The following is a 56,685-nucleotide window of genomic DNA, read 5'->3' on the forward strand; positions in this document are numbered from 1 at the left end:
GCGGAGGGGGCCTCGTCCTGCGCCTCGCTGCGTCCGCCCTGCACCAGTTGCAGGAAGCTCGTCTGTTGGAAGGGATCGATGCCCCTGGCGCGCAGCTGGCGCACCGCATCGAAATCCGACACGACGGTGAGCCCGTGTTTCTGCGCCACGCGCCGCGCCATGCGGAGCTGCCGCCCGGTCAGTCCCTCGCGGCGGATGGCCTCGATGCTGTCGTCCTCGGCGCCGGGCGCCTCCCCCGCGAGGGGGCTGCCGGGCCGGTCATAGGGCTGCAGGGCATGGCCCGTGACGGCGCCCCCCCTCCCGCCCTGGCCGACGGCCATCGCCTGGGGCGTTGCGATCTCTGCGGCAGCCTCCGGCAGGATCATCCCCTCGCTCAGGGGGGTGTCGCGGCGCAGGCGAAATCGGCGGACCCTAGGCTTCGTAGTCATAGAGTTCCCTGGCCTCTTCGAGAGAGTCGAACAGATGCAGCCGCCCGTCCCTGAGCACCGCCGCCTGGCGGACGAAACGGCGCAGCACCTCGGGCTGGTGCGAGACGATGACCACGGTCGTCCGTTCGAGCCTTTCGCGCAGGATTTCTCCGGCGCGGCGGTTGAAAGCGGCATCCGTGGTCTGCGGCATGCCTTCGTCGATCAGATAGATATCGAAATCGAGAGCGAGCATCAGCGAGAAGGTAAAGCGCGATCGCATCCCCTGGCTGTAGGTGCCGACCGGCATGTCGAAATATTCGCCGATCCCGGCAAGCCAGCGGCAGAAGGCTTCGACGTAATCCGGATCGAGCCCGTAGAGGCGGGCGATGTAGCGGGCATTCTCGCGCGCGCTGTGGCGGGGCACCACTCCGCCCATGAAACCCAGCGGGAAGGAGACGCGGCAGCTTCGCCGCACGGTTCCCTCATCGGGCTTCTCGAGGCCGGCCATCATGTTGATGAGGGTCGTCTTGCCGGTTCCGTTGGCCGCCAGGATGCCCAGAGAGCGGCCCAGTTCGACCTTGAACGAGGCCTTCTCCAGGATCACCTTGCGGCGTGTCCCGGTCCAGAAGGACTTGCTGACCTGGTCGAACTCGATCATCCGGTCTCGATCCCCCTCGCCTTGCGAAGGCCCAGCATAGCGCCTTGCGATGAAGAAGTGATGGAAGATCTGGATGCGGATTGTGGCGGAAAGACGCGCGGAATGATGGAAATCTCTGGCCTGTTCCGTGACCGGAAACAATCTGCCGTTGCAAGGCCGGAAACAGCGGCAGAACAACCTGTCTGGGATCGGATTGCCGCCTGTCGTCTGTGCGCCGCGCGCTTTGCCGCCACCGCCACGGCCCATGAGCCGCGCCCGGTGGTCTGGTTCCGCCCCGGGGCGCGGCTTCTGATCGCCTCGCAGGCGCCGGGTGCGCGCGCCCATGCCTCGGGTATTCCCTTCTCGGACGCCTCGGGCGACAGGCTTCGCCACTGGATGGGAATCGGCCCCGAGGAATTCTACGACCGCCGCAAGGTGGCCATCCTGCCGATGGGTTTCTGCTTTCCCGGCTATGATGCAAAGGGCGCCGACATTCCCCCCCCCTGCCATCTGCGCCGCCACCTGGCGAGAGCAGGCTCTGGCCGTGCTGCCGGGTCTGCGACTCACGCTGCTGATCGGGGGGGCAGCGCAGGACTGGCATCTGGGGCGGGGCACCGTGACCGAACGGGTGCGGAACTGGCGCCGTCATGCGCCGTCCGTCTTTGTCCTGCCGCATCCGTCCTGGCGCAACACGGCCTGGCTCGGGCGCAATCCGTGGTTCGCGGCCGAGCTGCTTCCGGCCCTGCGGACCCGTGTGAGGGAGGTCCTCGATGGCAACTGAAACGGCCCTTGCCCGGGCGGCCCGGCTGTGGCTGTCGCGGCCAGAGGAAGATGCCGCCCGTCTGGCCTTCTACGAGGCCCTGTCGGGTGCCGAACTGGTCCTGCCGATCGCCTCGGACATGGCGGGTGACGCGGTGGAGCCCGAGATGGCCGATCTGGGCGGCGTGCCCCATGTCGTGGCCCATGACGGGGTGGCCGGGCTGGAGGGCCGCGCGCCCCACCCGACGGCAAGCCTTTCGGGCCTTGCCCTGGCCCGGATGCTGGAAGGGCAGGGAACGGGAATCGCTCTTCATGTCCGCGGCCTGTCCGAGCCCCTTGCCATTGCCCCCGAGGCAGTGGACTGGCTGGCGCGCAGCCTCGGGCGCGGGCCCGAACAGACCGAGGCACGGCCCCTTGCCGCCTATCCGCCGCAGGGGCTGACCCCGGCGCTTCTGGCAGCGCTGGACCGGCGCCTGGCCCAGGCAGAGGGGATGGCGACAGCGGCCTGGCTCGCCGCCGTGGACTGGTCGGACGGCTCGCGGGGGCATCTGCTGGCCGTCGTGGATGCGCGGCCCGGAACCGAAGAGGCGATCGCCTCGGGCCTGCATGCCGCGGTCGCCCTCTCGGGGGCCGAAGGGTTGCAGATGGACGTGACCTTCCTTTCGGCGGATGATCCGGTGCTGGCCCGGCTGGCCCGGGTCGGCCTGCGCTTCGACATCACCTCGCCGACAGCGACGCCCGCCGGTCCGCCGCGGTTGCGGTGACATCCGGGAATGCCCGGGCCGGATCGCTCAGCCGAACAGGTCCGCGATCTCGCCCATCGCGGCCCGGCCGCGGGCCGCCCGGAGATTGCGGGCCAGCAGATCCATCGCCGCCATGCGCACGGCGACGCCCATCTCCACCTGCGTCTGGATCACCGATCGCGTGACGTCGTCGGCGATGGCGCCGTCGATCTCCACCCCCCGGTTCATGGGACCGGGATGCATGACGATGGCATCGGGCGCGGCATGGGCCAGCTTGGCCGCATCGAGGCCGTAGCGATGGAAATATTCCCGCTCGGAGGGGACATGGGCGCCCTCCATCCGCTCGCGCTGGAGGCGCAGCATCATCACGACATCGGCGCCCCGCAGCCCCTCCTCCATGTCGTGATAGACTTCGCAGCCCATCTCGGCGATGCCGGCGGGCATCAGCGTCGGCGGCGCGACAAGGCGGATGCGATTCTCCATCCGCTGCAGAAGCAGGATGTTGGAGCGGGCGACGCGACTGTGGGCGATGTCGCCGCAGATGGCAATCGACAGGCGGTGCAGCCGTCCCTTCGCCCGGCGGATCGTCAGCGCGTCGAGCAGCGCCTGGGTCGGATGTTCATGCCGCCCGTCGCCCGCATTCAGGACGGCGCAGTTCGTCACCTTCTGCGCCAGAAGCGCCACCGCCCCCGACATGGCATGCCGGACCACGAGCAGATCAGGGCGCATCGCATTGAGCGTCAGCGCCGTGTCGATCAGCGTCTCGCCCTTGCGCAGGGAGGTGCTCGAGGCGGCCATCGTCATCACCTCGGCCCCGAGGCGCCGACCGGCCAGCTCGAAGCTGGCCTGGGTGCGGGTGGAGGGCTCGAAGAACAGGTTGATCTGGGTCAGCCCCTCGAGCGCGTCTCCGGCAGGCAGACCCCGGCGCATCCGTTCGGCATACTGGTCGGCTAGATCGAGAAGGGTCGTGATCTCTGCCGGATGCAGGCCTTCGATGCCGAGAAGATGGGTCTGGCGGAAGGGCATGGGGTCCTCGTCTGCGCGCCGGGCGCCGCCTTCCTAGGCGCGCCGCTGTCCGGCGTCCAGCGGCCTCAGCCCTGCAGGGCCTGCCACAGAAGGCGCAACGCCATCGCCACAGAGGTCACCACCAGAAGGGGGCGGATCAGTCGCGCGCCCACGCGCACCGCCGCCCGCGCCCCGATCTGGGCGCCCGCAGCCTGCGCCACGCCCATCACCAGACCGGCCACCCACCATGGTTCGGCCACCGCGGCAAAGACCGCCATCGCCCCGACATTGGAGGCGAAGTTGAGCAGCTTGGTATGGGCCGTGGCGCGCAGCAGACCATGACCGCGCAGCGTGACGAAGCCCAGCATGAAGAAGGATCCGGTCCCTGGCCCAGCACACCATCATAGAAGGCGATTCCGGGGACCGCCGTCGCCGCGAAGGCCGAGGCAGAGAGGCGCTCGGCCCGGTTCCTGTCATCAAGTCCGCGGCGCAGGGCAAAGTAGCAGGCGACGCCGATCAGGAGAACCGGCAGGCCAAGGCGGATCGCCTCGGCGGGCAGGCGCGAGGCGAGCAGCGCCCCCGCGCCGGCGGCGGCAGCGGCGATCAGCGCCGGAGCGGCCTGCGCCCGCAGATCCACCTGCCCCGCGCGGGCATAGTGCAGCGCGGCCGAGGCGGTCCCGAACAATCCCTGAAGCTTGTTCGTCGCCAGCGCCGTGACGGGCGGCGCCCCCGCCAGCAGGATCGCCGGCAGGGCGAGCAGCCCCCCGCCCCCGGCGATCGAATCGATGATGCCGGCCAGAAGCGCAGCCAGCGCCAGAAGCGCCAGCACCTGCGGATCGAGAGGGTTCATGCGGCGAAATCCGCCCGGGCATAGCCCTGCAGATAAAGCAGCGCAGTCAGATCCGCATGGTTGACGCGCAGCGGACATTCCGCCTGGACAGCCGGCTTGGCGTGGACCGCAACCCCCAGCCCCGCAAGCCGCAACATGCCGAGGTCGTTGGCCCCGTCACCCACGGCCAGCACGTCCTCCGGCCCGAGGCCCAGCCGGGCCGTCACCTCCTTCAGCGCCGTGACCTTGGCCTCGCGCCCCAGGATCGGCTCGGCCACCTCGCCCGTCAGGCGGCCGCCCTCGGACAGCAGGCGGTTCGCCCGCGCTTCATGGAAGCCCAGCGCCCTTGCCACCGGCTCGGCGAAGGACAGGAACCCGCCCGAGACCAGCATACAATGCGCCCCCCCTGCACCATGGTGGCAACCAGCGCACGGGCACCGGGGGCGAGCGTGATGCGGTCCGCCAGAACCCGGGCAATGACCGCTTCGGGCAGGCCGCGCAACAGGGCGACCCGTTCGCGCAAGGCGCCCTCGAAGCCGATCTCGCCATTCATGGCGCGTGCGGTAATGGCGGCGACGCGCTGGCCCAGGCCGGCCTCGGCCGCGAGTTCGTCGATGCATTCCTGCCCGATCATGGTGGAATCCATGTCGGCCAGCAGAACCCGCTTGCGCCGCCTGGCCGCCGGAACAAGGAGGAGATCGACGCCTTCGCCCTGAAGGGCCTGCCACCGTTCCTCCAGATCCGCCGGCCTGGCATTCAGCGGAAATTCGGCGGCCTCGGCCTGAGAGAGCCAGAACGGCGTGCCCCCATTCCACGCCTCGCGCAGATCGGCCACATGGCGGGGGCTCAGATCGCCGGGGCGCGCCACCAGCACCGCGACCCATGCGGGGGTGTCCAGTCCGTCGCTCGATGTCATGATGGGCTTCGGCTCCCCCTTTCTCCGGTCGGCCGTTCCTGTCGCTCTCACCGGATTGCCGGCCAGCCGCACCGGGCGGGATGACAGGCTGCGCATCCCGGTCCGGCCACATCCGGAAAAGGGACCGTCAGAGGTCTTCGTCGTCCTGTCCGGCCTCCCCGGCGCCGGCCGCGCGGCGCGCCTTGAGCCGTTCGATGGTGTTCAAGACCCGGCGCGCGGTGGCCAGATGGGGCTTCTGCCCCTCCCTGCCGAGCTCCTTCCACTGGGCCTTGTCCATCCCCGAGATCACCCGCGCCACCTGCCGGATCAACTTGCGGTCACGATCCGGACCGGAGGATGCCTCTGCCGCCTCCGCATGGCCGGCTTCGATGTCGTCGATACTGTCCACGCCACTCTCCCCGCATCATGGCCATCGGCCCTGAACGCAATCTGCCCCGGGCTTCGTCACGCTATGCCTGTCCCGGCCCGGCGGCAAGCGGTTCCCCCATCGGCCGCCCTTCGCCCGCCGGCATGAGGAGCCCGCGGGTTTCCGATAGTGGATGATCCGTCCATGCCACGGGCAGAAGAAACCGCACGGAGGGGCCCGGTGTCCGATTCGGCGCTTGCACCGCCGGACACTGCTGCCTAGCACCGGCGGCGGGACATCCCCCCCCAACGGGGGACGCTTATCTGGAAGGATATCATGACGGCCCTGCCCCTCCCGCCCAAGCCGGCGGTGCTTCCCCGCAATCCGCGTTTTTCGTCCGGTCCCTGCGCCAAGCCGCCGGGCTGGGAGCTCGCCTGGCTTTCGGGCGCCTCGCTCGGCCGATCGCACCGGGCCACGGAAGGCAAGGCGAGGTTGCAGGAGGCGATCGACCTCACCCGCGCCGTCCTGGAGGTGCCGGACAGCCACCGCATCGGGATCGTGCCGGCCTCGGACACCGGCGCCGTCGAGATGGCGATGTGGACGATGCTGGGCGCACGGCCCGTCGAGATGCTGGCCTGGGAGTCCTTCGGCGAAGGCTGGGTCACCGATGCCGTGAAGCAGCTGCGGCTCGAGGCCCGGGTCACCCGCGCGGATTACGGGCGCCTGCCCGATCTTGCGGCCGTGGACTGGGACAGGGATGTGGTGCTGACCTGGAACGGCACCACATCGGGTGTCCGTGTCCCGGAGGGCTTTGCGCCCCCTGCGGAACGGGGCGGCCTCGTGATCGCCGACGCGACCTCGGCCGCCTTCGCGCAGCGCCTGCCCTGGGAGCGGCTCGATGTCGTGACCTTCTCCTGGCAGAAGGTCATGGGCGGAGAGGCGGCCCATGGCGTCCTCATCCTCGGGCCACGCGCGGTGGAGCGCCTCGAGAGCTACACGCCTGATCGCCCGCTGCCGAAGATCTTCCGCCTGACATCGAAGGGAAAGCTCATCGAGGGGATCTTCCGCGGCGAGACGATCAACACCCCCTCCATGCTCTGTGTCGAGGACTGGATCGCGGCGCTGCGCTGGGGGCAGTCGATCGGCGGCCTGCCGGCCCTGATCGCCCGGGCGGATGCCAATGCGCAGGCGGTCTGGGATTTCTGCGACAGGCGGGACTGGATCGCCAATCTCGCCGAGGATCCGGCCACGCGCTCCAACACCTCGGTCTGCCTGAAATTCACCGATCCGCGCATCGCCGACGGGGCAGCCTTTGCCAAGGCGGTCGCAAGACGGCTCGAGGCGGAAGGCGCGGCCCTGGATGTGGGGGCCTATCGCGATGCGCCGCCGGGTCTGCGCATCTGGTGCGGGGCCACGGTCGAGCGGCACGACATCGAGGCGATGCTCCCCTGGCTCGACTGGGCCTTCCAGGCCGAGATTGCCGCCGCCGCCCGCGCCGCCTGACGGCCGCGTCCCTTCCTCCTGCGGGCGGGGTCGTCCCGCCTGCCCCCTTCCCCGCTTTTCAGATGGAGCCCCCCATGGCCCCCCGTGTGCTCATCTCCGACGAACTGTCGCCTGCCGCCGTCCAGATCTTCCGCGACCGCGGCGTGGAGGTCGATTATCAGCCCCGTCTCGGCAAGGACAAGGACGCCCTGCTGGCTGCCATCCCGGCCTATGACGGGCTGGCCATCCGCTCTGCCACCAAGGTGACCGAGAAACTGATCGCCGCGGCCACGAATCTGAAGGTCATCGGGCGCGCCGGCATCGGCGTGGACAATGTGGACATCCCCGCCGCCAGCCGCCGCGGCATCATCGTGATGAACACGCCCTTCGGCAACTCGATCACCACGGCCGAACATGCCATCGCCATGATGATGGCGGTGGCGCGCCAGATCCCGGAAGCGAATGCCTCCACCCATGCCGGCAAATGGGAGAAGTCGCGCTTCATGGGGGTGGAGATCACGGGCAAGACGCTGGGCGTGATCGGTGCGGGCAATATCGGCTCGATCGTCTGCGACCGTGCCCGCGGCCTGAAGATGAAGGTCATCGCCTATGACCCCTTCCTGTCCGAGGAGCGGGCGACCGAATTGCAGGTGGAGAAGGTCTCTCTCGACGATCTTCTGGCTCGGGCCGATTTCATCACGCTGCATGTGCCGCTGACGGATCAGACACGGAACATCCTCTCGGCCGAGGCGATCGCGCGGACCAAGCCGGGCGTGCGGATCATCAACTGTGCGCGCGGCGGTCTTGTGGACGAGGCCGCCCTGGCCGAGGCCCTGAAGGCGGGGCATGTGGCCGGAGCGGCCTTCGATGTCTTCGAGGTCGAACCGGCCACCGAGTCGCCTCTCTTCGGTCTGCCCAATGTCGTGGTCACGCCGCATCTGGGGGCCTCCACCACCGAGGCGCAGGAGAACGTGGCCCTCCAGATCGCCGAGCAGATGTCGGATTATCTGTTGACGGGGGCAGTCTCGAACGCCCTCAACATGCCTTCGGTGACGGCCGAGGAGGCACGGATCATGGGCCCCTGGATCCGTCTCGCCGGCCATCTCGGCCATTTTGTCGGCCAGATGACGGACGAGCCCATCAAGGCGATCAACGTGCTCTATGACGGAATCGCCGCCGGGATGAACACGGCAGCACTCAGTTCCGCGGTCATCGCCGGAATCATGCGCCGGGTGAACCCGGACGTGAATCTCGTCTCCGCGCCGGTGATCGCGCGCGAACGGGGGATCCATGTCAGCACCACGAGGCAGGATCAGTCCGGCATCTTCGAGGGCTACATCAAGGTCACCGTGGCGACCGACCTGCGCGAGCGGAGCGTGGCCGGAACCGTGTTCTCGGACGGCAAGCCGCGCTTCATCCAGATCAAGGGCATCAATGTCGATGCCGAAATCGGGGCGCACATGGTCTACACGACCAACGAGGATGTCCCCGGCATCATCGGCGCCCTGGGCCAGACGATGGGTGCGAACGGCGTCAACATCGCCAACTTCACCCTGGGCCGCAGCACGCGCGGCGGAGAGGCCATCGCCATCCTCTATGTGGACGATCCCGTGCCGGAGGCCGTTCTCGACCAGCTTCGGGCCACCGGTCTGTTCCAGCAGGTCAAGGCGCTGCGTTTCGACGTGGCCTGAGGGAAGGCGGATCGCGGAATCTCCGGGGGCGGCGGCCCCCGGCCTTTCAGTAGCCCGTCATCTCCAGATATCCGCGTCCCTGGTGCGACCCCCTGACCGTGACCGGCCCCTCCCAGTAGGGAATGGACACATCCATCCAGGCCTGCGGATTGAGGGCCGCCACCGTGGCATCGAGACCCCGCTCCGGCAGCGTCACGCGCCAGCGGACGGGCACCTCGCGGCCCGCCACCCTGGCTGTCGCGAGAGGTTCGGCCGTGAAGGCCCCGTCGGAATAAGGCGCGGGGGTGCCGTCGGGGGCGATCCATGTCGCCGACGTGAAGGCCGTCCCGTCCCGCGCGTTCAGGCGAAAGCCCATCAGCTTCTCGCCCGTCTCGAAGGAGAGCGAAAACCAGTCCCAGCCGGTCTGCTCCGCCGCCAAGGGCTGGGACGACCATTCCCGGTCCAGCCAGGCCTGCCCCGTGACGGCGACATCGCCCGCGGGCAGGGTCAGCACCCCCTCGATGGCGAGAAAGGGCATGGAATAATACTGCGATGCCTGCCCCTGGGGCGACTTCACCGAATAGCCCGCCTCGCCCTGTAGCACCACCGGGCCTTCGGCACGCAGGCGCATGTCGAAGGACCAGTCCGGCCCCTGGGCGAACAGGAGGCTTTCACCCTCCAGCACTCCTTCAAGCCGCCATTCATCGATCCAGGCGGCAAAGGGGTCGGCCGTCACCCCCGCCTGTCCCGTCCCCCCGCGTGCAAGCCTTTCGGCCACATGATGCGCATCGGGCGTGGTGATCGCGGCATGACCCATCCAGAGCTGATCCTCCGGCGCCCCCCCGGGCGCGAGCGCCGTGCGGAACAGGGTCCACTGGATCCCGTAGGGCGTGCCGTCTGCCGCTTCGAGGGTGGCGGTCAGATACCACCACTCGATACGGAACATCTCGTGCGCGCCATGGTCGGCCGGGAAGACGGGCGTCCAGCCCGGATCGGGCAGCGCAAAGCCCTGGGCCGCCGTCCCGAGCCCGGCAAAGCCCTGCGCCGCGGCAGCGGCAGGCCACAGGCAGAGCAGGAGCGGAAACAACCTAGCGTTCATCGGCAAAGACCTTGAGAAGCCGCCCCGGCGGCGTCCGGGCGAGATGCCGCGCCGGCCAGGCGGCGGCCAGGGCCGCCACGAGAAGCGCCAGGACGAACAGCCGCAACCAGTCGAGCGGGAACAGCTTCATCGGCAACCGCCAGCCGAAGGCCTCGACATTGACGACCGCAAGCAGGACCCAGGCGAGCATCAGCCCCAGCGGCAAGGCCACAAGCCCCGTCAGGGCCGCAAGGCCGAGCGCACGGGCCAGCTCCGTCCACCCCAGGGTTGCGCGACGGACACCCAGCGCCCAGACCGGCGCCAACTGCGGCAGCCGCATATCCGCAAGCGTCAGGAGCGACATCAGGAGCGCGAAACCCGCAACCCCGAGGGTCAGCATGCTGAGGGCGGCGGTCACCGCGAAGGTGCGTTCGAAGACCTGCATCGAGAGAGTCTTGACCGCATGCTGATCCACGAGGCGGGCCGGATCCAGTCCGGCCGCCGACAGGTTCGCCGGCAGGATCCCCTCGGCATCGGGCGGCACATGCAGCGCAAAGCGCAGCGGCTCGACCCCGGGAAAGGTCGTCCGGAAGAGCTCTTCGGTCAGGATGGCCTGTCCGAGGGGATTGCCATAGTCGGCATAGACGGCGAGGACGGGGCGGATCAGGCCCGGAACGATCTCCAGCCCTGTCCCGGGCCAGAGCCCTGCCCGGCGCGCCAACTGTTCGCTGACGAAGACGCCCTCACCGGCGGCGAGGCGGTCCCACGGATCCGGCCGGGCGGCAAGAAAGCGCCAGTTCGCACGATAGACCGGATCATCGCGCAAGGCGAGAATTTCGGCGGGCTGGCCTGCAAGGACCAGATCCACACCCATCACGGGCACCGCCCTGACACCCTCCGGCAGGGCTGCAAGGAGCTGCTCCGCCTCTTCCGGCGTATCGGCCTGAACGTAGAATTCGAAGGCAAGACGCTGGTCGAGGAAGGCACGGAAGGTCTCGCGGAAGGAGGAGACCATGGTCGAGACGCCGAGGCTGGCCGCCATCGCAAGCAGCAGGGCCATGAATGCCAGCGAAAGACCCGGCAGCTCGGTCCGCGCATCGGCCCAGGCCCATCGTGCCAGCGGATGCCGGGCGAGGCGGTGCCCGGCCGACAGGATCCGGTCGAGCAGCAGCGGCAGAAGGAGGGCCGCCCCCACCATCAGCGCGCCCAGTGTCGCGAATCCCATGACCAGTCCGCGCCCCCACAGCGCGGCAGCCAGCGCTGCCGCCAGCAGGGCAAGCCCCGCCCCGGCCTGACGGATCGCACGCCTTGCGGCCCAACGGGCTCCGCCACGCCGCGTCCCCCCGGCCAGCAGGGGCATCGTGACCAGTCGATGCAGGGCCCCTGCTGCAGCAATGGCCGTGCCGGCCATGGCGATCGCAAGGGCGGAGGCCGCCCATCCCGGCCTGAAGCGGAGTGTCCCCGCAACTTCGGCGCCATAGAGTCCGCGCAGCGTGCCGGCGACGTCGGGCAGCAGCGCCGCCGCGACGAGATAGCCCAGAACCAGGCCGATGAGGCCCGCAACCGCCGCGAGGAAGGCCAGTTCGGCGGCCATGAGCCCGATCAGACCGCCGAGCGGCATGCCCAGGGCGCGCAATGTCCGCACCGTTGCATGCCGTTGCTCGAAGGCAAGGCCCACGGTCCCGTGCACGATGAACAGTCCGACGGCAAAGCTCAGAAGACCGAACGCGGTAAGGTTCAGATGAAAGCTCTCGGTGAGAGCCCCGGGATCCGCGTGCATCCCGGGCTCCTGCCGGCGCAGATGCGGGGCGACATCCTCCAGGGGTGGACGCCGCAGGGGCTGGACCGGCGCCAGGAGGAGATGACTGTATCCCTCGCGGCCCAGAAGGCGGGCCGCCATGCGCAGATCCGTCAGGGCCGTTCCCGGGGGGACATCCTCGCGCCCGATCAGGCTGGCGCCGGTCCCCTCCAGGGTTCCGAATGTCTCCGGGTGGGCGGCAAAGGCACCTTCCTCCGACAGGAAGGCCCCGAACTCGGCGCCTCGGGCGAGGGCCACGGGGGCGACCTCGGCCGGTGCGGTCAGGGGGTCGAAGCCGATGATGCGCAACCCGCCCCATCGCCCCTCGATCACCGGCGACACGAGCCATCCCGCCCGCCGCAGGGCCACGAATTCCGCCTCGCTGATGGTCCGGCCGGGCGGCGGCAGGAGGCGGACAAGACGGGCGCCGTCCAGGCTCTGGGACGCGGCGGCATAAGAGGCACGCGCCTCGGCATTGATGGCCTGCACCCCGGCCCACAGGGCCGTGGCCAGCGCAAGACCGGCGATCAGCGTGAAGAGCTGGAGCGGATGGCGCCGCCAGTGCGACAGCAAGGCCCGGGATGCGGTCCCCGCCAGCCCGGTCATGCGATGCGCCCGCCGGAAAGATGCGCGCGTGCCTGCATCCGGCCGGCCACCCGTTCCGAATGCGTGACACAGAGGAGGGCAGCCCCGCCTTGCGCCACCAGATCGAGCATCAGCTCGAGCACGGTCCCGGCGCTCGCTTCGTCCAGGTTGCCCGTCGGTTCGTCGGCCAGCACGATCTGCGGCCTTGCCGCGAGTGCGCGGGCGATGGCCACCCGCTGCTGCTGGCCACCCGACAGCTCCTCGGGATATTTGCCCAGATGCGGCACAAGCCCCAGCCTTTCGGCCAGATGCCGTTCCCAGTCCGTATCGCGCAGACCCTTCAGCCTCGCCTGAAAGGCGATGTTCGCCCCGGTATCGAGAGAGGGGATGAGATTGAACTGCTGGAACACGATGGCCACCCTCTCGCGCCGCAGACGGGCGCGGGCGCGATCATCGAGCGCGGTGACTTCGATCCCGGCCAGCCGGATGGATCCCGAATCGGGCTGGTCGAGCCCGGCGATCAGATGCAGCAGCGTGGACTTGCCCGATCCGGATTCCCCCGTGAGCGCGAGCGTGCGACCGGCCTCGAGCGAGAGGGACGCGCCCCGCAGGACCGGCACGGGGCCATCCGGTCCGGGATAGGCCTTGGCCAGGTCGCGGATCTCGAGCAGGGTCATCGGGCAGGCAGCCGCCGCAGTCTGGGGCCGATCAGCAGGAGGAGGGCAGCCAGGCTGCCCGCGACGATGGCGACGACGGCAAAGACGGCCCCTTCGCCGGTCAGGCCGAGAATGGGCCGCAACGCGAGAGCGCCCAGCGTGCTGCCGAGGACCGATGCCCCGAGAACGGCCGATCCCATGCGCGGATCCGTTCCCAGCAGACGGGTGGACCAGACATAGAAGCTTGGCCATGTGATCCCGACAAACGGCCCGGCCGCCACGAAACCCCAGCCGGGGGCCCCCGCCGCAGCGAGTGCGGCCATCGCCGCGGTTCCGCCGAGGCCGATCAGGAACAGCGCACCCGGCGGAATCAGCGGCGCAATCCGCCAGAGCGACAGGCGCCCCGCCAGATAGGCCGTGAAGAAGCCGGAAAGGAGGCGCGCGGCCTCGGCCTCCGACAGGCCCAGATCGATCAGGGCGGCCACACCGAAGCCCGTCAGCGCCCCCTCCATGGCCACCGCCAGGAGGACCGGCAGCAGAAGCAGCAGCCGCGCATCGCGCAAGGGCGGCAGGCCGCGCACCCCTTCGACCCGAGGCGGATCAGACGGCGCGCCAAGCAGGGATAACAGCAGCAGGGCTGCAACGGCACCGAGGACCGGCGCCGGCTGTCCTCCGACCAGGATGACCGCAAAGGGCGCCAGGATCGCACCGGCCCCGAATGTCGCGTTGACAAGGCCGACCATGGCCGCGCCGCGTGCCCCGAATTCGGTCAGGAAGCGGCGGTTGACGACCTGCACGACCATCCCGAACCCCATCCCCGACAGCATGGCTCCGGCCAGGGCGATCCCCCAGACAGGGGCAAGCGTCAGGCCTGTGGTTCCCAGTGTCAGAAGCCCGAGGCCGGTCCGCAGGGTCACGACCGGCATCCCCGTCACCCCCGCCGCGATCGTCAGCAGGGCGCCTGCCCCATGCGCCGCAAGGAGCAGGCCCCCCTCGCCCGGGCCGAGGCCGAAGACCCGCGACCAGACCGGCAGCGAGAGCCCGTAGAGCGCAGCCAGCGCCCCGGCGAGCAGGAAGCTCAACATTCCGGAGGCAAAGAGCCGGCGGTCGAAGGACCTGTCCGGCAGGACGCCGGGGCGATCAGCGGGGGTGACGGTCATGAGGCCAGCTCCGGAGCTGTCCATCCATGCGTCATCCGCTGCGGAAGATCCAGATGGACCGGTGGGGCCTGCCGTCCGGCGATGAGGCGTTCCGCCGGCCCTTCCCGGCAGGACGGGATAACGGCCTGCATGAGGCTGGGGCCGGCCTTCCGACTGGCCTTCCGAGGATGTCTCACGTCCAGTCCAGCACCACCTTGCCCGAGCGGCCCGAGAGCATCGCCTCGAACCCCCGGTGATAGTCGGAGGCCGCAAGGCGATGCGTGATCACGCCGCGCACATCCAGCCCGTTTTCCAGCATGGCAATCATCTTGTACCAGGTCTCGAAGATCTCGCGCCCGTAGACGCCCTTGATGGTGAGGGCCTTGAAGACGATCCGGCTCCAGTCCACCGGACTCTTGCCCGGCGGAATGCCCAGCAGCGCGATCCGCCCGCCCATCACGAGGGTTTCGACCATCTGGTCGAGCGCTGCCTGCGATCCCGACATCTCGAGCCCGACATCGAATCCCTGCACCATGTTGAGCCGGCGCATGACGTCGCGCAGATCCTCCTCGGCGACGTTGACGACGGTCGCGCCCGAGACGCGGGCCGCAAGCTCCAGCCGCACGGGATTGACATCCGTCACCACCACATGCCGCGCCCCGACATGGCGTGCGACGGCCGCCGCCATGATCCCGATCGGGCCCGCACCGGTCACCAGGACATCCTCTCCCACCAGATCGAAGCTCAGCGCCGTGTGGACCGCATTGCCCAGGGGATCGAGGATGGCCCCCACCTCGTCGTCGATGGCATCGGGCAGGGGCACGACGTTGAAGGCCGGCAGCCGCAGATATTCGGCGAAGGCGCCGGGCACATTGACCCCGATCCCCCGGGTTTCCGGATCGAGATGGAAGCGCCCCGCGCGGGCCTGACGCGAGCTATGGCCGACCAGATGCCCTTCGCCCGAGACGCGCTGACCCGGCTTCAGATCCGTCACGTCCCGTCCGACGGCGACGATCTCTCCGGCGAATTCGTGGCCGACGACCATCGGGACGGGGACGGTGCGGGCGGCCCAGTCGTCCCATTTCCAGATATGCAGATCGGTGCCGCAGATGCCCGTCCGGCGGACGCGGATCAGGACATCGTCGGGGCCGATCTCCGGCACCGGAACCTCGCGCAGGGCCAGGCCTTCGCCGGGGCCTTCCTTCACCAGCGCACGCATCATCCGCCTCATGACAGCACCCCCGTCTCGCGTCCCGCCGCCGCAAAGGCCGCCAAGGCTTCGTGCAGATCCGCCTCGGTGTGGGCGGCGCTCATCTGCGTGCGGATGCGGGCCTTCCCCTGAGGCACGACGGGATGGAAGAAGCCGGGCGCCAGAACCCCGTGCCGCAGCAAGGCGCGTGCCATCGCCTGGGCCCGCCGGGCATCGCCCAACATGACCGGCACGATCGGATGGTCCCCCGGCAGCAGTTCGAAGCCCATCTGCTCCAGTCCCTTTCGCCAGAGCCGGGCATTCCCGGCCAGCCGGCTGCGCCGCCTGTCGCCCTCCTCTCCCTCGGCCAGATCGAGCGCAGCCAGGGCCGCGGCACAGATCGCCGGAGGCAGCGCGTTCGAGAACAGGTAGGGGCGCGCGCGCTGACGCAGGAGATCCACCACCGGCTGCGGCCCGGCCACGAAGCCCCCCAGAGCCCCGCCCAGCGCCTTGCCGAAGGTGGATGTCACGATGTCGGCCCTGACACCGGCCCGGGCGGGCGTTCCGCGTCCCTGCGGCCCGACAAAGCCGGTCGCGTGACAATCGTCCACCATCAGCAGGGCGCCGTAACGGTCGCAGAGGGCCCGCATCTCCGCCAGAGGGGCCAGGAATCCATCCATGCTGAAGACGCCGTCCGTCGCCACGAGCACGATTCCCGCCCCATCCGCCCGTGCCTCGCGCAGGCGGGTCTCGAGTTCGTCCAGATCCCGATTGGCAAAGCGCAGCCGCCGCGCCCGGCAGAGGCGGATGCCGTCGATGATGCTGGCATGATTGAGCGCGTCCGAGACAACCGCATCGCCTTCGCCCAGCAGCGGCTCGAACAGGGCGCCATTGGCATCGAAGCAGGCCGCGAAGAGGATCGCGTCATCGAGGCCCAGATAGTCCGCCACCCGCCTTTCGAGCATGCGATGCAGATCCTGCGTGCCGCAGATGAAGCGCACCGAGGCCAGCCCGAATCCGCGTTCGTCCATCGCCCGCAGGGCGGCTGCCTTGAGGGCCGGGTGGTCTGCCAGCCCCAGATAGTTGTTGGCGGACAGGTTCAGCACCCTGCGCCCGTCGATCTGCACCCACGCCCCCTGGGGGGGATGCGATCACGGCCTCCTCCTTCCACAATCCTTCGGATCGTATCGCCTCGAGGCGGGCCGTCACGACATCGAGAGCTCCGGGCATGGCAGTCCCTTGGGTCATGGCAGGGGCCGCATTTGCATCAGGCATTTGCGGCAGGACAACTGTTAACTGTCCTGTCGGATTGACAGGGCCGATGAGGGCAGTCTGTGCTATCCTGCGGCCCAATACCATGATTCCGGGACCGCGCTGTCATGTTTTCGATGCTCGCCCTTCTCGGTCTGGCTCTTGGGGCTGCGGCCCTGGTGCCCCTTGCGCGGGTCGCGGAGGAGGAAGCGGATCCCCTCTCCTCGGACGGGGATGAGGATCCGTCCGCGGCGCTGCCCAATGAGCCGGAATCTCCATCCCAGGAGGAGGATCCGGCCCGGCCCGACATCATTGTCGATACCGATGCGCCTGTCATGGACGCCACCGATGGCGATGATGCTATCTTTGCCGGCCAAGAGGACGACAGCATCGATGGCCGTGCCGGTGACGACTATCTCGATGGCGGCGCCGGGGACGACACCCTTTCTGGCGGCGCCGGCAGGGATGAACTCCATGGCATTGCCGGGGATGATGTCCTGGAGGGTGGAGAGGACGACGACATTCTGGCAGGTCATGGCGGCAATGACCGCCTGTTTGGCGGTGCAGGCCATGACGAACTGATCGGCGGCGAAGGCGACGATCTTCTCGATGGCGGCGAAGGCGAGGACAGCCTTCTGGGGGGGGCCGGCGATGACAGCCTGATCGGTGGCGCCGGAAGCGATCAGATGCAGGGCGGGCTCGGGAACGACCATCTCGACGGCCGCGACGGCGGAATGCGCGACTATCTCAACGGCGGCGAAGGGAACGACACGCTGATCGGCGGGGCCGCCGACAACCTCAACGGCGGCGAGGGCTCTGATCTGTTCGTTCTCGCATCCGACGATGGCGAGGGACCGGCCTTCATCGACGATTTCGATCCCGCGGAAGACAGGCTCGCCATCCTCTACGACGCAAGCCGCCCCGAACCGGTCCTGACCATCCAGCAGGGCGAGGATGGCATCACGCTGATGGCCGATGGGGCCGTGATCGCCGTTCTGCGCGGCGTATCGCCCCCCGATCTCGAGATGGTGGCACTGATCCCTTCATGAGGGGGAAAGCCCCGCGCACAGTCCCTGTGAAGACATTCCTTCGGGGCCGGGTGCGCCTATCTCCTGCTCCATGGATCTGCCCGACCCTCTCCATGTCTTCCTGGCCCGCCGCGGCTGGCATCTTCATCCCCATCAATCGGCCATGCTGGAGCAGGCAAGGGCGCCTGCCATCCTGCTCGTGGCGCCTACAGGAGGCGGAAAGACGCTCGCAGGCTTTCTGCCCACGCTGGCGGAACTCCTGGCCGATCCACGCCCCGGGCTTCATACCCTGTATGTCTCGCCGCTTCGTGCGCTGACTGCTGACATCCGCCGCAACCTCCTGACCCCGGTCGAGGAACTGGCCCTGCCCATCCGCATCGAGGACCGCACCGGCGACACCCCGCAAACGGTGCGGCGGCGGCAGTGGACGGATCCACCGCAGATCCTTCTGACGACGCCCGAATCCCTTGCCCTGCTCCTGTCCCGGCCGGATGCGGCGCGTCTCTTCTCGGGGCTGCAACGGGTCATCGTGGATGAGATCCATGCCCTGGCCGAAGGAAAGCGCGGTGATCAGCTTGCCCTGCTGCTGTCCCGTATCCAGACATTCGCCCCTGCCTTCCGCCGTGTCGGCCTGTCCGCGACCGTCGAGGATCCTGCCGACCTGGGGCGTCTGCTGGCGCGATATCCCGATCCCTGTCTGATCCTCCGGGGCGGGATGCCCGGAGGGGCCGATCTGTCGATGCTGGCCCATCGCCCGCCGCCCTGGGCAGGGGGCACGGCCTTGCACGCGATCCCCGAGGTGCTCGACCAGATCCGCCGCCATCGCTGCACCCTGATCTTCCACAACACCCGGGCGCAGGCCGAACTCTTCTTCCATCATCTGTGGATGGCCAATGAGGACGCCCTTCCCATCGCCATCCATCATGCGTCCCTCTCGCGTGAGGTGCGCGAGGGCGTCGAGGGCGCCATGCGGCAGGGGCGCCTGCGTGCCGTCGTCTGCACCGGGACGCTCGACATGGGTCTGGACTGGGGTGCGGTGGATCTCGTGATCCAGATGGGCGCACCGAAACAGATCAAGCGCCTTGTCCAGCGCATGGGCCGGGCCAATCATCGCGCAGGCGCACGCCCCCGGGCCATCCTGATCCCCGCCAACCGCTTCGAGGTGTTGGAATGCGTCTGCGCCATCGAGGCAGCCCAGGCGGGGGAGCTCGACGGGTCACCGCGAGGTCCCGGCCGCTCGATGTGCTCTGCCAGCATATCCTGCTGCGGGCCTGTGAAGGCCCCTTTGCGGCTGATGCCCTGTATGAGGAGGTGCGCAGCACCGGACCCTATGCCCGCGCTGTCCCGCGCCGATTTCGATGCCTGTCTCGATTTCTGCGCCACGGGCGGCTATGCTCTGCGCGCCTATGACCGCTGGCGGCGGCTGATGCTGCGCGATGGGCGCTGGCAGCTTCGCGACCCGCGCGCGGCACGGCGCATCCGCCTGAATCTCGGCACCATCGAGGATCGCCCCTCGCTTGCCGTGCGGGTGAAGGGGTCGCAGACATCGCTCGGACAGATCGAGGAAACCTTCGCCTCGACCCTCAGCCCCGGCGACACCTTCCTCATCGGCGGACAGGTCGTCCGCTTCGAATCCCTGCGGGAGATGACGGTCGAGGTGACACGCTGCCGCAACCGCGAACCGCGCATCGCCTCCTTCGGAGGCGGGTCGTTCGCGACCTCGGCCGGTCTGGCACGGCGCATCCTGTCGCTGATCGGGGACACGGCAGCCTGGGATCGCCTGCCCCCCCATACCGCCGACTGGCTTCGTCTTCAGGGCCACCTGTCCCGCCTGCCGCGTGGGGACCGTCTCCTGGTGGAGAGTTTTCCCGCCCAAGGCCGGTGGCATGCCGCCTTCTGGGGCTTTGCCGGACGGAATGCCCATCAGACGCTGGGGCTGCTGCTCACCCGGCGCATGGAGGCCGCAGGGCTCGATCCCCTGGGCTTTGTCGCCGCAGATCATGCCCTTCTCATCTGGAGTCTCCAGCCGATCGAGGCGCCTGCGGCGCTGCTCGACCCCGAGGAGCTGCGCGAGGGATTCTCCGCCTGGCTGGAGGGCAACGCCCTGATGAAGCGCACCTTTCGGGGTATCGCCACCATTGCCGGCCTGATCGATCGCAACCTGCCTGGCCAGCGGCGCACGGGACGGCAGACAACCGTCTCGTCCGACATCCTCTATGACACGCTGCGCCGCTACGACCCTGGCCATCTGCTTCTGCGTGTTGCGCGTGAAGAAGCGTTGCGCGGGCTCGTGGATTTCGGCCGGATCGAGGACATGCTGGCCCGCGTGCAGGGGCGCGTGGACCATGTCCGGCTGGACCGCGTGCCCCCCCTTGCCGCGCCGCTCCTGCTCGAGCGCGGGCGCGTGCCCGTCGAGGGACGCGGTCGGGAACGGCTGGCCGAAGCTGCCGCCGCACGGCTTCTGGAGGAGGCCGGTCTTGCGGATCTGACCTGAGCCCCTTGCGCCCGCCCCGTCGCCGGGCGACCAAGGGCGGATGACTCGAACCAGCTTTTCCTTCGTGCTGAACGGCACGCATGGGCTCGCACTCGCATCGGGTGCCCTGCTCGTGCCTTCGGCCGATCTGCTCTGTGTGGCCGACCTGCATCTGGGCAAGGCCGAACGGGCGGCCCGCCGCTGGGGCCTGCTCTGGCCCCCCTACGAGACGCGCGCCACGCTGGACCGCCTGGCCGAGGTCATCGCCGTGGCCAAGCCCCGCGTGGTCGTCGCCCTGGGCGACAGTTTCGACGACCTGGCCGCGGGCGAGGCGATGGCGCAGGAGGACCGCGACCGCCTCGCCCTGCTGATGCAGGGGCGGCGCTGGATCTGGGTCGCGGGCAACCACGATCCGGGCCCCGCCGGCCATGGCGGCGAGACGGTGCCGGAGTTCCGGGCAGAGGGACTGACCTTTCGCCACGAAGCCCAGCCGGACGCCGATCCGGGCGAGGTATCGGGTCACTACCACCCCCGGTTCGGCCTGCCGGGGATGGGGGAACGGAGGCCCTGTTTCCTGCTCGACCAACGCCGCCTGATCCTGCCGGCCTTCGGAGCTTATACCGGCGGCCTCGACGCCCGCGATCCCGCCCTGCGTTCCCTGATGGAAAATCAGGCCCTTGCCATCCTGACCGGCCGCAGCGCCCTGCCCTGTCCGCTTCCTCCGCGTCGCGCCGCCGCCCGGCGGGGCTGACGGGAGAGGCCGGTCGGCCATCGGCGACACGACAATATAGATGTTTACTTATATAAATCTTTATTTAATATTCATGTCATGTCCTCCCTCGATCACAGCCTTCTCGCCCTTGCCGACCCCACCCGCCGCGCGATCCTCGCCCGGCTCTCCCGGGGCGAGGCGACGGTCATGGACCTTGCGGCGCCCTTCGCGCTGACCCAGCCTGCCATCTCCCATCATCTCAAGGTGTTGGAACGGGCCGGGCTGATCGAACGGCGCCGCGAAGGAACGCGGCGGCCCTGCCGTCTGCGGCCCGAAGGGCTGGCCCCGCTCGACGCCTATCTCGCGGGCCTGCGCGACGCGATGGAGGCCAACTATGCCCGCCTCGATGCCCTTCTGGCCAAGAACGATGATCCCCCCCACACCGGAGACCCCGCATGACCACCCATGTCGAACGCAGCGCGCCCACCAGACTGACCATCACGCGGCGCTTCAATGCCCCGCCCGAGCGGGTCTTTGCCGCCCATGTCGATCCCGAGCTGATCCGTCGCTGGTGCTTCGGCCCGGAGGGCTGGCGCATGTCGGCCTGTGACAACGATGCCCGGCCCGGAGGGCGTTTCCGCTGGGACTGGGAGGCGGTGGACGGCAGCGCCCGCTTCCACGCGACCGGCACCTATGAGGTCGTGGAGCCGCCGCAGGACGGCCGCCCCGGCCGGATCGTGCATGTCGAGCGGATGTTCCTGCCCGACCCCACGCCGGACAACCGCGTCACCACCACCTTCGCGCCCGAGGGCGGCGGCACGCTGCTGACCCTCGTCATGGAGGTGGCCACGCCCGAGGCGATGGACGCGATGGTGGCGAGCGGCATGGCCGACGGCATGGAGGCGAGCTACGCCCGCCTGGACGCGCTCGCCCCCGTCGCCGCCTGATGGCTCTGACGGCTCAGGCGGTCAGCCCCTCGGGCTCGGGCAGGCCGTTGGCGCGGCAGCAGGCCGTCACCGTATTGGCGAGCAGGCAGGCGATGGTCATCGGCCCGACGCCGCCCGGAACCGGGGTGATGGCGCCGGCCACCCGGCGGGCGCTATCATAGTCCACATCGCCCACAAGGCGATCACGCCCCCCCTCGCCGGGGATGCGATTGATCCCCACATCGATGACGGTCGCACCGGGGCGGATCCAGTCGCCCTGCACCATGCGCGGGCGGCCCACCGCGGCCACCACGATCTCGGCCCGGCGCAGGACGGCGGGCAGGTCGCGCGTGCGGCTATGGGCGATCGTCACGGTGCAGTTCTCGGCCAGCAGAAGCTGGGCCATCGGCTTGCCGACGATGTTGCTGCGACCGATGACCACGGCATCCTTGCCGGACAGATCGCCATGCAGGTCGCGCAGCAGCAGCAGGCAACCCAGAGGGGTGCAGGGCACCATCGCCTTCTGCCCCGTCCCCAGAAGCCCGACATTCGAGATGTGGAACCCGTCCACATCCTTGGCCGGGTCGATGCTGTTGATGACGAGATCGCTGTTCAGATGCCGCGGCAGAGGCAACTGCACGAGGATCCCATGCACCGCCGGATCCGCATTGAGCTGCCGGATCAGGGCCAGCAGTTCCTCTTCCGATGTCGCCTCCGGCAGGCGATGTTCGAAGCTGGCCATGCCGGCCTCGATGCATTGCCGGTGCTTGGATGCGACATAGACCTGGCTGGCCGGATCCTGTCCCACGAGCACCACCGCCAGCCCCGGCGTGATCCCGCGGGCCTTCAGTGCGGCAACCTCTGCCGCGATCCGGCTGCGCAGACGTCCTGCAAAGGCCTTGCCGTCGATCACCCGGGCCATGGTTTCCGGTGCCACGGTCTCGCCGCTCATGGATGGTCCTCCCATTCGGGGCCCAGAACCCCTTCCTCGCGCGCGATCGACCAGTCGATCAGGCGCCGCCACAGTTTCTCGATCAGGTCAGGGGGCAGGCCCTGAGCGACCGCCTCGCGCCGGACATTGGCAACCACCTCCTCCACCCGCGAGGCAATGCGCGCAGGCATCTGGAGCGGTCCCTTGATCTCGGCAGCGCGGTCGATATAGCCGGTCCGCTCCGCAAGAAGCCGGACCAGCTCCCGGTCCACCCGGTCGATCTCGGCCCGGATGTCGGCCATCGTCTTGCAGTCCGCCGGTCGCTTCATTGCCTGCCCTCCTTGCCGTGCCACGCCTGATTGAGCGGCATGGCACGGAAGGTCAATCAGAACAGCCCCTCGATCCGGCCAGCCTCATCGAGGCGGATGACCTCGGCCGAGGGGATCTTGGGCAGGCCCGGCATGGTCATGATCTCGCCGCAGATCACGACGATGAAGCCGGCACCGGCGCTCAGCCGCACCTCGCGGATGGGAACCGTGTGGCCGGTCGGCGCGCCGCGCAGGTTGGGGTCGGTGCTGAACGAATACTGCGTCTTGGCCATGCAGATCGGGAAATGCCCGTATCCTGCGGCCTCCCATGCGCGGAGCTGATCGCGGATCGCCTTGTCCGCGATCACCTCGTCCGCGTGATAGATGCGCTTGGCAATGGTCTCGATCTTCTGGAACAGCGGCATCTCGTCAGGATAGAGCGGCGCGAAATTTGCCGCCCCGCCTTCGGCGATCTGCACGACCTTGCGCGCCAGCTCCTCGATCCCCGCAGAGCCCTCGGCCCAGTGGCGGCACAGCACGGCCTCGGCGCCCTGCTGGGCGACATAGTCCTTCACGGCCTGGATCTCGGCCTCGGTATCGGTGGCAAAATGGTTGATCGCCACCACCACCGGCACGCCGAAGCCCTTCGTGTTGGCGATGTGGCGGCCGAGATTGGGGCAGCCCTTCTTCACGGCCTCCACATTCTCGGTGCCGAGATCCGCCTTCGCCACGCCGCCGTTCATCTTCATCGCGCGGACGGTGGCAACGATCACCGCCGCGGCAGGCTTCAACCCTGCCTTGCGGCACTTGATGTCGAAGAACTTCTCGGCCCCGAGATCGGCGCCGAAGCCGGCCTCGGTCACGACATATTCGCCCAGCTTCAGCGCAGTCTTCGTCGCGATGACGCTGTTGCAGCCATGCGCGATGTTGGCGAAGGGGCCGCCATGGACGAAGGCCGGGTTGTTCTCCAGCGTCTGCACGAGATTCGGCTGCATCGCATCCTTGAGCAGCACCGTCATCGCCCCATCGGCCTTGAGGTCACGGCAATAGACGGGGCTCTTGTCGCGGCGATAGGCCACCACGATGTCGCCCAGACGCTTCTGCAGATCCTTGAGATCCGTGGCCAGGCAGAGGATCGCCATCACCTCCGAAGCGACGGTGATGTCGAAGCCGGTCTGACGGGCAAACCCGTTCGCCACGCCGCCCAGCCCCACGACGATATCGCGCAGCGCGCGGTCGTTCATGTCCATCACCCGGCGCCAGGCGATCCGGCGGACATCGATGCCCAGTTCGTTGCCCCAGTAGATGTGGTTGTCGATCATGGCGGCCAGCAGGTTGTGTGCCGCCGTGATGGCATGAAAATCGCCGGTGAAATGGAGGTTCATGTCCTCCATCGGCACGACTTGCGCCATGCCGCCCCCGGCAGCCCCGCCCTTCATCCCGAAATTGGGGCCCAGAGAGGCTTCGCGGATGCAGACGATCGCCTTCTTGCCGATCCGGTTCAGACCATCGCCCAGACCCACGGTCGTGGTCGTCTTCCCCTCGCCCGCAGGCGTCGGGTTGATGGCCGTCACAAGGATCAGCTTGCCATCCGGCCGCCCCTCGAGCGAGGCGATGAAGTCCTGACTGACCTTCGCCTTGTCATGGCCATAGGGCAGCAGATGTTCCGCCGGGATGCCCAGACGGGCCCCGATCTCCTGGATCGGCTTCTTCTTGGCTTCGCGTGCGATCTCGATATCGGTCTTCATGCGTCCCCTCCGCGTCGCGCCCTGCCTAGCGGAGAGCGAAACCGGCCGGAACGGCGATTGCGACAGGTTTCAGCCGCATTCCGGCCTCTGCCATGAAACGCGGGACGCCGATCGGAACAGAGCGGATCAGATGGAATCCGGTCGCCAGCCCCGCTGTGCCGGGACGAACAGGCGCAACGGGCTGCCGACCCGCAGGACGCCTTCGCGTTCCACCCAAGCCGTGACCCCACGCCGGCCTTTCGCGGCCTCCCGGAAGGCCCGGCCATGGCCGGGACGGGCCGCCTCGATGGTCCGGGCCGGCTCCTGACAGGGAAGATTCTCCATGTCCACGACCAGCGTGCAGCCATCCTCGGCCTGAAGCCGCGAAGAGGGGGGCAGATGCGTGAAATCGGGAAGGCCCGAGACGACGACCGAGGCGCCGAGCCAGGCATAGTCCATCTCCTCCAGCCCAAGCGCCGCGGCCACCGCCGCCATCTCTTCTGCCGAGACGAGCGAAAGCTGCCGGACATTGCGGATCGTCGTGCCGCGCGGATGCAGGTCCCGGACCCGGGCACAGGCGGGCCGCGTCTCGCCGGAATGCACCTCGCCTGCAAAGCCGGCGAAGGTCAGCGGCATCTCGGCCACGGCCTCGCCATGGATGATCAGATCATCGCCCACGGGCCGGACGACACGGCCCAGCCAGACGATGCGGCCGCGATGGGGGCTCTCGATGAGGGCGGGCATGGCTTCTTCTGTCCCTCGGATGTCGCTGCTCCTCGGCCCCGCCATCCGCCCGCGCCGCTGAGCGGCGCGGACAGCCCGGCCATCTGCGGCGCCCACCGCTCCCGGGGCGGAGTGGGAGGCGCAGCCTCGGGCAGCGGGGGAGCCCCCTCAAGGTCAGGCCGTCGGCTCGGGCTCCATGTCCTCGCGCGAGCGGCGCGGGCGCGGCGTCTTGGGGATCGCGGTGATCGATGTTCCCCCCGAGGGAGGCGACAGATCCTCGCCCCGATCGAGCAGCTCGCCCGCAATGACGCGCGTGATCTCGGATCCGGTGAGGGTCTCGTATTCCAGCAGCCCCCTGGCGAGGCGATCCAGCTCCTCGCGCTTCTCGGTCAGGATGCGCTTGGCGGTCTGATAGCCCTCGTCGATGAGGCGCTTCACCTCGGCATCGATCAGCTTCTGCGTCTCGGCCGAATGGTTGACGGTGCCCTGCCAGGATCCGAGGAAGCTCTGCTGTTCGTTCGCATAATCCACGAAGCCCAGCTTCTCGGACATGCCGAACTGGGTCACCATTGCCCGGGCGATCCGGGTCGCCTGCTGGATGTCGCTCGTGGCGCCTGATGTCACCTGCTCGGGACCGAAGACCAGCTCCTCGGCCACGCGCCCGCCCATCGCCATCGCAATCTTGGACTTGTACTTGGTATAGGTGACCGAGAGCTGATCACGTTCGGGCAGGCTCAGCACCAGACCCAGAGCGCGGCCCCGGGGAATGATCGTGGCCTTGTGGATCGGGTCATGCTGAGGCACGTTCAGCCCCACGATCGCATGGCCCGCCTCGTGATAGGCGGTCAGACGCTTCTCCTCCTCGGACATCACCATGGAGCGCCGTTCGGCCCCCATCATGACCTTGTCCTTGGCCGATTCGAAATCCATCATCGTCACGAAGCGCCGGCCCACCCGCGCCGCCATCAGCGCCGCCTCGTTGACCAGATTGGCCAGATCGGCCCCCGAAAAACCGGGGGTGCCGCGGGCGATGATGCGCAGATCCACATCCGGGCCAAGCGGCACCTTGCGCGCATGAACGCCCAGGATCTTCTCGCGCCCCTTGATGTCGGGGTTGGGCACCTGCACCTGCCGGTCGAAGCGGCCGGGCCGCAGCAGCGCCGGATCCAGCACGTCGGGGCGGTTCGTCGCGGCAATGATGATGACGCCCTCATTGGCCTCGAACCCGTCCATCTCCACCAGGAGCTGGTTCAGCGTCTGTTCGCGTTCGTCATTGCCCCCGCCATAGCCGATCCCGCGGGACCGCCCGACGGCGTCGATCTCGTCGATGAAGACGATGCAGGGGGCGTTCTTCTTGGCCTGTTCGAACATGTCGCGCACGCGGCTGGCACCCACGCCCACGAACATCTCGACGAAGTCCGAACCCGAGATGGTGAAGAAGGGGACCCCCGCCTCTCCCGCGATGGCGCGGGCCAGCAGCGTCTTGCCGGTGCCCGGCGGACCGACCAGCAAAGCCCCCTTCGGGATCTTGCCGCCCAGACGCGAGAACTTCTGCGGATTGCGCAGGAACTCGACAATCTCCTCGAGCTCCTCCTTGGCCTCGTCGATGCCGGCCACATCGTCGAAGGTGACGCGGCCATGCTTCTCGGTCAGGAGTTTCGCCCGACTCTTGCCAAAGCCCATCGCGCCGCCGCGCCCGCCCCCCTGCATCCGGTTCATGAAATAGATCCAGACCCCGATCAGCAGCAGGAAGGGCAGAAGCGACAGGATGAAGGCCGTGAAGCCCGACTGCTGCTGCGAGCGGGCGGACACCGGAACCCCGCGCTCCAGCAGCAGATCCGTCACCTGGGCATCGGGCGGCAGGATGGTCACATAGTCACGCCCGTCGGACTGGCGATAGCGCACCTCCTCGCCGTCGATGGTGGCCTGAACCACCTGACCGGCATTCACCGAAGCCACGAAATCCGAATAGGACCGCGAATTCGAGGCCATCGTGGACTGACCGCCCGAGAACAGGTTGAACAAGGCCAGAACCAGCAGGAACAGGACGACCCAGAAGGCGATATTGCGCGCGTTGCCCAAAGGCGGACTCTCCTCTGTGCGGGCGACCGGCCGCCCGCGCTGCCTGAAGCGAAGATAAGGGCGCGCGCGGCAGGTTCAATGCGAAAGCGCCTCATGCCGGGCGAACAGGCAGACAGAGGCACTTGCCCCGCGCTGCCTTGCCCGCCAGCAGGACCGGAACAGCCGCGACGGCAGCCATGACGGCCATGGCGGCCATGACGGCGGCCATGACGGCGGCCTGTGCGGGGGGCCGCCGGGACGGTGGGCCGGAACGGAGGCCCTATCGCTCCTTCGGTGCCGCGACAGCACCCCGGGGGAGTGGCCCGGCCGGATCCCCAGACCGCCCGCAAGCCCCCCCGCAGCAAAGACCGCAGACAGACCCCAGGCCGCCCGATGCCCGCAGACAGACCGCCGCAGGACCCGAACCAAAGAGCAGACGGACCCAAGACCAGGCCCGCCAGAGCCGCCCCCCCGGCCGCCCCCCGCGGGGCGACCGGCCGGATGAACGGCCCCTGCGAATCACCCTGCCACAAACAGGTTAAGATCCCGTTAACACCGCAGAAGAACCCGCAGGGAACACCGCAGGGGACCCCGCGATCATCCCGCCGACCCGGACCCGCAGACAGCGCCCTGCGAGAGCGACGGCGGCTCTGCCTGCGCCGCAAGAAAGGCCGCGAAACCCTGGGCAGGCGGGGCGGCCCTGTTGCGCGTCTCGCGCAGGATGAGCAGCGCGGCGCCTTCCCGGCGGATCAGGCAGCCGGCCAGCGTCGCCCCCCGCCCCGTCCGGAGCCGCCCTGCCAGCCGCATGAGCGCATCCCAGCGCGGCCGGTGATCCCGACCGCCCACCCACATCAGCGCTGCAGCCAGCAGGCGCGCCGCCGTATCCTCGACCCCGATCCTCTCGAGCAGCGCCGCATCGAGCCGGAGCGTCCCGCCCGCCTCCTCCTGCACGGTGCCTTCCGCCTCGCGCAGCGCGGCGGCCCACAGCGTGCGTTCCGCCGCGGCCATATGCCCGGCCATGCGCAGCAGACGATCCCGCGTCAGACCCAGCGTGGCGAGCGGTTCCATCATCGCGCGGGCTCTGGCGCGGGCGAAGCGGAGATCGGCATTGGACGGATCCTCGACCCAGTCGATGGCCCGTTCACGCAGCCACAGGCGCAAGGCTTCGCGCGGGAGGCCGAGAAAGGGGCGCATCCAGCCCAGATCCAGCGCCCGGAAGGCGGCGGGCATCCCCGCCAGCCCATCCACACCAGAGCCCCGGGCCAGACGCATCAGCACCGTCTCGGCCTGATCGTCGGCCGTATGCCCCAGCAGGACCAGAGAGGCCCCCTGTGCCTTTGCATGCTCCGCCAGCAGGCGGCGGCGGCCTTCGCGCGCGGCAGCCTGGAGATTGCCGCGCGAGGGTGCCCTCCAGTGCAGCACCGCATGGGGAATGCCCAGCGCGGCGCAGTGCCGGGCCACGAGCGCGGCCTCGGCGGCGGCCTCGGGGCGCAGGCCGTGATCGACCGTCGCCGCAAGAACCGGGCGCCCCTGCGCAGCGATGGCCGTCGCATGCAGAAGGGCCATGCTGTCGCCCCCGCCCGAGACGGCGACAAGGGCGGCCTCGCCCGGCGGCAGGGCCGCCAGCGCCACCGCCACCGCCCCTTCGGGGCTCAGGGACAGTTGAGCGCCCGTCTTTCCGCCTGCGCCTCGAGCGTGACGGGCGAGGCGGGAAAGCGCAGATCGATCTCGCGCAAGGTCGTGCAGGCATCGGCGATCTGCCCCAACCGCCCGAGATTGCGCCCGAGCCCGAGCAGGGCATCGGGGGCCACGATCCCCGCGGGTTCGGCCGAGAAGGCATCGAGATAGGCCCGGGCGGCATCCGCCGTCTCGCCCAGGGCATCCAGGGCTTCGCCCCGCCCGACAAGGGCGCGCGCCGTCAGGGGGCTGCCCGGATAGGTCTCGACAAAGGTCGCAAAGCCGTCAGCGGCGCCGCGAAAGTCACCTTGAGCGAGCGCCTCCGACGCCCGCTCGAAATCGGCCTGTTCGTTGGCGGCCAGGTCCGGGCCGGTCCCCGCGGGAGACGCAGGGGGTTGGGAGGGTTCGGGCAGGGGCACGACCGCGGCGCTGTCCACCCCGCCCAGCGGCGGCGTGGAGCCCAGCGCCCCGACATCGCAGCCCGGCTCGATCTCGCAGAGGCGGAATTCGAGATCGCCCAGACGGTTCGTGCCGTCGGTGGTGATGCGGTTGATGCGGAACTCCAGCTCCTCGGCCTTGGCGGTGAGGGCATTGAGGGCGGCTTCCACGGCGGCAAGCCGTTCGAGGCCGCTCGCCCCCCCGAGCGCGAGCCCCCCCGTGCCCCCTTCCTGAGCGAGCCCGCGGAGGGAGTCGATCTCGGCCCGCAGGGCGGCGATATCCGCGCGGATCCCGGCGATGGTGGCCGGATCGGCCTGGGCCAGCACCGCCGCCGGGGCCAGCCAGAGCAGCGCGGCAAGCCGGCGCGCAGCGCGACGCATCAGACGCCCGCGGCCGCGATGACCGTCACCGCCCGGCGGTTCTGCGAATAGCAGCTTTCGTCCGAGCAGAGGGCCACCGGCCGCTCCTTTCCGTAGGAGATGGTGCGCATGCGGTTGCCCGGCACACCCTGGGAGATGAGATATTCGCGCACCGCATTGGCGCGCCGCGCCCCGAGGGCGACGTTGTATTCGCGCGTGCCCTGTTCGTCGGCATGGCCTTCGATGACGATCATGTAGGAGGGATTCGCCAGAAGCCAGCGCGCCTGACCCTGAAGGGTCTGGATGGCCTGCGGGCTGAGGGTGGACTGGTCCACGGCAAAGAAGACGCGATCGCCCACCGTCTGCTGGAAATAGGCCGGCGAGGCGGGATCCCCCGCACCGCCGAGGCTGCCCGTGCCCACGCCGGGAACGCCCGCGCCGGGCAGGCCCGCCATGCCGCCGGCGCCGCCCATCCCGCCGGCGCCCCCGGCCCCGAACCGGTCCGGGCGCGTGCAGGCCCCGAGGCCCACCGCCATCCCCAGCACCGCCACCAGCATCCATCTCGTCATCGGTCGATCCCTCTTGTCCCTTACCTTATCACCTCTGGCACGGCTGGCCAGCGCAACCGGTCACGGCAGCAATGGCCCCCAGGACGGATCCGACGCCATCCCGATCCCGGGCACCTGCCGGAGATTCCGGCCCGACACATCCACGGTATAGAGCGACGGCGCCCCCTGCTCACCCTGCGTCTCGCGCGTGAACATCAGCACCCGGCCATTGGGCGCCCAGGTCGGCCCCTCATCGAGGAAGGAAGCCGTGAGCAGCCTCTCCTCCGAACCATCGGTCCGCATGACGCCGATGTGGAAACGGCCCGCATGCTGCTTGGTAAAGGCAATGAGATCCCCGCGCGGCGACCAGACCGGCGTGCCGTAGCGCCCCTCGCCAAAGCTGATGCGCGTCGCCTCTCCCCCGCCGGCGGGCATCACATAGAGCTGCTGGGTGCCCGAGCGGTCGCTTTCGAACACGATGCGCGACCCATCGGGCGAGAAGGAGGGCGCCGTCTCGATCGAGGGCGTCTCGGTCAGGCGCGACATCGCCCCGGAGGCCAGATCCGTCATGTAGATGTCGGTATTCCCGCCATTGGCGACGGAATAGACCACACGCCCCCCATCCGGCGAGAAGCGCGGAGAGAAGGTCATCTCGCCCGGCGCGGTCGGCACGCGGGCGCGGCTGACGCTGGCCACGTCGAGAAGCCAGATCGCCGGCGCCCCGCCCTCGTAGCTCGTGTAGATGACGCGGTCGCCGCGCGGCGAGAAGCGGGGCGCGAACAGGATGCTGCCCGATTCGGTCAGGAACTGCACATTGGCGCCGTCATAATCCATCACGGCAAGGCGCTGGCTGCGCGCGTCCTTGGGCCCCGACTGGGAGACGAACACCACCCGGCTGTCGAAATAGCCACCCTCGCCGGTGATGCGGGAATAGACGGCATCGGCCACCTTGTGCGCCATGCGCCGCCAGCCCGCTTCGGTGCCGGCGAACTGGAGCCCCTCGCCCAGCTCGCCGCCCGAGAAGACATCATGAAGACGGAACTTGACGACAAGCTGCCCGCCCTGCGCCGCCACCGCCCCGGTCACGAGGGCCTGGGCATTGATCGCCCGCCAGTCGGCATAGCGCGGGGCTTCGGCAAAGCTCGCCGGCACCGAGATGAAGGCCGAGCGCGGAATCTCGCGGAAGAGGCCCGTGCCGGTGAGATCGGCGGCGATCAGCGCCTCGATCTGCGCGGCCAGCGCCGCCGCCCCGCCCGTCTCGGGCGTGGAAGGGGGCGAATGGCGAAGGGAATGGGCTCGATCACCCCCTGGGTGATGTCGATGCGCAGCGGCCCGGTCTGAGCGCGCAGGGGCAGCGCAGGCCCCACCATCGCGGCGGCAAGACCGAAAGCGGCATGGCGGCGGGTCAGACGCATGGAAACCTCTCGAAGGCAAGGGCGGATGTCGGCATCGACAGCATCACTGGATGGTCATCAGGGTGGGATTGAAGGTCATCTCGACAAGGCGCCACTGCTCGTATTTCTCCGGCGGCAGGGGAAAGCCTTCGCCCTGGCAGCGCAGGATCGCGCGGCGTGCAGCCGCAAAGGCACTGTCGGCCGCCGCCTGGCTTTCGGCATTGTGGCTGAGCAGCCGCACATCGCCCTGCACGCGGGCATCGCGGCCCAGCTCGAAGACCACGGTCACGGTGGTGCGCCCGGCCTGAGAGCCGGGATCGACGACCCAGCAGGACTGCACGGCAATGCGGAAGGCATCGCGTTCGGCCCCGGTCAGGGGCGGCCCCGGATCGGCCGCCGCCGCGGACGCGGAGGGTTCGCGTGCCGAGGCGGGCTCGGCTGTTCCGGCCAGAGCGGCCGCCAGGGCATCCTCCACCCCGTCCGACGCCGGCGAGGACCGGGGCGCACTGTCCTCTGTCTCCTGCGGGGCGGTTCGGGGTTCTGCCGCAGAAGCCTCGGCCGGGCGAGCCGATGCAGGCCGCGACGGCCGCACCGCAGGACGCAGCGCCGTCTCCACCGCGCCCGAGGGCTGTTCGGCCTCGGTCACGATCTGCGGCGCAGCCTCCGGCGGCGCGGCAGGCGGCTCGGGCTCGACCACGGTTTCAGGCTCGGCCTCGGGCTCGGGGGCGACGGGCTCGCTCGCCTCCGGGGCCGGCTCGGCCTCTGCCGGGGGCGACGACAGCCAGATTGGTGTTCTGCTCCTGCGCGATGCCGATGAAGCTGACCATGATGCCCCAGACCGTGCCGAACAGGCCGATGAAGGGCGCCGTGGACCCCACCGTGGCCAGAACGCCGAGACCCTTCTGGAGGCTCTCCGCCTCGCGCGCGATGGCCACGTCCATGGCCCGGTCGATGCGGCTCGTGGCGCCGGGGATGAGGCCCCCGTCATCGCGATGCGAGCGGCGCCATTCGATCATGCCGGCGGCGAAGATGCGCTGGCTCTGCCCCTTCGGATCGGGGCCGATCTGATCGAAGAGATCGTCGAGCGGTTCGCCGGACCAGAAGGCCCGGTCGAAGACCGCTGCCTCGCGCCGGGCACGGCGATACTGGATCAGCTTGTCGATGATCACGCCCCAGCACCAGACCGAAGCCAGCACCAGCATCACCATGATGCCCTTCACCACCAGCGTGGCATGGGCGAACAGCCCCCACATCGTGTAGTCGGTCGCCTGTTCCATGCGTGATGCCCGTGATCTGCCGCCGTGATCTGCCGCAATGCCCCGCGCCTCTCGGGGGCGCGCTCCGGCCGGGGATACCGCAAGGCGTGGCTTCAGCCAATCACCCCGGCAGGATTGTGCCGGACTGTGGCAGGCGGGCGGCGAAGCCCTTGCAGGCCCGTCCCGCAAGGCTTTCAGGGCCCTTGCTCCCGGAATGGCGCAACCGGGCCTGCATACCCACGCAGAAGTGATCGCCGCCTCAGGCCAGCATGCCCCGGATCGCGGCGGGCAGACGCCGCGGCCGCCCCGCTAGATCCATCGCCACCACCGTCACGCGCGCCGCAAACAGGAGGGCCCCATCCCGCCGCACCTCCTGATGCAGCAGGAGGCGCGCGCCCGTCCCCTCGACCGGGCGGGTCGTCACCTCGAGCAGGTCGTCGAACCGGGCGGGGGCGAGATAGTCGGCCTCGATCCGGCGGACGGCCAGCACGATCCCCTCCGCCTCGCGCAGGCGGGTCTGGTCCAGCCCGCGCTCGCGTGCCCATTCGGTGCGGGCCCGTTCGATGAAGCGCAGATAGTTGGCATGATAGACGACGCCGGCGAGATCGGTGTCCTCGTAATAGATGCGGACGGCCAGGCGATGCATGGGCGGCAGGCTTGCCATGCCGACGGCCAGCGTCAAGGGCACAGGCCGCCTCAGCCGAACAGATCCCCCTGCCCCTTCGGCATCTCGAGGCCCAGATGCCGGAACGCCGCGGGCGTCAGCATCCGCCCGCGCGGCGTGCGCTGGATCAGGCCCTGCTGGAGAAGATAGGGCTCGATCACCTCCTCGATGGCGTCGCGCGCCTCCGACAGCGCGGCCGAGAGCGTCTCCACCCCCACCGGACCGCCGAGATAGCTTTCGGCGATGAGCCGCAGATAGCGCCTGTCGGCACTGTCGAGCCCCAGATCGTCCACGCCCAGCCGGTCGAGCGCGCCATCGGCGATCGCCCGGGTCACGCGCCCCTCCCCCTCGACCAGGGCGAAATCCACCACCCGGCGCAGCAGCCGCCCGGCAATCCGCGGCGTGCCCCGCGCGCGGCGCGCGATCTCGCGCGCGCCGTCGGGATCGGCCGGGATGCCGAGCAACCGGGCATTGCGCAGGACGATCTCGTAAAGCTCGTCCACGCTGTAGAATTCGAGCCGCGTGGGAATGCCGAAGCGGTCGCGCAGGGGCGTGGTCAGCAGCCCGAGCCGGGTCGTCGCCCCGACCAGGGTGAAGGGCTGGAGCTCGATCCGCACGGTCCGCGCCGCCGGCCCCTCGCCGATCACCAGATCGAGCTGGAAATCCTCGAGCGCGGGATAGAGCACCTCCTCGACCACGGGGCTCAGGCGGTGGATCTCGTCGATGAAGAGGACGTCGCGCGCCTCCAGATTCGTCAGGATCGCGGCCAGATCGCCCGGCTTGGCCAGCACCGGCCCCGAGGTCATGCGGAAGCCCACGCCCAGCTCGCGCGCCATGATCTGGGCAAGCGTCGTCTTGCCGAGGCCCGGGGGGCCGTAGAACAGGGTGTGGTCCATCGCCTCGCCCCGCATCCGGGCCGATTCGATGAAGACGCGCAGATTGGCCCGCGCCTCCTGCTGGCCGATGAATTCGGACAGCGTCTGGGGCCGGAGGGCCTTGTCGGCATCCTCGGGCAGGGGGAGCGGGGGACAGGAGCGGATGGGCCATGGCGGCACTCTATCCGTTCACGATGCGTTCCGAAAGGGGCAGCCGCCATCCGGGCCCGTGCTGTCCGAGCCTGCCTGACGGCCCCTCACCCCTTCGGCGCCAGAAGCCGCAGGGCGGCGCGGATCAGACCCGGCGTGTCGAGATCGGGATCGGCCTGCAGGGCCTGCGCCACGGCCTGCACCGCCTCGCCGGGGGCGTAGCCGAGATTGCCGAGCGCCGAGAGCGCATCGGCCTGCGCCATCGCCGCGCCATCCCGTGGCGCGCGCCGGGGGGCGGCGGGGTCAGGCCCGGGCGCGTCACGGGCCGGGGCGCCGCATCGCGTCCGGTCAGACCGTGCTGCGGTCGGGGACGAACTGGTGAAGATGCTCCCGGTAGGGCTTGGCGGTGGGGGGCAGCTCGCGCCGCAGATAGTAGCCGGGCTCCCGGCGCTGGCGCATGACGGCCCGGAACATCTCCCTATAGGCATCCCAGATCGAGGAGTTGGGCCGGGGCAGGTCATGCTTGATGACCTCGTGCAGCCGCGGCAGCGCGTGATAGGGCACCATGGGGAACATGTGATGTTCCACATGGTAGTTCATGTTCCAGTAGATCCACCGGCTGACCGGATTCATGTACACGGTCCGGGAATTCAGACGGTGATCGAGCACATCCTCGGCCAGACCGCCATGCTGGAGCAGGCCGGTCATCACCATGTGCCAGCAGCCATAGAGGCGCGGCAGGCCGATGAGCATGAAGGGGATGAGCGATCGCCAGCCCTGCCCGGCCAGGAGCAGCCCCAGGCTCGTCAGTGCGGTGAGGGCGTAGATGGCCATGTGGACGCGCGCCCAGAAGACGGCCCTGGGCCATTCGGAGGGGGGGATGTAGTCCTTCTCGTCCGGGGAGAGCCGGCCAAGGGCATTGCGCCAGAGGACCTTGAGGGACTGCCAGGCGTCCACCACCCCGATGAAGGCCAGCGCCTTCAGTCCGAGCCGGATCGGATGCATCCATGCGATCTCTGCATCGCGGCCGACGATGATGGTATCGGTGTGGTGGCGGGCATGGCTCCAGCGCCAGTTGACCGGATTGCGCATCACCTGGAAGCTGGCGATGTGATACACCACATCGTTCATCCAGCTCGTGCGGAAGGCCGTGCCATGGCCGCATTCGTGCCAGCGTGAATCGCAGGCCGAGCCGTAGAGGACGCCATAGGCGATCCAGAACGGGACCGACCACCAGACATGGCCGTTCCAGGACAGCCAGGCGGCCATGCCGCCGAAGACCAGATGCAGCAGAATCCACAGGATCGTGTCGCGGATGGCAGGGCCGTCCCGCCGCTGCATCAGCTCCTTCATCACCTTGCGCGGAACATCGGTATGATACCATTCGGCGGCGGCCAGACCCATCTCGATGGCGCGCCGCGCGGATTCGCCGGTCAGCGAGTAGTCACGCGGCGGCTGGGGGATATCCCGCGCACCGCCGACGGACGAAGGCAGGCTGGTCATGATGTGACCTCCTCTGGAAGCGGGGATCGTCGGCCCGGACCATCGAGCGGCGCGAAGCGCCCTGACGGCTCGGGATAGTCGTCGTCAGGCTGGGGAACGATGGCACGGATCCGCGCCGCGGCCTGAGAGAGGGCCTCTTCCCCGTCGAGCACCTGGAAGCGGATCTCGTAGGATCGGGATTCCCGGGCACCGAGCCAGATCATCTCTCCCCTTTCGCGGGCAGCCTTGTCGCCGAGGACATGATGAGTCGATGGCTCGATCCCCAGCGCATAGCTGCCGGCCTGGAAGTTCTGCCACTGATAGGAGCAGGGAAGCTGGTCCTTCCGCGTCACCACCTCGAGGCCCAGACCCAGGCGGTCATTCAGCAGGGCGACAGGCACCCTGCCCTGACCGTCGGCGGCCATGTCGTGTTCCCAGACCTGCTCCGCGAAATCCCTCATGGGGGGCGGTGCCGTCCGGTAGCCCACGCCCTGCGCCCGGTAGCGCGCCCCTGCATGGCCGGCCCAGACGACCTCGCGGATCGGGGCCACATAGCGGGCCCCCTCCTCAAGCAGGGGCGCCCCGATATTCACATGGTAGAAGAACATGTGGGGGGTGGTCAGGAAGCCTTCGTTCACGACGCGGTCGCTCAGGCGGATCTCGTTGCCGCCGAGATCGGCCTCGATCCGGCGGTAGAGATGCAGGTTCTCGCCGAAATTGGTCGCCTGGACCACGATCCCTTCGGCCCAGAGGATGCAGCGGTCCCCCTCCCAGCGTTCCCCATAGCCGGTCAGGCGGGCAGGGATGTTCGACACGCGCCCGTGCAGACCGTGGCGGACGACGGTCCGGCGGGGGTAGTTGTAGCTTCGGGCAGAAACCTCTCCCGAACCGAGGATGTGGTCCAACCCGCATGTGACAAGAAAGCCGCTGAACGAGCGAAGAGGGCCCAGACCATCCTCGCCTTCGTAGTCGAAATAGGCCGGATGGCGAAAACCGGTCGGGGAGTGCCAGCCGAGGGGACGCCCCCGACGTTCGACCTCGGCGATGTCCAGCGCGCGGTCGACGGCAAGGGTGAAGCGCAGGCCGCTGCCGGTGCGGAATTCTAGCATCCGCACCCCGCGTTCGACCCCGTCGCCCAGGGTGAACAGCCGCACACCGCCGAAGGCCTGCAGCGAACCGGACAGGGCGGCGATGTCATCCCGGGACAGGGACCGGCCGTAAAGCATGATCACGACAGTGCTCCTGTGGCCTTGAGATCGACGCCCATGATGAGGCCCTCGACATCCATGATGTCCACATCGCCCAGGCTGACGGAGGCCACCACCTCACCCCGGCGCATCACGATCGCACGATCCGCAACCTGGAAGACGTGATGGATATTGTGCGTGACAAGGATCACCGCATGGCCTGCTGCCTTCATCTCTCGCACGAAGCGCAGGACGCCGTGGGTTTCCTCGACGCCCAGATTGTTGGTGGGCTCGTCCAGGATGATGACCCGGGCCGCGAACTGCATGGCGCGGCTGATGGCGATGGACTGGCGTTCGCCTCCCGAAAGTGTGGCGACCGGAGCATCGGCATCCAGCGCCCGCGTGATCCCGACCCGGCGCAGCAGACGGCCCGTCGCCTCGCGCAGCATGGCGCGGTCGATGGGCGCAAAGGGGCCGAGCCAGCCCATCCTGACCGGTTCGCGCCCGAGAAAGAGGTTTCGGGCGATGGACAGGTCGGGGGCCAGAGAGGTGTCCTGATGGATCGTCTCGATTCCGGCCGCCATGGCGTCCCGCGCATTGCGGATGGTGACCGGCACGCCATTGACGACGATCTCGCCCCGGTCGGGACGGTGGACGCCCGAGACGACCTTGATCAGCGTGGACTTGCCCGCGCCATTGTCGCCCAGAAGGGCGAGGACCTCCCCTTCATGCACCGAGAAGGAGGCGGATTTCAGGGCCGCAACCGAACCGAAGGACTTGGCCAGACCGGTGATGCGCAGGACCTCCCTCATCACAGGCGCCCCCCGATCCGCCGCAGTCCCGCATGCAGGACCAGCATGGTCAGGATGATCCCCCCCGACGAAGATGGAATAGGCCAGAGCCGGAACCCCGATCATCACGATGCCGTTGCGGATGGCCCGCAGCATGATGACGCCGACGATGGTGCCCAGGATCGTGCCCCTGCCCCCGGTCAGAGCGGTGCCGCCGACGACGACCATGGCGATGACCTCCAGCTCGTATCCGGTCCCGGAATTCGGGTTGGCATTGTTGATGCGGAAGGCCGAGATCATGCCGGCGAAACCGGCCATCGCCGATGTCGCCATGAACAGGCCGATCTTGACCGCATCGGCCGGCACCCCACGCGCCACCGCAGCGGCGCGGTTCGATCCGATGGCAGCGATCCAGGATCCCAGCTTGGCAAGGTTCAGGACATAGGCGGCGATGGCCGCAAGGATCAGGAACCAGATCAGCGAAGCATGAAGCCGCAGCCCGCCCAGATCGAACTGCCCCGCAAGGAGCGATGCCAGCCCCCCCGTCTCGTTCCAGGAAGAGAGGGGAAAGCCCTGCGTCACATAGAGGGCGGTGCCGCGCACGATCAGCAGCATCGAAAGTGTGACCAGAAAGGACGAGATCCCGACCTTGGTCACGATCAGCCCGTTGATCAGGCCGATCAGCAGCGCGATCAGCAGGCCCGCCGCCAGCGCCGCGCCGAGGGGGAGGTGCCCGCCCTGCACCAGGATCATCACCACGCAGGGTATGAATCCGAAGACCGCGCCGACCGACAGGTCGAATTCCCCCGCGGTCAGCAGCAGGCACATGGCGATCGCGATCAGCCCCAGTTCGGGCATGAAGGCCAGCATGTTGCTGATGTTGCGTTCGGAAAAGAACATCGGCGCCCTGATCGCGAAGGCGGCAAGCAGCAGGATGAGGATGATGAGGGAGGCCGCCTGGGGCCTTCGGAGGAATGCGGTCATGGATCCGGTCCGGTGCAGCCCCGGCGATGAGGCCGGGGCCGGGATTCATTCGGCATAGTGGTCCAGGATCGGCTGCACCGTGCCGGCATCATAGAGCGACAGGGTGATGATATCATAACCGATCGGCTGGCCCGAGGCCCTGAGGCTGAGGAGCGCGACCGGCATGAAGCCCTGCGCCGAGGGAAACTGCCAGGCCGCGGCAAGGAGATAGCCGTCGCGCACCGCCTCGGCCGCGGCCAGGGAATTGCCCCAGCCGATGGCGGGTATATCTCCGGCGGCAATTCCGTTCTGCTCCATCGCCGGACGGATCGAGGCGGCAACGGTATCGCCCAGACCGATGATCGCAGCCGGTTCGTTGGCCGTCAGATAATCCGACATCCGGGAGATGACCTCGGCCGGATCGGTGCCGGCATCGAAGACCTCGTAGGTGATGCCCAGCGGATCGAAGACCGAGGCGATCCCCTCGGTCTCGAGGGTCTGATAGGACGCGCCCGGCACCTCGACGGGCATGAAGACGTGATCTCCCGACTGCACATGACCGCCGTCGACGAGGAACTGCGCCCACATCCTGCCGACGCTGCGCAGATCGGCACCGACATAGGCATCCCGCGGGATCGCGCTGTCGTCGGTGTTGAAGAACACGACCGGAATCCCTGCCGCCTGCGCGGCGGGCACTTCCTCGACCCAGAGCCCCGGCTGCGCAGCGGTGGTGGCGATACCGTCGGGGCGGGCGGCGATGGCGGCGTTGAAGGCCTCCTTCTGAACGGCGAAATCCCCGTTCGCGAACGAGATGTTGCAGACGACATCCAGCTGTTCGCAGGCAGCGGTGGCACCAGCATTCCAGTCCACCCAGAAGGCGTCAGAAGGACCGCCATGGCTCAGGATATAGAATACCGGCCGGCCGTCCTGGGCCAGTGCGGGCAGCGCCAGCATGGACAGGCCAGCAGCAAGCTTCAGTCTCATCATGGGAAGTCCTCCATTCCCGCTTGTCCGGATCCGGCGAGCCGGGCTTGCCGGAGATGGCCTGCACGGGGCGGCATCACCCGGCGCCTCCGCCCCGCGCCGAACCCCCGATCAGACGCCGTTGGCGCGCATCCTGTCCTCGAGGAACTTCTTCGACCGGGGCACATCATCCTCGGTCAGATGCTCGATGATGATCGGGATGTTGGGATGCTTCCTCGAGAGGCGGCGCAGATAGAGATCGTAGTTCAGATTCCCCAACCCCGGCGCATCGAGCACCATCGCGCCCACTCCGCGGAAGGTATGCGAGGAGAGCGCATCCTCGTCGCCGATATCGGCATGTTTCTCGCTCGTGTCCGTGGTGCGGGCCACGTCCTTGGCATGGGCGATGCGGATCTTGTCCTCGAGCGTGTCGAAGACCTGATTGATGACCTCGTCCATCCGGTCGAAATTGTGGTCCTCGAAATAGTTCGTGGGATCCATCAGCAGCCCGAGGCCGGGATGATCCACGCGCGCGAACATCCGGACCGTCTCCTCGACCGAGCCCACGACATTGTTGACATAGGTCTCGATGCAGAACACGGCGCCATGATCATAGGCCTCGCGCGCGAGGTCCTCGATGACCGCGGCGCAGGTTTCGAACCCCTCCTCGGTCTTGTTCTTCGGATCGTGCATCCATTCGGATTCGGTGTTGTAGGTTCCCGTCTCGGAAATGACATACGGGCTGCCAAGCTGCCGGGCGTGGCGGATGATCTCCTTCAGGCGCTCGATATTGGCCTTGCGCCTGTCGAGATCGGGATGGATCAGGTTGGTGTAGCCCGAGATGCAGCAGATCGGCAGGTCGTGATTGCGGAAGGTGTCACGGATCATCCGGCACTTCTCGGCCGTCAGCTGACCCGGCCCGACATCGAGGTCCTTGAAATGCAGGTCGAGCTGGACGGTGTTGAAGCCATGGGCGCGGATGCGCCGCGCCGTCTCCTCCAGACCATAGGGAAAATAACCCGTGAAGATGCCCGTCTGGAACATGTGTGAAGTCCTCCCCTCGTCCTTTGGCTAGCGGATGCCGATTTCGTCGAGCCGCACGGTCCGCTTCTCGGCGATGGAGCGGTAGCCGGCCTCGATGAGCGCCACAGTCCTGATATTGTCCTCGACCGACAGGGCGGGTGGCGTGCCGGTGGCGATCGCGTGCTGGAGCTGCTCCATGACGCCGACAAAGGCGTGCGGAAACCACATCGTCTCCCATCGGGGGGTGACCCATTCGCCGCCCGTCGTTCTGCGGGAGGCGAAGGTCAAGGTGGACGGCACGCCGACGGGCCAGCCGATCGTGCCCTTGGCGACGCCATCGGTGCCCTCCACACGCCAGGCGATGTGCTGGTCATCCTTGTAGCCGGGCTCGCGCGGGCCCGACCAGACATCCTCGAGGCTAAGCGCAAGAAGGCCGGACGGGAAGCGGAGCGTCGAGACGGTGATGCCATCGCTGTGATCGAAGCGGGTGCGCGGATCGCGGCGGGTGACGGTGGTGATCTCTTCGGGATCGCCGAAGAGAAAGCGCAGCACATCAAGATGATGGACCGCCATGTTGGCGAGGGTCAGGCGGTCATACTCCGCAAGGAAGCTCTGCCAGTGCGGGATCGCATGCATGTCGATCTGGGCGAAGACGGGCTCTCCCAGGTCGCCGCGATCGAGGATCTGCTTCAGCACGCGCATCGACTGGTCGTAGCGCATGTTCTGGTTGACGCTCAGGACCTTGCCGGCGGCCGCGGCCTCGTCCCGCAGGGTGATGGCCTCGGCCAGCGTCAGGGCCAGCGGCTTCTGGGCGAGGATCCCCCGGATATGGGGCTGGGCCAGAGCGTCCCGGATCAGGGCAGGCTGCTGGTCCGGCGGATAGGCGATGTCGAGGATCTCGATGCCCGGATCGCGGATCAGCGCCTCCGGGGTGGGATGGACCACGGGAATGCCCCAGCGATCAGCCACCGCCCTCGCACGGCTGGGGGTGCGCGAGGCGATGGCGACGACCGGAAAACCCGCCTGCCGATAGGCCGCAAGATGACATTCGGCCATGATCATTCCCGCGCCGATGCAGCCGATGCGGAGCGTGTTGGTGCGGACCTCCGGGTCCGGGGCAAAGCCCGCCATGGGATTCGTCAGGTTCATGCCAGTCCTTCCCTGTGCTGGTGCAGGGCCTCACCGCCGCTGCCGAAGAAATGCACATGCGCGACATCCACCCGGATCGTGACGCGGCTGCCGATGTGGATGTCGGGCTGGCCGCGCAGGACCGCACGCAGCACGGCCCCGCCGGCATCGACGGTCACGACAGTCGTTCCGCCCAGCGGCTCCACATCGGTCACCCGGCAGGAGCCATCCTCATCATTATCCTGTTGCAGAACATGAAGATTCTCGGGCCGGATGCCGATGAAGGCAGCCGCCTGGGGGCGCAGGACGGGCGGCAGACGGATCGCCCCGCCCGCCGCCGTCCCCTCTTTCGTGAGGGGCAGGATGTTCATCACGGGCGAACCCAGAAGACAGGCGACCGAGGCGCTGACCGGGCGGTCATAGATCTCCGACGGAGTGCCGATCTGGCTGAGGCACCCCTCCTCGAGGATGGCCATGCGATCGGCGACCGACATGGCCTCCTCCTGGTCATGGGTGACATAGATGAGCGTACGGCCCGCCTCACGCTGGATGCGCTTGAGCTCCACGCGGGCCTCCTCGCGCAGGCGGGCGTCGAGGGCCGAGATGGGGTCATCCATCAGATAGGCCACTGGATCGCGCACGAGGGCGCGGGCGATGGCCACGCGCTGCCGCTCTCCTCCCGACAGCAGGGCCGGAGGCTTGTGCAAGATGTGGCCGATACGGAGCTTGCGCGCGACCTCGCCCACACGGGCGGCGATGCGATCGGGCCTCTCGCCCCTTTCCACGAGCGGGAAGCGGATATTCTCTTCGGCCGTCATGTGCGGAAAGAGCGCCAGGTTCTGGAAGACCATGGCGATGTTCCGCCCGGCCGGGGCCACGCCGTTCACCGGGCGGCCATCGATCAGGATCTCGCCCGAATCGGGTCGTTCCAGACCGAGAATCAGGCGCAGGATCGTCGTCTTGCCCGAAAGCGGGGGGCCGAAGAAGCAGAAGAATTCGTTGTCGTGAACCGTGAAGGTCATGTCCTTCACGGCTACCGTCGCGCCGTAGGACTTGCAGACATTGCGGAAGGCAATCTCGGCCATGCGCTTATCCCTTCAGGACCCGGCCGGTGGATGCATCGAACAGGCGGACCGCATCGGGATGGGGCAGGACATGGGCCACATCCCCCATGGCGAGGGGGACATCCTTCTCGAACACGGCCCTAAAGGCGGTGGAACCTTCACCCAGATGGACGATGCTGCGGGCACCGATCCGCTCCTCAAAGGTAACGGAGCCCGGGATTCCCTCGCCGGGGGGCGCGAGCGAAGCCTGCTCGGGGCGGAAGCCGTAGATCACCTCGCCCGAGGCTGCCCGAAGGGCGCAGGCCTGCGCAGACCCCAGAGGCGGGCTGATGCCCAGCGGACCGAGATCGACGGCAAGGCCGCGGTCGGTCTGCACGGGGCGTCCCTTCAGGAGGTTCATCCCCGGCGCTCCGATGAAGGTGGCGACGAAGATGTTGACCGGATCGTTATAGACCTCGATCGGGCGTCCCACCTGCTGGAGCACGCCATGATCCATCACTGCGATGCGGTCTGCCATGGTCATCGCCTCGAGCTGGTCATGGGTGACGTAGACCATGGTCTGGCGGAACTGGCGCTGGAGCTGCTTCAGCTCGGCCCGCATCACGGCGCGGAAGGCCGCGTCCACATTCGACAGCGGTTCGTCGAGAAGGAAGATGGCCGGTTCCATCACGGCCGAACGGCCAATCGCCACGCGTTGGAGGATGTTGACCGAGAGCCCGTCGGCCCTGCGGTCCAGAAACGGCGTGAGGCGCAGGAACTCGGCGATGGCCAGGGTGCGCCGCTCCGTCTCGGCCTGCGGCAGCTTGGCCATGCGCAGCCCGTAGCTCAGGTTCTGCCGGACCGTCATATGGGTGAAGATGGCAAAGTTCTGGAAGACAAAGCCCACTCCGCGCCGGCCCATAGGCACGCCGGTCATGTCGCGGTCGCCAAAGAGGATGCGTCCCTCGCTTGGCCGTTCCATGCCGGCGATCATGTTCATGGTGGTGGACTTGCCGCAGCCGGATGGGCCGAGCAGCGCCATGAACTCTCCATCCTCGATCAGCAGGTCCATGGTCCTGAGGGCGGTGAAGGACCCATACCGCTTGACCAGATTCTCCAGACGGATCGCGCTCATGCCCGGCTCTCCCCCAGGCGCCGGACAGCGAAGGCCGCGATGACGGACAGGACGATCAGGATGGCCAGCCCGATGGCGGCTACATAACCCCAAACGAGGTCCTGCGTCGTGACCTCGTAGATGTAGACGCTGATCGTTTCGGTGGCAGAGCCGGGCCCACCTCCCGTCATGATGTAGAGGGTATCGAAGATCTTGAAGATCTCGATGACACGGATGGCCAGCGCGATGGCGATGATCGGCCGCATGCGCGGCAGGACGATGGTGACGAAGCGCTGCCAGGGCGAAGCACCCAGCAGGGCCGCCGCCTTCATCTGATCCGCAGGCACGCCGACAAGGCCGGCAAGCAGGATCAGGAACATCAGCGGCGTCCACTGCCAGATGTCCGCCAGCATGACGGCCACGAGAGCCAACACCGGATCGGACAGCCAGGCGATGGCCAGATCGCGGCCGATCAGGCTTCCGAGGAGTCCGTTGATCGGCCCCCCCGACTGGAACAGCATGAAGAACATGTAGCCGGCCACCGCAGGGACGACCATCATCGGCATGATGAGGATGGAATAAGCGAGGCGCTTGCCGGGGAAGTCGTCCACGAAGAGAAGTGCCAGGCCGAGGCCCAGCAGGAACTGCACTGGCACGCAGATCAGGATGATCAGACCCGTCCGGGCCAGGGCGTCCCACAGTCGGCGGTCCGACAGGAGATCGACATAGTTGGCGCCGGCGTTCCAGTATTCCCAGGCCCGGGGCCAGGCGGTGCCGGTCAGCGGCGCCCAGTCGGTCAGCGAGAGATAGAGCTGCATCAGCAGCGGAAAGACCGCGATGAACAGCACCAGAATCTGGGCAGGCAGCGTCAGCCGGAAACCGAGCGCGGCTCCTTCGTCGCGCGGTCTGGGCACGGAGGAGACGGCAGGGCGGCGGGCAGCGTCCGACAGGGTCATTGTCTGAGTGCTCCGAAGGTCAGCCCGCGCACGAGGTGGCGCTGGATCATGATACCGAGGAGGACGGGCGGCACCGCGGCGATGAGGCCCAGAGCCGCCTTTGCACCATAGAGCTGCCCGGTCATCGAGGAGGAAAGCGAGGCCATGTAGACCGGGATCGTGACCCATTCGCGGGTCGTGAGCAGAAGCGCGATCAGATAGTCCGACCAGTTCAGGATGAAGACGAAGAGTGCCGCCGAGGCGAGGGGCGCCCGCATCATGGGCAGCGTCACCCGGGTGAAGACGCGCCAGCGCGAGCAGCCTTCGACCTGCGCCGCTTCTTCGATTTCGCGCGGCATGTCGTCGAAGAAGACCTTCATCAGCCAAAAGGCGAAAGGAAGGGTCACGATGCCGTAGATCAGCGCAAGCCCATACCAGCTGTCCATGAGGCCCAGCCATGACCACATGACCATGACAGGGATCATCACGGCCATCGGCGGAAAAAGCCGGAGCTGAAGAAGCGCAAGCGGCAGGTTGGCTCCAGTGCCGTAACGGGAAAGGCCATAGGCTGCGGCCGTGCCCGCACTCATGGCGATGAGCGTCCCGAGCGTCGCGGACAGAAGCGAGGACAGGATCGGCTTCACGGCCGTCCGCTCGAGCGCGACGATGAGGTTGGAGGAGGATTCCCCGAAGATGTAGCGGAAATTGTCGAGCGTGGGGTCCTTCGGGATCCAGGTCAGGTCGGACCCCGTGGCCTGCCATTCCGCGACAGGCTTGAAGGCCATGGAGACCATCCAGAGGATCGGCACGAGCGTGATCGCCAGCGCGACAAGGATCGCGGCATAGCGAAGGCACTCAAAGGAAAGGGATCGGCTCATGGGACGCGTCCGGGGGGGAGGGACGGGCAAGAAATCCCGTCCCCGGTCGAAGCATCAGGCGATCGGATCGATGATGGTGGGCCAGGCGGCCTTGGCCTTCTGGATCGCATCCACGACCTTGTCCTCGCCGGTGCGACGGACGATCCGCTCCCATTCGGAGGCCGTATCGGCCATCGCCTGTTCGGCGGTCTTCTCGCCGGTCAGAGCGGCCATCAAATTCTGGTCCAGCGCGTTGTGAAAGGCCGTGGCACCCGGATAGTTGATCGTGGGGACGCTTCGCGCCACCGTCTCCCGCAGGACCGCGATGTGATAGGCGTGGTAGGTTTCCTGCACGAGCGGATCGGCAAAGTCCGACAGGCGGAACGGATCGAGATAGCCGCCCGGATTCGCCGACATCCAGGCATAGATGCGGGCCGAGCCGAGCCACTGGAGCAGCAGATAGGCCGCCTCGCGCGCGCGGCTCTGGGCCGAGACCATCCCTGTCAGCGAATACCAGAGCACCGAGCGGCTGTTGATCCCGCCCCCCACTTCCCGACCGGGAGGCAGCATGGAGCCGACCTTGCCGGTGACACTGCTGCCGGCATTGCCCGGATTGTCGAGGAACTTCGGCAGGTTCGAGAAGGCGCAGGTCATCGCCGCCCCACCCGAGCCGAAATTACCATACTGTTCAGGCCAGCCCCAGGAAATCGCATCCGGCGAGTGATGGGACAGGCTGTCCACATATTCCTGCGTCGCCTGAACCCCCTCCGGACCATGGATGAGCGGCGTGCCGTCATCCGCAAAGAGAAACTGGTTCGGCGCCTTCATCGTGACATAGCGCTGATACCAGTTGGTATAGCCCCAGCCCTGATTGCGCAGATCCGTGCACCCGAACAGGCCTCGATCGGGACGATGGAAGAAGGCGGCCATCTCGGCATGCTGCTTCCAGGTGCGGGGCGGCGCGAGAGGATAGCCGTAGCGGGCGGCAAAGGCTTCCTGCTCCGCCGGATCGGCAAACAGATCGGCCCGATAGAACCAGGACTGGAAATCGCCGTCGAGCGACACCCCATAGGTGGACCCGCGATACTGGTTGAGCAGCGCCACGCCCTGCGCCCCGCCCACATAGCCTTCTTCGGGATCGTCCCATTCGGGGCGGTAGGCGGCGACGAATTCGTCAAGATTGGCGATGCCGCCGGATTCCGCCAGATCGCCCAGACGGTTCCATTCGACCGAATAGATGTCGAACCCCCCGCCCTGGGTGGAGATGTCCTGCATGACCTTTGTGAACTCCTGCCCGTTGGGCAGGCCCACGATCTCGATGGGGATGCCGGTCTCGCGCTCCCAGAGCTCCTTCACGGAGGGGGCGCCAGCGGGAAAAGGCTGGGTGAGCTGACCGATGGAGCCGTCCGACAGGCCAAGCACGATCCGCGCAGGGGCCGTGCCGTTGCCGACCATGGCGCGGGCCGCCTCCACGGCGCGACCCTCGGGCGTATCGGGGCCATACTGATAACGCTCGGCCCCTGGAAAGCCAGTCGGCCCCCCGATCATCCCAGGGGCAAGCCCCTCCTGCGCCCAGGCAGGGCGGATAAAGCGGGGGGCCATCCCGATGGCAGCACCATAGACGCCAAAGGTGAAACCGCGATTGAGAAGCGCGCGCCGCGTGATGCCATCCGTTGTGGCCATGGATCCCCTCCCCCCGGGGTGTCCTCCTCACCCTTGCCGATGTTATTTGATCATTTAAACATCTATGTCAATCATTTTTTGTGTGGACTTTGCTGTGAATGAGGATAAGTGATGAGCATGAATGAAGGACTTCTTGCCCTGGATTGTCGAGAACATATTGGAATTATTGATGAATTCCTTGATGAGTCCCATCCCCTCCGTTTCGATGCAGGACTTCGCCCTGCCCCAGATCCACCGCGACATCGGGGCGTCGCGAGATCCGGATTGATGGAAATCAAATCATTTTCAATCATCAAGGGGAGGAGAGCGCCGCAGCAGAAGGTCGGTGCCGCAAAGCCTTGTCTGTCGTGTCATGCTTTGCCAGTTGGACCTGCCCCTGGACCAGAGTGGACCCCGCCTCCATGCCTGTGACCTCCCGACCGACCCTCCAGGATCTTGCCCGCGAGGCGGGGGTTTCCTCCGCCACCGTGGATCGGGTGCTCAACAACCGTCAGGGTGTGAAGCCCCGCACGCGGGAGATCGTCCTGGCGACGGCCAGGCGGATCGGCTATCTCCCCGAGGAAGCTGCCACCGCCCCCCGCCCCACGCCCCTGCGCCCGGTCCGGCTTCTGTTCCTGCTTCCGGCAGGAACGAATGCCTTCATGCACGCCCTTCGCCACCAGATCGGGGCGCAGGCTGCCGCATATGATGCCGTCGAGGCGCAGGTGGAGATGATCGAGGGCTTCAATCCCGACAGCCTGGCCCGGCGCCTCGATGAGATCGGGCCCGACATGGACGGGGTGGCGCTTGTCGCGCTCGACCATCCGCTGGTGCGCGAGGGGATCCGCCGTCTCGACCGGCGGGGCGTGCGGGTCGTGACCCTGGCCTCCGACGTGCAGCATGTGCCGCGTCTAGCCTATGTGGGCATCGACAACCGGCAGGCGGGGCGCCTGGCCGGCTATGTCATGGGGCGCTTCCTGGGACGCGGGACCAGCGCCCGGATCGCCTTCTTCGCCGGCTCGCGCTTCTACCGTGGCCATGAGGAACGCGAGATGGGGTTCCGCTCCGTCCTGGCTGAGGATTTTCCCGGAGCCTCCATCGTCGAGCAGCGCGAGATCATGGATGATTACGACCGGGCCTATACCGAGACGCAGGCCATCCTCGAGGCACATCCCAATCTGTCGGCCATCTACAATGCCGGGGCGGGAACCGGCGGCATTGCCCGAGCCCTGTCCGAGAGGGGCCTGGCAGGGCGGGTCGTCCTGATCGGCCACGAGGCGACCGAGGACAACAAGCGCCTCCTGCTCGAAGGCGTGCTGGACGCGGTGATCGACCAGAATCCCCGCGTGGAGGCCCGCGAGGCCCTGAACATCCTGATCCGTGCCGCGCGCCAGGAAGCCTACACGCTCGTGCCGCCGCGACTGGCGATCATCCTGCGCGAGAACCTGCCGGACGACTGAGGCCGCGCCAAACAAGCCGAGGAGACCCCAGATGCCATGGATCGATGCCTGCGCCGCGGATGACATCGAAAGGGAAGACGTGATGCGCTGGGATCACGACGGGCGCAGCTATGCGCTCTACCGCAGCCCTGAAGGCGCGTTCTTCTGCACGGACGGCCTGTGCACGCATGAGCAGGTGCACCTCGCCGAAGGGCTGGTCATGGGCCATCTGATCGAATGCCCCAAGCACAACGGCCGTTTCGACTATCGCACCGGCGAGGCCAGACGCGCCCCTGTCTGCATCAATCTCAGGACATATCCCGTCCGTCAGGAGGGGGACCGGGTGCTTGTCCTGATCGACTGACATCCGGCCCCTTCATCAGGGGCAGAAGGCCAACAGGTCAGCCGGGGTGATGCGGCGGGTCTTCCCTCATGCCCCCTGACCTCGCTGTGGGATCGGCGCCAGAGGCGGCGAGCGTTCGAATCCGGCCCCGGCCGGGCGGGGCCCGGGCCGGATCCTCAGCGGAAGGCGTCCAGCACGGCGGCGCCGGCGCGTGTCACCCCATCGGGCTGCATGAGCCAGGCCCCCGCCTGTTCCACGAGGCTTCCTGCCCGAAGATGGGCGAGACGGGCCTCGTAGACCTCGGGCCCGATGAGGCTGAAGAGGGCGATCTTGAAGCCGAAGGCGGCGAAGACCAGCCCCATCAGCGCCTTCAGGGGAAAGCGCGGAGCCAGGGGCCTGGGATGCGCGGTGATCAGGCCGTCCCGCCCGATCCGGTAGACGATACCGCGGGCCATGCGGTCATGCTTTCGCGACAGCGCGCGCAGGCGCCGGTCGAAGGCGGCGTGGGTCATCGGATCCATCCGTCTGTCCAGTCAGGGCCCCCACCCCGCTGATGCGGCGAAGTTGGCTCCAGAATCAGGCAGAATCAAGGCAAATCCTGCCCGATCGCCATATTCCTGCCTCAGGCAGTCAGGACCAGCGTCGTCCAGTCACCAATCTCTTCGCGGGTGGCCTCATTGATGCCGAAGCGTGCATAGGCCGCGGCGACCTCCGTGGCCTGATCGCGGAGGATGCCGGATAGAATCACCCGCGCGCCGGGCGCGCAGGCGGCCGCGACATCGGGCGCGATCCCGATCAGGGGGGCCTTCAGGATATTGGCCAGGATCAGGTCGAAGGGGCCCGCAAGCGCGGGATGGTCCAGACCCGCGGCCTCGACGCAGCGGATATGCGGCAGAGCGTTGGCGGCGCAGTTGGCGGTGGCCGTCTCCACCGCCACGGGATCGATGTCGCCCGCCGTCACCTGTGCCTGCGGCCAGAGCCGCGCCGCCGCCATGGCCAGCACCGCCGTCCCCGCCCCGATATCGGCCACCGTCCGCGGCACGAAGCCGGCTCCCTCCAGCCGGTCGAGCGCGAGAAGACAGCCGACGGTCGTCGGGTGATGGCCGGTGCCGAAGGCCATCGCCGCCTCGATCAGAAGGGCTACGCGTCCTGGCGGAACCTTGTCCGCATCATGCGCGCCATGCAGGAAGAAGCGCCCGGCCTCGACCGGCGGCAGGTCGCGCCGCACCTTGGCGACCCAGTCCACATCGGGCACCTCGGACACCGTCCAGTCGCGCGCCCCATGCACGAGGGCCAGCAGGGCGAGCGCGGCGATATCCGGGGCCTGTTCGAAATGGACGCTCACCTCGAACAGGCCGGATCCGTCCTCGATCTCGAAATGGCCGACGGCGAAGGGCGGGGGGTCCAGCCTCTCGACGGCTTCGGCGAGGGCCTCGGCAGCCTCGCGGCCGGCGAGGGTGGTCATCGCGGCGTAGATCGTCATCCCGCGGCAACCCAGAGGCCGGCCAGCGCCACCACGGCCCCCATCCCGCGGACGATCCGCTCATGCCCGCGCCAGGCACCCCAGGCGAGCAGCAGCCCGACCCCGTGCAGCGCCGCCGTGGCGAGGACGAAGCCCGCGCCGAAGGCCAGCGCCCCGGCTTCACCGAGCTCGCCCCCATGGGCATGGCCGTGGGCCAGGCCCGCCAGCGCCACAAGGCCCGCGGCCGCCGCCATGGGCAGTTGCCACCACAAGGCCACCGCCAGACCGAGCAGCAGCACGGAAGCGAGGATCATCGGCTCGACGAAGGGCAGCGGGATGCCGCCCAGCGCCAGCCCGAAGCCCAGCACCATCGCCCCGACGAGGGCGGTGGGCAGCCACAGCCGCGCCCGCCCGCCGAGCACCGCACCCCACAGGCCCACCGCGATCATGGCGAGCACATGATCTGCCCCGAACAGCGGATGCGTGACCCCGGCCAGGAAGGATCCGTGCTCGCCCGGATCGAGATGCGCAAGGGCGGGCGCGGCGGCAAGGGAAAGAAGGACGGCAAGAGGCAGCGGTCTCATGCGGGGGTCTCCGTCAACGGGCATGGCCGCATGCCTAACGCCGCGACGCGGCGTCGGCCAGAGGGATCCGGTGCCACGCCGCCGCCTTTTGCGAATTCTCCCGGCTCTGCTTCCTTCTCAGGCATCCGGGCCTGCGGGGCAGCTCACCCCCGTGCCGCGGATCCCGCAATAGCCACCGGGATTCTTGTGCAGATACTGCTGATGATAGTCCTCGGCCCAGTAGAAGGCGCGCAGGGGGGCGATCTCGGTCGTCACCGGCCCGTAGCCGGCCGCGCGCAGCCGGGCCTCATAGGCGGCGCGGGAGGATTCGGCGGCCGCGCGCTGGTCCTCCGTGGTCCAGTAGATCGCCGAACGGTATTGCGTCCCCCGGTCGTTGCCCTGCCGCATCCCCTGAGTGGGATCGTGATTCTCCCAGAAGACGCGCAGGAGATCCGCATAGGAGACCATCCCGGGGTCGAAGACCACGCGCACCACCTCGGCATGGCCGGTCAGGCCGGTGCAGGTTTCCTCATAGGTGGGGTTCGGGGTGTAGCCCCCGGCATAGCCGGCCATCGTGGACCACACGCCGGGAAGACGCCAGAACAGCCGCTCCACCCCCCAGAAGCAGCCCATGCCGAAGACGGCAACCTCCATCCCCTCCGGCACCTCGAGCGTGAGCGGCCGGCCGGTGACGGCATGGCGGTCGGCGGTGGGGATCGGATGGGGACGGCCCGGCAGGGCGTCGGCCTCGGCGACCATGCGGGACTTGTCGGCAAAGAGGGTGAACATCGGGGCGGCTCCTGATCCTGCTCGGGCAGCATATAGGCGCAAGCCGGCCCTGCGTCAGCCGCCTGCGGCAGGGCCTGGCAAGCCCGCGCCTGCCGGAGCTCTCTGTCAGCCCTTCCAGGCCAGGAGCACCGCCCCCCCGGCGATCATCGCCACCCCCAGCCAGTTCGGGCCGGAAAGCCTCTCGCCCAGAAACAGGACGCCGAACAGCGCGACGCGCAGGACGCTGAGCTTGTCGATGGGCGCCACCTGCGCCGCCTGACCGAGCCGGAGCGCCCGGAAACAGCAGATCCAGGAGGCGCCGGTGGCCAGACCGGAGAGGATCAGGAAGACCCCGCTGCGGGCCGACAGGCCCCGCGGATCCTGCCATTGTCCCGTTGCGGACAGGATCAGGCTCAGCGCCGCGATCACGACCAGCATGCGCAGGAAGGTGGCGAAATCGGGGTTGACGCCTTCCACCCCGATCTTGGCGAAGATCGCCGTCAGCGCCGCGAAGGCCGCCGAAAGCAGCGCCCAGGCCTGCCAGGACAGCAGAAGCCCCTTCATCCGCCCGCCCCTGCCGCAAGCGTGCGCATGACGGCCAGGCCGAGAAACAGCCCCGCGATCGACAGGATCATCGAGCCCAGCGCATACAGCACCGCCAGGCCGGCCCTCCCGCTTTCCCACAGCAGGACGACATCCAGCGAGAAGGCCGAAAAGGTCGTGAAACCGCCCAGCAGCCCGGTGGCGAGGAACAGCCTGAGCTCCTGCGGCAGATTGCCCGCCAGGGCGCCCCAGCCTGCCAGGATGCCCATCAGGAGGCTGCCGCAGATGTTGACGGTCAGGGTTCCCCAGGGAAAGCCCGACCCCAGCAGCCGCAATCCCATCAGATTGACCCCATGCCGGCAGGCCCCGCCGAGGCCCGCCCCCAGGAACACGATCAGATATCCCATCTCCCAGTCCTTTCGGCCCGCGACATCACGATGCGGGACGAAACCCGAGGACCGGACAGGCGGGACATGCGACGCATCCTCCCGCTGCGGCGGCCCCGGGCCTCCCGCAGCAGGAGCCATCAGCCACAAGGCGGTTGTCGGGAAGCCCCATCCCGCGGGCGGACGCTAGCAAGACGACGGGGCTGCGGCCAGCCCTTCCCTGCAGGAAATCCTACAGGAAACTCTGCGGATCCACATCGATCACGAGGCGCAGATCGCCGCTGAGGCGCAGCGGCGCGACCCATTCGGCCACCGCCTGCTGCAGGGGGGCCGCCCGCGGCGCCCGCACCAGAAGGCGCACCCGGTGGCGGCCGCGGATGCGGGCGATGGGGGCAGGTGCAGGGCCCCAGACATCCGCGCCGATGCGCTTCAGCGGATCGGCATGGCGGGCCAGCTCGGTGGCCTTGTCCATCGCATCCTGCGCATTCTCGCTGCTGAGGATCAGGGCGCAGAGCCTTGAGAAGGGGGGCATTCCAGCCAGACGCCGCCCCTCGGCCTCGGCCCGCCAGAAGCCTTCGTCATCGCCCCGCAGGATCGCCTGGATGACGGGATGATGGGGCTGATAGGTCTGGATCAGCGCCTGTCCCGGCCGGTCTGCCCGCCCCGCCCGGCCCGAGACCTGCCGGATCAGTGCAAAGGTCCGTTCGGCCGCGCGCAGATCCGACCCCCACAGGCCCAGATCCGCATCGATCACCCCGGCAAGGGTGAGGCGGGGAAAGTTGTGCCCCTTGGCCACAAGCTGGGTTCCGATCACGATATCCGCCCCGCCATCGGCGATCCGTTCGATCGCCTCGCGCAAGGAACGGGCAGAGCCGTAGAGATCCGAGGACAGCACCGCCGTGCGCGCGGCGGGAAACAGCGTTGCCACCTCCTCGGCCAGCCGTTCCACCCCCGGCCCGACCGGCGACAGCCTGCCTTCGGCCCCGCATTCGGGACAGGCCAGCGGGATGGGCTGGGTCTCTCCGCACTGATGGCACATGAGACGGCGCAGGAAGCGGTGCTCCACCAGACGCGCATCGCAATGCGGGCAGCCGATCTGATGCCCGCAGGCCCGGCAGAGCGTCACCGGCGCATAGCCCGCCGGTTGAGGAACAGCAGCGCCTGCTCGCCGCGCTCCAGCCGCCCGGCGACAGCCGCCGCCAGCGTCGGGGAGATCCAGTTGCCGCGCCCCATCTCCTCCTGCCGCATGTCGATCGCCTGCAGATCGGGCAGCAGGGCCAGCCCCACCCGTGCCGGCAAGGTGAGGCGTGCATATTTGCCCTGTTCGGCATTCCACCAGCTTTCGAGGCAGGGGGTGGCGGAGGCCAGGATCACCTGCGCCCCCTCGACGGAGGCGCGCAGCACTGCCATGTCGCGGGCATTGTAGAGGACACCGTCCTCCTGCTTGTAGGAACTGTCATGTTCCTCGTCCACGACGATCAGCCCGAGATCGCGAAAGGGCAGGAACAGGGCCGACCGCGCCCCCACGACCAGCGAGGCCCCCCCTTCGGCGACCTGGCGCCACAGGCGCCGGCGTTCGCTCTGGGTGATCCCCGAATGCCATTCGGCCGCCGGCGCGCCGAAACGGGCCTCGACCCGGGCGAGGAAGGCCCCCGTCAGGGCGATTTCGGGCAGCAGGACGAGCGCCTGCCGCCCCTGGCGCAGCGTCTCGGCCACCGCCTCCAGATAGACCTCGGTCTTGCCCGAGCCGGTGACGCCCTTGAGCAGGGTCGTGCCATAGGCGCGGCTTTCCACCCCGATCCGCAGGGCGGCGGCGGCGCGCCTCTGGTCGGGGGTCAGCGCGACACCGGAATGGTCGGGATCCAGCACCGGATAGGGCCGGTCGCGGGGGGCCTCCATCTCGACCACGGCCCCCTGCGCCACGAGCCCGCGGATGACGGCCGTCCCTACCCCTGCGGCCGCGGCGAGATCGGACAGGGGTGAAGGCGCTCTCGGGATGGTCACGCAGGACACGCAGGACGCGGGCGCGGGCTTCCGTCATCCGCCCGGCCGTGCCGGAACCGAGGCGGAAGACATGGCGCGTCGCCGGTCCCTCGGTCAGACCGGGGGCGCGCGCGGCCAGCCGCACCATCGCCGGCAGCGGCGTCAGCGTGTAATCCGCCGCCCGTCCGAGGAATTCGCGCATCCCCGCGCGCAGGGGAGGCGCGTCGAGCATGCGTCCCACCGCCCGCAGCCGTGCCTCGGGCACGTCGCCCGTGCCGCGGCCCCAGACGATTCCCACGATCCGTCGCGGCCCCAGCGGCACCTCGACGAAGGCACCGGCGGCGCAGCCGCCCTCGGGCGCGCGGTAGTCGAGCAGACGGTCGAGCGCGCCGAGCGGCAGCACCGCGATCCGTTCGCCGGGGGCGAAGCGGGGTTCCTCGGGCGCGGGGAGCGGCGGCCGGAGCGGCGGCGGCGGTGCGGAGGGCTGGGGGGCAGGAGAGGACGAGACGGCCTCAGGCGCCGCCTCCTCCCGCGGGGGGGATACCCGGCCCGAAGGGATCGCCCGCCGTCCGGGGCAGGTCGGGCAACCGCGCGGGGGCGCGCATCGTGCGGGGCCGGCTGGCCATGTCGGTGGCGATCCCTCCTTGCCGCTGACGGTTCATGCTATGTTCCTTCGACCGCAGCGGCAAGGGCACCCGCCCCTCTGGCATCCGCGCCACGCCCCCCGGGCTCTGCCTTGCCCGACGAATACGGCCCCCTGCCCAGAGCTCGCACCTTGGGCTAGGCTGAAGCTGACCTGCCACGAAGGCCTGCCGCCCTCATGACCACGCGCCCCCAGATCGAACCCCGCCTGCGCGAGACAATCCTGAAGGATCCTTCGCTGCTTCTCGACGATCCCGATGTGATGCGTGCCCTTGTCGCCGCAGGGGACCGGGCGCTGGGGCCGAATGTCGTGGATCTGCGCGGGATCGCCATGGCGCGTCTCGAGGCCCGGCTCGACCGGCTCGAGGATACTCACCGCTCCGTGATCGCCGCCGCCTATGAGAACCTCGCCGGGACGAACCAGATCCACCGCGCCGTCCTGCGCCTGCTGGAACCCACGCGTTTCGAGGTCTTTCTGCAGGATCTGGGCAGCGATGTCGCCGACATCCTGCGTGTGGACAGCCTCCGCCTCGTCCTCGAAAGCCCCCATGCCAGGGGGCGCCCGAGATGGGTGACCTGGCCGACGTGCTCTCGATCGAGCCGCCCGGCTTCGTGGATGCCTATCTGCGGCTCGGGCGCGGCGGACCGGTGCGGGCGGTGACGCTGCG

General features: G+C 68.5%; 47 protein-coding genes, 10 pseudogenes and 1 riboswitch (1 of these 58 cut by a window edge). Of the genes and pseudogenes, 12 read left to right on the forward strand and 45 right to left on the reverse strand.

Going from position 1 to position 56,685, the window contains the following annotated elements; translation table 11 throughout:
* Together RUTHE_RS17475 and RUTHE_RS06980 are read right to left on the reverse strand one after the other, a co-directional pair.
* A pseudogene (locus RUTHE_RS17475) lies at positions 1–428 on the reverse strand (capsule biosynthesis protein); the annotation flags it as partial.
* Positions 412–1,065 carry an ABC transporter ATP-binding protein gene (locus RUTHE_RS06980; RefSeq protein ID WP_021097634.1) on the reverse strand — a complete coding sequence of 218 codons (654 nt, stop codon included), beginning with the start codon at positions 1,063–1,065 and terminating at the stop codon, positions 412–414. The gene RUTHE_RS06980 and the pseudogene RUTHE_RS17475, both read right to left, overlap by 17 nt.
* A gap of 105 nt (positions 1,066–1,170) precedes the next feature.
* Here RUTHE_RS06980 and RUTHE_RS06985 point away from each other — a divergent pair.
* Positions 1,171–1,825, forward strand: a pseudogene (locus RUTHE_RS06985) (uracil-DNA glycosylase family protein).
* Positions 1,815–2,567, forward strand: a complete 753-nt coding sequence (locus RUTHE_RS06990) for a hypothetical protein (RefSeq protein ID WP_021097636.1) — start codon at positions 1,815–1,817, stop codon at positions 2,565–2,567. The pseudogene RUTHE_RS06985 and the gene RUTHE_RS06990 overlap by 11 nt, the downstream one beginning before the upstream one ends.
* 27 nt (positions 2,568–2,594) lie before the next feature.
* Here RUTHE_RS06990 and RUTHE_RS06995 read toward each other — a convergent pair whose 3' ends face one another.
* From RUTHE_RS06995 to RUTHE_RS07010, 4 genes and pseudogenes are all read right to left on the reverse strand, one after another.
* The gene (locus RUTHE_RS06995) at positions 2,595–3,572 is read right to left on the reverse strand and encodes an aspartate carbamoyltransferase catalytic subunit (protein WP_021097637.1); all 978 of its coding nucleotides are present in this window, start codon (positions 3,570–3,572) and stop codon (positions 2,595–2,597) included.
* Positions 3,573–3,637: 65 nt separating this feature from the next.
* Positions 3,638–4,401 (reverse strand): annotated as a pseudogene (locus RUTHE_RS07000) (TSUP family transporter).
* Positions 4,398–5,296, reverse strand: a pseudogene (gene serB, locus RUTHE_RS07005) (phosphoserine phosphatase SerB). The pseudogenes RUTHE_RS07000 and serB overlap by 4 nt, the downstream one beginning before the upstream one ends.
* A 127-nt stretch (positions 5,297–5,423) precedes the next feature.
* Positions 5,424–5,684, reverse strand: coding sequence for a hypothetical protein (locus RUTHE_RS07010; protein ID WP_021097640.1), 261 nt, complete (start codon positions 5,682–5,684; stop codon positions 5,424–5,426).
* 294 nt (positions 5,685–5,978) lie between these two features.
* On the opposite strand from RUTHE_RS07010, the gene RUTHE_RS07015 reads away from it, so the two are divergent.
* Together RUTHE_RS07015 and serA are read left to right on the forward strand one after the other, a co-directional pair.
* Positions 5,979–7,145 (forward strand): phosphoserine transaminase, encoded by a 1,167-nt coding sequence (locus RUTHE_RS07015; protein WP_021097641.1) that lies wholly within the window; start codon positions 5,979–5,981, stop codon positions 7,143–7,145.
* Positions 7,146–7,219: 74 nt separating this feature from the next.
* Positions 7,220–8,815, forward strand: a complete 1,596-nt coding sequence (gene serA / locus RUTHE_RS07020) for a phosphoglycerate dehydrogenase (RefSeq protein ID WP_021097642.1) — start codon at positions 7,220–7,222, stop codon at positions 8,813–8,815.
* A 46-nt stretch (positions 8,816–8,861) separates the two neighbouring features.
* Here the strand turns inward: serA and RUTHE_RS07025 are convergent, their stop codons facing one another.
* From RUTHE_RS07025 to kbl, 6 genes and pseudogenes are all read right to left on the reverse strand, one after another.
* Entirely contained in the window at positions 8,862–9,893 is a 1,032-nt protein-coding gene (locus RUTHE_RS07025; RefSeq protein ID WP_021097643.1) for a lipocalin-like domain-containing protein, read from the reverse strand.
* Positions 9,883–12,276, reverse strand: a complete 2,394-nt coding sequence (locus RUTHE_RS07030) for an FtsX-like permease family protein (protein ID WP_021097644.1) — start codon at positions 12,274–12,276, stop codon at positions 9,883–9,885. The genes RUTHE_RS07025 and RUTHE_RS07030 overlap by 11 nt, the downstream gene beginning before the upstream one ends.
* Positions 12,273–12,932 carry an ABC transporter ATP-binding protein gene (locus RUTHE_RS07035; RefSeq protein WP_021097645.1) on the reverse strand — a complete coding sequence of 220 codons (660 nt, stop codon included), beginning with the start codon at positions 12,930–12,932 and terminating at the stop codon, positions 12,273–12,275. The genes RUTHE_RS07030 and RUTHE_RS07035 overlap by 4 nt, the downstream gene beginning before the upstream one ends.
* A complete protein-coding gene (locus RUTHE_RS07040; RefSeq protein ID WP_021097646.1) occupies positions 12,929–14,071 on the reverse strand; it encodes a hypothetical protein in 1,143 nt (380 codons plus the stop codon). The genes RUTHE_RS07035 and RUTHE_RS07040 overlap by 4 nt, the downstream gene beginning before the upstream one ends.
* 172 nt (positions 14,072–14,243) lie before the next feature.
* Complete coding sequence (gene tdh, locus RUTHE_RS07045; RefSeq protein ID WP_021097648.1) at positions 14,244–15,269, reverse strand: L-threonine 3-dehydrogenase; 1,026 nt, start codon at positions 15,267–15,269, stop codon at positions 14,244–14,246.
* A gap of 8 nt (positions 15,270–15,277) precedes the next feature.
* Positions 15,278–16,469: pseudogene (kbl, locus tag RUTHE_RS07050) on the reverse strand (glycine C-acetyltransferase).
* Between the two features lie 149 nt (positions 16,470–16,618).
* Between kbl and RUTHE_RS07055 the strand changes: the two are divergent.
* The 5 genes and pseudogenes from RUTHE_RS07055 to RUTHE_RS07075 all read left to right on the forward strand — a co-directional run bounded on the left by RUTHE_RS07055 (position 16,619) and on the right by RUTHE_RS07075 (position 21,650).
* A complete protein-coding gene (locus RUTHE_RS07055) occupies positions 16,619–17,539 on the forward strand; it encodes a calcium-binding protein (protein WP_021097650.1) in 921 nt (306 codons plus the stop codon).
* 70 nt (positions 17,540–17,609) lie between these two features.
* Positions 17,610–20,012, forward strand: a pseudogene (locus RUTHE_RS07060) (ligase-associated DNA damage response DEXH box helicase).
* Positions 20,013–20,052: 40 nt separating this feature from the next.
* A complete protein-coding gene (gene pdeM, locus RUTHE_RS07065; protein ID WP_021097652.1) occupies positions 20,053–20,742 on the forward strand; it encodes a ligase-associated DNA damage response endonuclease PdeM in 690 nt (229 codons plus the stop codon).
* A 78-nt stretch (positions 20,743–20,820) separates the two neighbouring features.
* Positions 20,821–21,162, forward strand: coding sequence for an ArsR/SmtB family transcription factor (locus RUTHE_RS07070; protein ID WP_021097653.1), 342 nt, complete (start codon positions 20,821–20,823; stop codon positions 21,160–21,162).
* The gene (locus tag RUTHE_RS07075; protein ID WP_021097654.1) at positions 21,159–21,650 is read left to right on the forward strand and encodes an SRPBCC domain-containing protein; all 492 of its coding nucleotides are present in this window, start codon (positions 21,159–21,161) and stop codon (positions 21,648–21,650) included. Before RUTHE_RS07070 ends, RUTHE_RS07075 begins: the two co-directional genes overlap by 4 nt.
* Positions 21,651–21,663: 13 nt before the next feature.
* On the opposite strand, the gene folD is transcribed toward RUTHE_RS07075, so the two are convergent.
* The 25 genes and pseudogenes from folD to RUTHE_RS07205 all read right to left on the reverse strand — a co-directional run bounded on the left by folD (position 21,664) and on the right by RUTHE_RS07205 (position 47,909).
* Entirely contained in the window at positions 21,664–22,581 is a 918-nt protein-coding gene (folD, locus tag RUTHE_RS07080) for a bifunctional methylenetetrahydrofolate dehydrogenase/methenyltetrahydrofolate cyclohydrolase FolD (RefSeq protein ID WP_021097655.1), read from the reverse strand.
* A complete protein-coding gene (locus RUTHE_RS07085; RefSeq protein ID WP_021097656.1) occupies positions 22,578–22,889 on the reverse strand; it encodes a chorismate mutase in 312 nt (103 codons plus the stop codon). The genes folD and RUTHE_RS07085 overlap by 4 nt, the downstream gene beginning before the upstream one ends.
* Positions 22,890–22,945: 56 nt before the next feature.
* Positions 22,946–24,616, reverse strand: a complete 1,671-nt coding sequence (locus RUTHE_RS07090; RefSeq protein ID WP_021097657.1) for a formate--tetrahydrofolate ligase — start codon at positions 24,614–24,616, stop codon at positions 22,946–22,948.
* 126 nt (positions 24,617–24,742) lie between these two features.
* Positions 24,743–25,339, reverse strand: coding sequence for an MOSC domain-containing protein (locus RUTHE_RS07095; protein ID WP_021097658.1), 597 nt, complete (start codon positions 25,337–25,339; stop codon positions 24,743–24,745).
* A 153-nt stretch (positions 25,340–25,492) separates the two neighbouring features.
* On the reverse strand, positions 25,493–27,400 hold the full coding sequence (gene ftsH, locus RUTHE_RS07100) for an ATP-dependent zinc metalloprotease FtsH (RefSeq protein WP_021097659.1): 1,908 nt from the start codon (positions 27,398–27,400) through the stop codon (positions 25,493–25,495).
* A 576-nt stretch (positions 27,401–27,976) separates the two neighbouring features.
* Positions 27,977–29,011, reverse strand: a complete 1,035-nt coding sequence (tilS, locus tag RUTHE_RS07105) for a tRNA lysidine(34) synthetase TilS (protein WP_021097661.1) — start codon at positions 29,009–29,011, stop codon at positions 27,977–27,979.
* 20 nt (positions 29,012–29,031) lie between these two features.
* Entirely contained in the window at positions 29,032–29,874 is an 843-nt protein-coding gene (gene ybgF, locus RUTHE_RS07110; protein ID WP_021097662.1) for a tol-pal system protein YbgF, read from the reverse strand.
* Positions 29,874–30,422, reverse strand: a complete 549-nt coding sequence (gene pal / locus RUTHE_RS07115) for a peptidoglycan-associated lipoprotein Pal (protein WP_021097663.1) — start codon at positions 30,420–30,422, stop codon at positions 29,874–29,876. Before pal ends, ybgF begins: the two co-directional genes overlap by 1 nt.
* A gap of 60 nt (positions 30,423–30,482) precedes the next feature.
* A pseudogene (tolB, locus tag RUTHE_RS07120) lies at positions 30,483–31,816 on the reverse strand (Tol-Pal system beta propeller repeat protein TolB).
* A gap of 43 nt (positions 31,817–31,859) precedes the next feature.
* Positions 31,860–32,492 (reverse strand): hypothetical protein, encoded by a 633-nt coding sequence (locus tag RUTHE_RS07125; RefSeq protein ID WP_021097666.1) that lies wholly within the window; start codon positions 32,490–32,492, stop codon positions 31,860–31,862.
* 4 nt (positions 32,493–32,496) lie between these two features.
* Entirely contained in the window at positions 32,497–33,072 is a 576-nt protein-coding gene (locus RUTHE_RS07130) for a MotA/TolQ/ExbB proton channel family protein (RefSeq protein WP_021097667.1), read from the reverse strand.
* A 238-nt stretch (positions 33,073–33,310) separates the two neighbouring features.
* Entirely contained in the window at positions 33,311–33,697 is a 387-nt protein-coding gene (gene ybgC, locus RUTHE_RS07135; protein WP_040645442.1) for a tol-pal system-associated acyl-CoA thioesterase, read from the reverse strand.
* Between the two features lie 50 nt (positions 33,698–33,747).
* Positions 33,748–34,770, reverse strand: coding sequence for a Holliday junction branch migration DNA helicase RuvB (gene ruvB, locus RUTHE_RS07140; RefSeq protein ID WP_021097669.1), 1,023 nt, complete (start codon positions 34,768–34,770; stop codon positions 33,748–33,750).
* A gap of 77 nt (positions 34,771–34,847) precedes the next feature.
* A pseudogene (locus RUTHE_RS17480) lies at positions 34,848–35,069 on the reverse strand (Holliday junction branch migration protein RuvA); the annotation flags it as partial.
* A gap of 19 nt (positions 35,070–35,088) precedes the next feature.
* On the reverse strand, positions 35,089–36,243 hold the full coding sequence (locus RUTHE_RS17485) for a fatty acid desaturase family protein (RefSeq protein ID WP_021097671.1): 1,155 nt from the start codon (positions 36,241–36,243) through the stop codon (positions 35,089–35,091).
* Positions 36,240–37,448, reverse strand: coding sequence for an aldose 1-epimerase family protein (locus RUTHE_RS07155; RefSeq protein ID WP_245542208.1), 1,209 nt, complete (start codon positions 37,446–37,448; stop codon positions 36,240–36,242). Before RUTHE_RS07155 ends, RUTHE_RS17485 begins: the two co-directional genes overlap by 4 nt.
* A 2-nt stretch (positions 37,449–37,450) precedes the next feature.
* Positions 37,451–39,184, reverse strand: a complete 1,734-nt coding sequence (locus tag RUTHE_RS16975; protein ID WP_021097673.1) for an ABC transporter permease subunit — start codon at positions 39,182–39,184, stop codon at positions 37,451–37,453.
* Positions 39,185–39,229: 45 nt separating this feature from the next.
* Positions 39,230–40,150, reverse strand: coding sequence for a substrate-binding domain-containing protein (locus tag RUTHE_RS07170; protein WP_021097674.1), 921 nt, complete (start codon positions 40,148–40,150; stop codon positions 39,230–39,232).
* A gap of 108 nt (positions 40,151–40,258) precedes the next feature.
* Entirely contained in the window at positions 40,259–41,170 is a 912-nt protein-coding gene (locus RUTHE_RS07175; RefSeq protein WP_021097675.1) for a sugar phosphate isomerase/epimerase family protein, read from the reverse strand.
* A 27-nt stretch (positions 41,171–41,197) separates the two neighbouring features.
* Positions 41,198–42,298 (reverse strand): Gfo/Idh/MocA family protein, encoded by a 1,101-nt coding sequence (locus RUTHE_RS07180; RefSeq protein ID WP_021097676.1) that lies wholly within the window; start codon positions 42,296–42,298, stop codon positions 41,198–41,200.
* Positions 42,295–43,362: an ABC transporter ATP-binding protein gene (locus RUTHE_RS07185; RefSeq protein WP_021097677.1), complete on the reverse strand. Its 1,068-nt coding sequence runs from the start codon at positions 43,360–43,362 to the stop codon at positions 42,295–42,297. The genes RUTHE_RS07180 and RUTHE_RS07185 overlap by 4 nt, the downstream gene beginning before the upstream one ends.
* Before the next feature lie 4 nt (positions 43,363–43,366).
* A complete protein-coding gene (locus RUTHE_RS07190) occupies positions 43,367–44,455 on the reverse strand; it encodes an ABC transporter ATP-binding protein (protein WP_021097678.1) in 1,089 nt (362 codons plus the stop codon).
* Entirely contained in the window at positions 44,452–45,348 is an 897-nt protein-coding gene (locus tag RUTHE_RS07195; RefSeq protein WP_245542195.1) for a carbohydrate ABC transporter permease, read from the reverse strand. The genes RUTHE_RS07190 and RUTHE_RS07195 overlap by 4 nt, the downstream gene beginning before the upstream one ends.
* A gap of 38 nt (positions 45,349–45,386) precedes the next feature.
* Positions 45,387–46,247 (reverse strand): carbohydrate ABC transporter permease, encoded by an 861-nt coding sequence (locus tag RUTHE_RS07200; RefSeq protein ID WP_021097680.1) that lies wholly within the window; start codon positions 46,245–46,247, stop codon positions 45,387–45,389.
* A 54-nt stretch (positions 46,248–46,301) separates the two neighbouring features.
* On the reverse strand, positions 46,302–47,909 hold the full coding sequence (locus RUTHE_RS07205) for an extracellular solute-binding protein (RefSeq protein WP_021097681.1): 1,608 nt from the start codon (positions 47,907–47,909) through the stop codon (positions 46,302–46,304).
* A gap of 401 nt (positions 47,910–48,310) precedes the next feature.
* Between RUTHE_RS07205 and RUTHE_RS07210 the strand changes: the two genes are divergently transcribed.
* Both RUTHE_RS07210 and RUTHE_RS07215 read left to right on the forward strand, forming a co-directional pair.
* Positions 48,311–49,348 carry a LacI family DNA-binding transcriptional regulator gene (locus RUTHE_RS07210; protein ID WP_021097682.1) on the forward strand — a complete coding sequence of 346 codons (1,038 nt, stop codon included), beginning with the start codon at positions 48,311–48,313 and terminating at the stop codon, positions 49,346–49,348.
* Between the two features lie 31 nt (positions 49,349–49,379).
* Positions 49,380–49,691, forward strand: a complete 312-nt coding sequence (locus tag RUTHE_RS07215) for a MocE family 2Fe-2S type ferredoxin (protein WP_021097683.1) — start codon at positions 49,380–49,382, stop codon at positions 49,689–49,691.
* 155 nt (positions 49,692–49,846) lie between these two features.
* Here the strand turns inward: RUTHE_RS07215 and RUTHE_RS07220 are convergent, their stop codons facing one another.
* From RUTHE_RS07220 to RUTHE_RS16640, 8 genes and pseudogenes are all read right to left on the reverse strand, one after another.
* A complete protein-coding gene (locus tag RUTHE_RS07220) occupies positions 49,847–50,182 on the reverse strand; it encodes a hypothetical protein (protein ID WP_021097684.1) in 336 nt (111 codons plus the stop codon).
* Positions 50,183–50,292: 110 nt separating this feature from the next.
* Positions 50,293–51,153 carry a 50S ribosomal protein L11 methyltransferase gene (locus tag RUTHE_RS07225; protein WP_021097685.1) on the reverse strand — a complete coding sequence of 287 codons (861 nt, stop codon included), beginning with the start codon at positions 51,151–51,153 and terminating at the stop codon, positions 50,293–50,295.
* Complete coding sequence (locus RUTHE_RS07230) at positions 51,150–51,716, reverse strand: HupE/UreJ family protein (RefSeq protein WP_021097686.1); 567 nt, start codon at positions 51,714–51,716, stop codon at positions 51,150–51,152. Before RUTHE_RS07230 ends, RUTHE_RS07225 begins: the two co-directional genes overlap by 4 nt.
* A gap of 117 nt (positions 51,717–51,833) precedes the next feature.
* Positions 51,834–52,484, reverse strand: coding sequence for a peptide-methionine (S)-S-oxide reductase MsrA (gene msrA, locus RUTHE_RS07235; protein WP_021097687.1), 651 nt, complete (start codon positions 52,482–52,484; stop codon positions 51,834–51,836).
* Positions 52,485–52,589: 105 nt separating this feature from the next.
* Complete coding sequence (locus RUTHE_RS07240; RefSeq protein ID WP_021097688.1) at positions 52,590–53,027, reverse strand: EamA family transporter; 438 nt, start codon at positions 53,025–53,027, stop codon at positions 52,590–52,592.
* A complete protein-coding gene (gene crcB, locus RUTHE_RS07245; RefSeq protein WP_021097689.1) occupies positions 53,024–53,413 on the reverse strand; it encodes a fluoride efflux transporter CrcB in 390 nt (129 codons plus the stop codon). Before crcB ends, RUTHE_RS07240 begins: the two co-directional genes overlap by 4 nt.
* A gap of 103 nt (positions 53,414–53,516) precedes the next feature.
* Positions 53,517–53,577: riboswitch (Fluoride riboswitch) on the reverse strand.
* A 47-nt stretch (positions 53,578–53,624) separates the two neighbouring features.
* Positions 53,625–55,784: pseudogene (locus tag RUTHE_RS07250) on the reverse strand (primosomal protein N').
* Between the two features lie 103 nt (positions 55,785–55,887).
* Positions 55,888–56,037 (reverse strand): hypothetical protein, encoded by a 150-nt coding sequence (locus tag RUTHE_RS16640; protein WP_158453421.1) that lies wholly within the window; start codon positions 56,035–56,037, stop codon positions 55,888–55,890.
* 158 nt (positions 56,038–56,195) lie between these two features.
* On the opposite strand from RUTHE_RS16640, the pseudogene RUTHE_RS07255 reads away from it, so the two are divergent.
* Positions 56,196–56,685, forward strand: a pseudogene (locus RUTHE_RS07255) (DUF484 family protein) (it continues 217 nt past the right edge of the window).

Source organism: Rubellimicrobium thermophilum DSM 16684 (assembly GCF_000442315.1).
GTDB lineage: Bacteria > Pseudomonadota > Alphaproteobacteria > Rhodobacterales > Rhodobacteraceae > Rubellimicrobium > Rubellimicrobium thermophilum.

Coding starts and splice junctions, on each gene's coding strand:
- RUTHE_RS06980 (WP_021097634.1), bottom strand. CDS start 1,065: ATGATCGAGTTCGACCAGGTCAGCAAGTCCTTCTGGACCGGGACACGC.
- RUTHE_RS06990 (WP_021097636.1), top strand. CDS start 1,815: ATGGCAACTGAAACGGCCCTTGCCCGGGCGGCCCGGCTGTGGCTGTCG.
- RUTHE_RS06995 (WP_021097637.1), bottom strand. CDS start 3,572: ATGCCCTTCCGCCAGACCCATCTTCTCGGCATCGAAGGCCTGCATCCG.
- RUTHE_RS07015 (WP_021097641.1), top strand. CDS start 5,979: ATGACGGCCCTGCCCCTCCCGCCCAAGCCGGCGGTGCTTCCCCGCAAT.
- serA (WP_021097642.1), top strand. CDS start 7,220: ATGGCCCCCCGTGTGCTCATCTCCGACGAACTGTCGCCTGCCGCCGTC.
- RUTHE_RS07025 (WP_021097643.1), bottom strand. CDS start 9,893: ATGAACGCTAGGTTGTTTCCGCTCCTGCTCTGCCTGTGGCCTGCCGCT.
- RUTHE_RS07030 (WP_021097644.1), bottom strand. CDS start 12,276: ATGACCGGGCTGGCGGGGACCGCATCCCGGGCCTTGCTGTCGCACTGG.
- RUTHE_RS07035 (WP_021097645.1), bottom strand. CDS start 12,932: ATGACCCTGCTCGAGATCCGCGACCTGGCCAAGGCCTATCCCGGACCG.
- RUTHE_RS07040 (WP_021097646.1), bottom strand. CDS start 14,071: ATGACCGTCACCCCCGCTGATCGCCCCGGCGTCCTGCCGGACAGGTCC.
- tdh (WP_021097648.1), bottom strand. CDS start 15,269: ATGCGTGCGCTGGTGAAGGAAGGCCCCGGCGAAGGCCTGGCCCTGCGC.
- RUTHE_RS07055 (WP_021097650.1), top strand. CDS start 16,619: ATGTTTTCGATGCTCGCCCTTCTCGGTCTGGCTCTTGGGGCTGCGGCC.
- pdeM (WP_021097652.1), top strand. CDS start 20,053: ATGACTCGAACCAGCTTTTCCTTCGTGCTGAACGGCACGCATGGGCTC.
- RUTHE_RS07070 (WP_021097653.1), top strand. CDS start 20,821: ATGTCCTCCCTCGATCACAGCCTTCTCGCCCTTGCCGACCCCACCCGC.
- RUTHE_RS07075 (WP_021097654.1), top strand. CDS start 21,159: ATGACCACCCATGTCGAACGCAGCGCGCCCACCAGACTGACCATCACG.
- folD (WP_021097655.1), bottom strand. CDS start 22,581: ATGAGCGGCGAGACCGTGGCACCGGAAACCATGGCCCGGGTGATCGAC.
- RUTHE_RS07085 (WP_021097656.1), bottom strand. CDS start 22,889: ATGAAGCGACCGGCGGACTGCAAGACGATGGCCGACATCCGGGCCGAG.
- RUTHE_RS07090 (WP_021097657.1), bottom strand. CDS start 24,616: ATGAAGACCGATATCGAGATCGCACGCGAAGCCAAGAAGAAGCCGATC.
- RUTHE_RS07095 (WP_021097658.1), bottom strand. CDS start 25,339: ATGCCCGCCCTCATCGAGAGCCCCCATCGCGGCCGCATCGTCTGGCTG.
- ybgF (WP_021097662.1), bottom strand. CDS start 29,874: ATGCGTCGCGCTGCGCGCCGGCTTGCCGCGCTGCTCTGGCTGGCCCCG.
- pal (WP_021097663.1), bottom strand. CDS start 30,422: ATGACGAGATGGATGCTGGTGGCGGTGCTGGGGATGGCGGTGGGCCTC.
- RUTHE_RS07130 (WP_021097667.1), bottom strand. CDS start 33,072: ATGGAACAGGCGACCGACTACACGATGTGGGGGCTGTTCGCCCATGCC.
- ybgC (WP_040645442.1), bottom strand. CDS start 33,697: ATGCATCGCCTGGCCGTCCGCATCTATTACGAGGACACCGATCTCGCC.
- RUTHE_RS17485 (WP_021097671.1), bottom strand. CDS start 36,243: ATGACCAGCCTGCCTTCGTCCGTCGGCGGTGCGCGGGATATCCCCCAG.
- RUTHE_RS07155 (WP_245542208.1), bottom strand. CDS start 37,448: ATGCTTTACGGCCGGTCCCTGTCCCGGGATGACATCGCCGCCCTGTCC.
- RUTHE_RS16975 (WP_021097673.1), bottom strand. CDS start 39,184: ATGACCGCATTCCTCCGAAGGCCCCAGGCGGCCTCCCTCATCATCCTC.
- RUTHE_RS07170 (WP_021097674.1), bottom strand. CDS start 40,150: ATGATGAGACTGAAGCTTGCTGCTGGCCTGTCCATGCTGGCGCTGCCC.
- RUTHE_RS07175 (WP_021097675.1), bottom strand. CDS start 41,170: ATGTTCCAGACGGGCATCTTCACGGGTTATTTTCCCTATGGTCTGGAG.
- RUTHE_RS07180 (WP_021097676.1), bottom strand. CDS start 42,298: ATGAACCTGACGAATCCCATGGCGGGCTTTGCCCCGGACCCGGAGGTC.
- RUTHE_RS07185 (WP_021097677.1), bottom strand. CDS start 43,362: ATGGCCGAGATTGCCTTCCGCAATGTCTGCAAGTCCTACGGCGCGACG.
- RUTHE_RS07190 (WP_021097678.1), bottom strand. CDS start 44,455: ATGAGCGCGATCCGTCTGGAGAATCTGGTCAAGCGGTATGGGTCCTTC.
- RUTHE_RS07200 (WP_021097680.1), bottom strand. CDS start 46,247: ATGAGCCGATCCCTTTCCTTTGAGTGCCTTCGCTATGCCGCGATCCTT.
- RUTHE_RS07205 (WP_021097681.1), bottom strand. CDS start 47,909: ATGGCCACAACGGATGGCATCACGCGGCGCGCGCTTCTCAATCGCGGT.
- RUTHE_RS07210 (WP_021097682.1), top strand. CDS start 48,311: ATGCCTGTGACCTCCCGACCGACCCTCCAGGATCTTGCCCGCGAGGCG.
- RUTHE_RS07215 (WP_021097683.1), top strand. CDS start 49,380: ATGCCATGGATCGATGCCTGCGCCGCGGATGACATCGAAAGGGAAGAC.
- RUTHE_RS07220 (WP_021097684.1), bottom strand. CDS start 50,182: ATGACCCACGCCGCCTTCGACCGGCGCCTGCGCGCGCTGTCGCGAAAG.
- RUTHE_RS07225 (WP_021097685.1), bottom strand. CDS start 51,153: ATGACGATCTACGCCGCGATGACCACCCTCGCCGGCCGCGAGGCTGCC.
- RUTHE_RS07230 (WP_021097686.1), bottom strand. CDS start 51,716: ATGAGACCGCTGCCTCTTGCCGTCCTTCTTTCCCTTGCCGCCGCGCCC.
- msrA (WP_021097687.1), bottom strand. CDS start 52,484: ATGTTCACCCTCTTTGCCGACAAGTCCCGCATGGTCGCCGAGGCCGAC.
- RUTHE_RS07240 (WP_021097688.1), bottom strand. CDS start 53,027: ATGAAGGGGCTTCTGCTGTCCTGGCAGGCCTGGGCGCTGCTTTCGGCG.
- crcB (WP_021097689.1), bottom strand. CDS start 53,413: ATGGGATATCTGATCGTGTTCCTGGGGGCGGGCCTCGGCGGGGCCTGC.
- RUTHE_RS16640 (WP_158453421.1), bottom strand. CDS start 56,037: ATGAACCGTCAGCGGCAAGGAGGGATCGCCACCGACATGGCCAGCCGG.